This window comes from uncultured Eubacterium sp. (genome assembly GCF_945980375.1).
Taxonomy (GTDB): Bacteria; Bacillota; Clostridia; order Oscillospirales; family Acutalibacteraceae; genus Eubacterium_R.
In genome coordinates this window covers 1-46033 of record NZ_CAMFQO010000010.1, presented here as the reverse complement: position 1 = coordinate 46033, position 46033 = coordinate 1, and the positions used below count along the sequence as shown (strand labels likewise).

The following is a 46033-nucleotide window of genomic DNA, read 5'->3' as shown; positions in this document are numbered from 1 at the left end:
GTTACCTCCACATTCTTTTTTATTTTGAATGTCCGCAAAATCCGTCCTACATCGGCAGGACGCCAAGGTACATCAAGATGATGTATCGCCTTTAACTTTGTTTGAACATTTGCACCGATTCCGAGTTTAAAGGTTGAGCCTATCAGAATTTTAATCTTTCCTTCATTAACCTCTTGATAAAGTTTCATTTTTCTTGCTTCTGTTTGGTAAGAATGAATAAAAGCAATTTCTTTTGCTTTTATTCCGCTATCAATTAACAGCTCTTTAAGCTTATCATAAACATTGAATCTGTCGCCTTTTGGAGTTGAATAGTCGCAAAATATAAGTTGAGAAGTGTCCGAATATTTGTTGTATATTTCAACAACTCTTTTTACGCATAAAAACACCTTTGATGTTTTATCGTATTTTTGTTCTTTCCCTACCAAATTCAAATCAAGCGCTGCCTTTCGTCCATCGGCACTGACTTTCAACATATTATCATGTGATTTGTCAACGACCTTATCTCTTATCAGCGCTGTGCGTTCACAAAGGGAAAGCATATAATTACGAAGAGCTTTGTTTTTGTGTATAACAACATCTGTATATCCATTTAACTTTGGCAACCCTGTTTGCTCAACTGCGTGAAAAACAGCAATAGATGAAAACATTTTTGATAATTCCTTTAAATTAAAAAACCTTGCAAATCTTCTTACTATTCTGAACTTTGAAGTATCTACATCAATTTCACATATTTCTTCGGGTGCGGCAAATGTTTTAACCCAGTTATCAAAAATATCAAGCTTTAACTCGTGCATTTTTTCTCTTTGCAAATACATTTGCATAGCATACGCATCGGAAATAGAATTACAAAGCGGAGTACCTGTTGCAAACACTGCTCCTCTGCCACCGTTTTGCTCCTGAACGCATTGTATTTTTCTTTGCATTTCAAGGCATTTCAATGAACCTTTTGTGTTTATCCCTGTTAAATCACGCATTTTTGTTTTAATGGGAATATTTTTGAAATTATGTGCCTCGTCAAGAAAAATTGTGTTTATTTCAAGCTCGTCAAACGTGACATTATGGACAGGCTTTTTATCCATACTTTGCATAAACTTATACGCAAGATTCTTAATATTATCTCGAGCTTTGCACCTTTGCGATTGTTCATAGGAGTATCCGGTGTATTGACGGACGGCTATATTTAATTCTTCTATATCCTTTTCCATTTGGCTTAGCACATAGTTGCTGGATAACGGTATCATTTCAAAACAACTATAAGCCATTATTATTCCGTCATAATCGCCGTCACGTATTTGAATAAGAACCTTTTCTCTTAATGCTGGTTTGAATGTTTTTGAATCAATCGTTAACAACTTTGCTTTTGGATATAGCGTCAGGAACATCTTTTCCCACTGACCGACTATATTATTTGGCACAACAAAAAGATTTTTTCGCGAAATACCCATTTGTCGCATTTTCATAGCTGCCGCAATCATAATGTATGTTTTTCCGGCTCCTACATCAAATGCAAGAAGTGTGTTTTTTTCTGAAATTATTTTTTGTACAGCATCTTTTTGGTAATCATAAAGCTCAAATCCATCGGCTATCTCAGGAAATTCAAGACGGCTTCCATCGTAATTTTTCTTATTAAATTCCGCAAAAGCCTTGTTATATGCTTCCTCTACCTCCCAAATTCTATCCTCACTTTTCCATATCCAATTACTGAATTCCTCTATGATTATTTTCTGTTTTTCAACAGCAAGTATTGTTTCTTTTTCGTCAAATACTCCGCCATTGCAGATTTTTATTGGTCTTAAATTAAGGGTTGCTTCAATTATATAAAGTGCATTATACCTATTTGTCCCGAATTCAACTTTACATCTTAAATTGTCGCCGTAGTAATTCTTATTCGGTATATTCCAGTTGCCTGTGACATCATCATATTCTACAAAATATGACTTTGAGTCTTTTGCCTCTTTTCCATTGATTATATAGAATATAAATTCTCCAATTATATCCTTTGAAATCCACGGAGCACCCAAGCGGACTTCAATATCAGTATATTTAATTTTGTGAGCAGGTCTTATTACAGGAGAATTTCTATATATAGCTTTCTTTTCAGCCTTTAATTCCTGAGCCTTTCTATAAAGATTTATCCATTCATCAAGTGAATAATTCATCTCATTTTCTTCGGATAGGCAATCAATAATTTCAAACTCCGGGATATTAGAATTTGCATGAATTGTATAATCAGTTGCGTTAAAAACGGAATAATCTCTTTTAAGAAGTTCATATGCAATTTGTTCACCGAGAATTTTCTCGTCAACATTGTCTGATAGTTGAGATTTAATATAGTTTTTATTTTTTTGAGCAAAAATCGGCATATTGTTTTTAATCAATATATTGTTAAGCTCAACTTTCCACAAAACAGACAACTGTTGGTATCTGCTTACATTAGGGCTCTTTTTTGCTTTTTTGATAATTTCAATGCTATCGTTTTTTATGCTCATTATCCCCCAGTGGTCAGGCACTTTGTTTGGAACTGATTTTTCGTGCTTTGAACTAACAACGATATAGTTTTTATCAAAAAATTTATCATATGAATTCACTTGATATTGAAGTCTTGTGTAATTATCTGCATCACTTTTTATTTCAAAACCCGTTAAACAATTTGTAACAGCCATAATATCACAAATTGATGAACCGATGTTTTTTTCTTGATAAATTCTAACCTCACTGCAAACAGCTTCAAGATATGAAATCAGTATTTTTCGTATTTCCTTATCGTTCATTTCATCACCCTAACAGTATTGTAACAAGTGCTATGGGTGGTTTTTTGAACATATTTATTTCTAAGTATTAATGTGCTATAATTGAATTATAAATCATTAATGCCTATGCGACATTTTCGGTACACGCAATATGATTTAATATTGATAGAAATTTTGGAGGTGAAATTATGGATATTAAAGAGAATATATCAAAGGACTTAAAGTATATTGAAGAAACTAAAGAAAAATTGCAAAAGCAATATGATAATTATTTTGAACAGTATAACGACGATCACGGTGTTGACGAAGAGGAGTTTGAATCAGACCTTGCAGTAGTACATGACATTATGAATATGTTAGCAATGGACGAAAAATTGCCCTCTGCTATTTATATCGAAGACCTCAGCATAAGGCTTAATATGATAGAAAATGCACTTAATATACTTGATAGTGATAAAAAATCAAGTAAACATAATGCAAACAAAGCCTTTGAAACCTGCGTTTCATCAATCAGACAAATGAAAGGCAGAATAAATGAACAAATTGACGAAGCAAAAAAGGCAATACATATGCTTGATGAATGTTTAGATATTTGCAACAAATATAGAAAGTGATTATATAACCGAGGGGATTTTTATGAGTTTAGAAAATTCGGTTGAATTTCTTATTTTTACATATTTTGGTGTATGTTTTAAAGATAATTTCGACACCATATTAAAATCTGCAATTAAAGTTGCATATAATGATGCAACTATGCAAGGTGCTTATAACGCATTAGAAAAGGAAAATGCTGAAGAGATAGATTATGATAAGGTTGCACAAGAATTAGAAAATACAATAAAAGAGCTATTAAAAGAAAATTCAAATGGTTATGAAAAATGGCATAAAGCCACCTGTAAAGAATTAGTAAAACACTATGAAAAAGTGTCTTTAAAAGATAAAAGTCCTGCTTTTTCTTATGGTAATGCTCAAAAATGGGTTAATATGACAATGAAATATTTATATATTTTATCGGAGATTTTTCTTGAATATAAAAATGATTGTGTTGATTGTAAAAAATACAAGAAAATTCAAGGATTATATAAATATTTCCAAGTACCTGTTGACAGCTTTATTATAGAATCTGTTTGGAACAACGAAAATGTTACATTGCCATTAGTTAAGGAAAATCTTTTGAAGAACGGGACTCGAGGAGTATATTCCTCGGAAAAGGTTACGCCGTGGAGTAAATGGGATGATACCGAATACAAAGAATTTCAAGAGCATTTACCTAAGATTTTTAAAGATCATCAAACTCCGCTTGATTGGGAGCATAAGGCTTGGATCGAAATTGCAAAGAAAAGAAGGGAAAAATAAGTAAATAATCAAGCATACAGCAGATGTACTAATTTCGGTGCATCTGCTGTGTTATTATATGTATAAAGGAGTTGATTTTATGAAGGTTACGATCTATTCAAGAAAAGCAGTTGAGTCGTTACTGCGAAACGGTTTTCCCGAAAACACGGCGGTTATCAGCTTTTACGACCCCATTGACCGCAGAAACAAGAACGATTATGCACTTGTTGATTATTCGGGCAAGGCTGACAGAGTGTTTTATGTTCCGATTTATGACATTGATATTGAGGTGCTTGGGGATTTCGGTCTTACTTATGAAACATATTTCCCCGAGGTAAATGTGCTTGCCAAGTTTATTGACAAGGCAAAAAATGACGGGATGGATATAATCTGTCAATGCGAATACGGGCAAAGCCGTAGCGCAGGCTGTGCCGCCGCAATACTTGAACATTATGAACACAGAGGCATAGATATATTCCGGGATTACAAATATTATCCAAATCAACTGATTTTCAACAAAATATATGATGCATTAAACAGCCTTTAACAACACAACACCCCTGTATTATTATAGGGGTGTTGTGCCTTGTGATTGAGTATTTTTACCTTGGGCTAATTCTTTTCCATAGAGCCATAAATACTTATCAATCTGTTTATAACTGTAGTTATCCAACTTAAAATGTTCAACAAATGATTTGTAAACTTCACAGTAAGTTGGATAGTCTTCCAAATCATTCCATGTTAACTTTTCATAGAAACATGCTTCTTTGCTTTTTTTATTTATGGAATACAATAATTTTTTTACATAGCCATCAACAATAGGAATGTTTTTATCACGGAATGTCCACGCAACATATTTTGTTGCAAAAGAGTATGAATCTTGATATCCTTCAATATGTCTGAGTTCTTTAACAATGGATATTGGATCGTCCTCTTCTGAAAAGTAATTTTGTTGTGATTCAATTTCAGCTATGTGTTTTGTCATTACTATTACATTTGTTGGTTTATCCTTGTTTTCTTTTTCATATATATCACATTTTTCTTTGCTCAAAAAATTGTCTGTTAAGCCTGCGCTATAACGATTATTGAGCGTAACCACTTTCAAAAGAATTTCTTTTTCATCCGTATTACTTTTAAATGTATTGAATAATAATTCCAATGCTTTTTCATTTAGTTGCTCATTATTATCAAATTCTTTGATTTTTTTATCAATAAAATCAGGTGTCGGCAAAACAATATCATCATATTTACTCATAATTTTATTTCTCCCTTGATTTTCAATTTTTACTTAAAATTATTCTATCACAAATAGTGCCCTTCTCAATGAATAACGGCATATTTAGTGGTCCTCAATCTGATAATAGCTAAAAAAGCTAATGTAGTCAATACCTGAATCAACGCACCATTTTTTCAATGTATTACAAAGAGGAATATCGGTACTTACAGGACAGTGATATGCTTTGTATGCAGAACGAAGGTGATTATCAGAAAATTCAATCGCCGCAATCGTTTTTTTGTAGTCACGCACAATAACAACAGGCTCGTAAAAATATTCCCAATTTTTAAGACTGTTAGAAAGCTGTTTGCCTGTGATATGGCAATCGCTTGTGTTTTTCAGCGGTATAAATTCGTATCCGTCGATTACTTTAACCTCAACATCAATGGTATTTATGAGCTTTATAGAAAAGGGAATAGTAATACAAGGATACGCTTCATATTTGTAGCGTTGTTTGTTAATATACTTGATTTTTTCCTGCTTCATATCACTACGCAAGGAATTATATTCAAATGCATAACTCAAAAAAGATAAGTTCTTTTTCATCTTGTTGCAAAAGCTCACAATATTTGTATATTTAACAAAGTCCTTAAAATAGTTTTCAAGTGCCGGATAAGTATGCAAATATGATAGAATATAATAGCAAAATTTATCATTCAAAAAGCTTGAAAATAAATCAATGTTGTTAATAACATTATACATTATCCCACATTCTTTGAGATAGAAAAATAAGCCTTGCCTCTCTGCAAATATTCGCTTGATAGACTTTTTGTGAGGGACATTGTATTTTTCAAGCAAACTCATTGCGTTGTTGCCGTTTTTTAATTCCTTTGAAATGTCATTGAATGTAAAATGAGTAATGGTTTTGCGGTCATCAAAGGGAATTGAATAATAAAATTCTTTGTTATAACCTTGATACTGCGTCATAAGAGCAAAATATTTCAGGTTCAATTCATTCAAAGGGAATGGAACGAAAATATTATAATTTTCAGTAAAAGCATTTTTAAGTTTTTCTTTTACATGATTATTTTTTGAAATGATTTTGCACAGCATATCTTCTAAATCTTCATCAATTATTTCATAAATATTTTTACTCTGAACAAGTGTTTCGCCGTTGAAAAGACAGGCATTAGTTTCGCCTGTATCAAAATCAAAAACTATTTTTTCACTGAAATCAAAAGCAGTAATATTCTCAATATCATTGGTCCACGGAATATCCAAAAGTGCTTTTATACTATCTATTTTCATTCCGATTTCAAGTGATTTGTCACCACAGAATAAAAACATATCAACACAGGAATCTACAAATGATATTTGCTTTAGCTTGTTATCTTCGGAATATAAAGTGTTTTGTGTATTATGAAATATCGGGACCTGAAATCTTGTATAAGTCATAATTCCCCTCCCAGCAAGGTTTTATTTGTTAAATGCACCTTTAGTTAGGTTATAGCATAGCCTATTTGGATAATACTGATTGCTTTCGAGTATCTTCTTTGAATCCATATCAAAATACTCCATAATGGCTGCCGCAATTCCTGCACTGCGTGACATTCCTATTTCGCATTGAACCCATATTGTGTCAATTTCGCCCTGCCATTTCAAAACAAAATCACGAATCAAAATTGCATCAATGGGCGACATAGATTCGTACCCGCCGAAAATGCTTTTTGTTTCCTCACTGATGTCGAAAAATGACAGATACAAAATATCCTTTATCGAGCTGTTATTGATATTAAATTCCGGCTTAACTTTATTCGGGTCTCTGATAGATATAATTATTTTGGCATCATCAAAATCACTATAACTTAGCCTGATAGCCTTTTCTCTGCTTAAAGCCTTAATTTTTATGGTAATCACACCTCCTGTTTTCTTGTTACAATGTAATTATAATAAGTTCAATGAGAGGTTTTTTGTGCATAAAAAAGCACCACGATGAATTAAATCATCGTGGTGCTGCTGTTTTATATTTAGTTTCTAAATTCCTTCATATCATCAAGACGGAGAAGGACAGGCTCAAATCCGCCTGCCGCACCCACATCAATGTCAATCCAGGTTTTCGTTTTGATGATTTCACCTTTGTATTCCTCGCCAAAGCAGATTGTGGGGGTATGACCGAAAACGGTTATTGATTTTTCAAAATATTCATCGTCAAGCTTCGGTCTGTTCCACAGAAAATCATCAGGTGTATAGCTTGATAACGGCTTGCCCTTTTCAAAATTATCAATACCGCTGTGTGTCAGCAAATAGTTTGTGCCGCCGATTTCAACTATATCGTAAAGCGGTGCCTCACGAAGATAATCAAATATATCTGCAACTGCTTCGGGCGATTTTTTGTTCAGCTCGCTAAGTGCCTTTAATGTAACATCACCGCCGTTGAACATATACTCGCTCAAAATTTCAATTTGATTATGCTTTGACAGCGACTCAACAAATTCGTCCGTTACCTGCTCCAATACAAATGAGCAGGACAAAAGCATAGCCTCGTGATTGCCGAAAATCAAGTAAATGTTGGGTTGAGAAAGTAACCAGCAGAGCATTTCTACTCCGCCGTCACCGTTTCGGTCAACAACATCACCGAGAATAAACAATTCGTCATCATCACAAAACCCGGCTTTGCCAAGCAGCATTTTAAATTTTTCAAGCGGATAACCGTGTAGGTCGGAAATTACGTAGGTCATAGTTTATATCTCTTTGGCTAATTTGACAAATTAAATATTATCCCTGTATAACGATTGTTGCAAATTCTTAAATTCTAAATCATTTGGATTTACAGATAAAACATAATTAATCTTGCCCTTTAACACCTTACAGTATTCTTCTTCGGTTAAATCGGAACCAATGTGTTTTAAATGATTTTTTATACCATATTTTTGACAATAATATATTTCCTGTCTAAGCTTTTTTCTATACTCTTTTGATACTTGAGGAAATTCGTTAACCACTATTCCGGTAACACTTTGCCTGTGATTTGCATTTACAAAATGTGTTTTTTTATTGTTTAAATAAAATCTATTACTCTTTAGTAAGGACTTAACCTTGTAATAAACACTATGCAAATCATCATTTGATGAAAATGTTAAATCATCACAATAGCGAGTGTAGGTAATATTTCTTTCCTCGCACCACTTTCCGATTTTGTTATCAAAACTATACATAACCACATTTGATAATTTCGGTGATGCCGGTGAGCCTTGAACAAGACTGTCATGATAACAGCAAAGCTCTGCCAACTGTTTGCTGACATTTGCAGGATAACATTTATAAAAAACATTATATACCTGCATAAATGTAATACTGCCAAAAAAATTTTCAATATCAAGCTTTAAAATATTCTTCTTGTTGCAATGAGGAGAAGCGTTAGCAAGAATATTTGAGCCCTTATGATATGCGGTTGCATACTTGGATTCCCTATAAACATCAAGATAATTTTCTGCAATATAATGTTGACACCATTTCAATTGTGGTTTAGGAGCATATACCATTCTTACTCCACCGGTTTTCTTGGGTATTGATATTCTATTGTAAAATTTGTCGGTGTTGTTTGAGATATAATATAACTCTCTGTTGCTAACACCGGATATAAGTTTACTTTCCATATTTTTCAAATAAAAACAGCGGTGATACAAAATGATAAGAATGGTGCGTAGCTTAATTCTGATTCGTGCAGTGAATTTTGATTAAGCGAAGCAGTTTTCGTATGTTGCAGACAATTTTTTGATTACAGTCAACGACTCGCTGACCAACTTTAATCTCAATTAAAGTAACGCTATCACCGCTGTTTTAAACACATATTACAAATTTTTATTAAAACTATTACTTTGCAACAAAATCATCAATTATTGTCTTTGTGTTTTTCACAAAAACATTTATTATTTTTGTTATTTCTTCTATTGTTTTTTTGCTTGTACCATCAATAGATTGTTTTACTAAAATCATTGGATTGCTATTGTTTTTCACTCGAATTATACTGTCATTATTAGTAGAATTCATTATACTGTTTTTGATTTCGTCAGCTTTGTTTTTCCTTATTTCATTGGCTCTGTTTGCCAAATCTTTAATTTTGTTGTAATCTTCTTCTGGGACATCGTAAAAACTGGCTTTGTTATAAAATTTGCATTTATTTATATCGGAGATTGACAGATACGGCCTCAAATGATAATCCAGCCTTACGGTAATTCTGTCTTCATTTGGGCTGTATGCAAATTCGTAGTGGAACTCAAAGCATTTTTCCAAATTATCGTTGTTAATATTTTTAAGATGTATCCCTCTCCAGCATTCTCTGCCAAACAAGCATTTTAACTCATAAGTATTTGAATCCTTGTTGTAGCCATTCCAGCTTTCATAATAGTCCCATATTTCTTCATCCTTAAAGCAGAAGGATTTTAGCACTTTGAAAAGATTTTGCTCTTTTGCCCAGCCAAAACCCATCGAATCATTCCAAATCATATCCTTTGATATAGAATCAATGGTTTTACTGCTTTCAACCTTGTTAATTAAAGACTTTGCGAGCAAATTCAAATACTCATTTTTTATTTGAATTTGTTTAAGAGGTTCTATGATTCTTGACCATTTAATGTTTATAAATTCTTCGCATTGAGCTTTGCTTTCATAAATAGTTAAAAAATAAAATTTTCTAACAGCATTTTTTCTAATGGGAATATTTTCTTTATTACAATCGTGAATCGTTATATCTGGAATGTCGTTTGAAAATAGATTATAGTATCTTTCCGTTTGGCGATCACCCTCTCCCGAAAAAATTTTCACTTCAATTAGGGCAAAATGATTACCACTCTTATCCACAATAATTATATCAGGTATTTCATTATGATTTTTTTCATTTGAATCTTTCCGAGAATATTTGTTTCTTGTTTCAAAATAAAATGCATCAGGGTCTAATGCTTCCTTGGGAAACAACATATTAAGTAAAAAAGATCTGTACTCTAAAACATTGTCAAAAAGCACTTTTAACAAATTAGTGTAGCTATCTTCTCTTCCATTAATTCCTAACATATCGAAAATATCGGCTTCGTATTTTTTCATTAAACGCATCTCCTTTATTATATCCTAACACATATCATACAGCTTTTCCAGCACCTTGACCATTGCGAGAGTGTCTAATCGGCAATAGGCGAGGAGGTTTTTGCGGATAATTGCCTGCTCCTCGGGTGTATGATTTACAAGGTCCGGGTATGCCTGCATAGCCTCACCGCCGTTATGTATTCCCTCAAGTGCGTGATAATCAAGCTCGGGGTCGTTAGGGCAAAGGGCAGGTAGCACCTTCTTGATTGAGTATGAGCCTTCAAGGGCTTTGCTGTAATAGTAGTGATTTTGAAAGGGGAGCATCAAATCCTTGATATTATCGTGGATATTCATAAGGTGCTCTGCAAGGTCGGGAAACTGATTTGCCAGCTCCTTAATTCTCGTCTTTTCAAAGGACATATTGTATGCAAGGGTGCAAACATCTTTTGGTATATCTCTGCAAAGCTGTTCTGCCAAGGCTCTGCGAGGGTCAACACCTGCCTCGCCTAAAAATTCCCTGTGCTCCAACTCTCCGCCCTTTTCATACTGAATATGAAGTGAATACTGAAAGGTTACCTGCATATACGGCTTTATTCCGTCATAGGGCGGTACGGCAGGCTGATATGTTTCAAAATCAAGATAGTAAAGAGGATATGTGTATTGTTCAATACAAGACCTAATGCCTATTTTATCAATAGTGGGCGCGTAATGATAATATGCCGTATCAACCTGTTGCCATTGCTTTGCAGAAAGCTTTGGCTTTTTCTTTTCAATATCCTCAAAGCTGATAATGCCGTTATGATAAAACTCATACTTTTTATTTGTATTAAGCCTGCTGATATTAAAAACAGATGGGTATGGCAAATGCCTTGAACAGTAGCCTTTATAAGCACATTCATAAGGACTTTCACAGCAAACATCAATATCCTTTTCAGGCTCAAAATCATCAGCCATAGCCATATATCTGCAAATATCTGCTATATTCTGCTGAACATCACCTTGCTTAAACATACAGATTTCAGTGCAATCTTCAAGCACAAAAAGCTGATTTAAATCCAAATCACCGTAGCGGACATAATTTGAATTAAGGTGCATATTGTAAACGCCTGTGATATTTAGCCCGGCCTTATTAAGCACATAAAGCTGAAAAGCCATATCGTCAAGATAAACATCGTGAACGGCGGTTGAGCTTTTAACCTCAACAATATCCCAGCCGTAGGGATTTTTATGCAGAATATCAACACTGCAAAAAAGGTTGTCTACATAAAAGCTTGCCTCTGCAATGTTTTTACTGCCGTTATTTATAAATTCCTGTGTTTGCCTGAGCATACTGTCAATGCCCAAATCAAAATCAACAAGGTCATATTCGCCAAAGTATCTGCGTGCCAGGTCGCCAACCTCATTGCCTGTGGCAAAAATACCTTCAAGTGCGGGATTTTGCTCTGCCATTTCAGGCTTGTACCTGTCCATCCACAGCATTTTAGGACATTGCAAGCCTCTTACATATTTTGATTTACTTAAATTCATAGTCAGTCCTCATATAATTTAATAGCCTCTAATAAATCCTGCTTGCATGCTTGGGTAAGCTCTGTCGGCTCGGTAATTTTAATCTGCCCTGCATACTGCCTTGCCCACAGGCGAAGGTCTGTTTCGTTAGCCTTAACCGTTGCGATTACATTCTTTTCGTCAAGCTCTTTGAAATTTACATATGCCTTGAAATAGTCAAGAATGTCCGAAATCAAGTATTTTGGTGCTTCAAATTTTGCTCTGACAGATTTGCCTGTAAACATATAAATATGCTCGTTCATATACTGCGCAATATCAAGACCAACAAGTCCCTGAACCTTATTCTTTGGCTTTCTCGGAGTGTCTAAAAGCTCAATATCCGTTATCCTGTCAAGCCTGTAATTTGCCAAATCGTCATACTTATCATAGTTGCAGATAAGATAATATCTGCCGTTAGTGGCAACAATTTGGTAAGGGTTGATTATGTATTCCCTCGGCTCTCCGTTATCATCAAGGCGGTTATGTAGCTTTTTATCTGCACCGTATTCGTTGTAATGGAACTTAACCTGAAGTCCTTTGTCAATGGCCTCGTTAAGCGTTTCAATAGTGAAAAACAGATTTTTGTTAATCTCTCTGTCGGCAGATTCAAAGGATTTAATATGACCGACATTGAATTTGAAATACTTGTTTGAGAGAGATTTAAGATTATCAATGATAGCCGACTTGTTATGAGTGGGAATGCTTTTTGAAAAAAGAACGGAGTCAATAAGCAGTCTTAACTCTGAATCGGTAAATTTTGACTCATGATAAAAGCCTGTGCAAACCTCGCTTTTCTCTAACTCTCCTGTTTTTGCATTAGGCGTTAAACGGGTTTTCGTTTCGCAGTAAATATCGTAAGTGTCGTCATTGATAAGGTCCTCAAGATTAGCCTTAACAGCCTTTCTGTCAACAACCATATCGTATTCCGTTTCAAGCCTTTTTTGAATTTCCTTTTGGGTTATTGCGTGGTCAATGTCAGTATTTCTCTTGAGTATATCAAGGATATACATATTCATCATTTTCTTCGGTCTGCCGATTGCCATAAAATCACCTCATATACATTTTACATCTTACGGCACAATAATACAATACCTTATGCGATAAAAACAGTACATCACTTATAATGATAGAGTATTGACATTTCATTACTCATTATTTTAGAATAAGTATGAAACGGAGTTGAGCAATTATGGCAGATGCCTTGAAATTTAACAAAATCAATGAAGAATTACAGCAAAAAATCAAATATGACAGGAAAAATCACTGGGTTAATCCTTATGCGTTCAAGGATGAAAATGCAATAAGGCGTGACAACAGTGTGGACAAGGCTAATTTGTGGCGCCCTGTTTTTGTCCGTGACACAGAAAAAATAATGCACCTGCCTTATTACAACAGGTACGCTGATAAAACACAGGTATTCTCTTTTAAAAACAATGACGATATAACGAGAAGGGCACAGCATGTTCAGCTTGTATCCCGAATTGCCAGAAATATCGGCTCGGTATTAGGATTAAATCTTGATTTGATTGAGGCTATTGCATTAGGTCACGATATAGGTCATACGCCCTTCGGTCATGCAGGCGAAAGATTTTTGAGTGAATTATACCACAATGAAACGGGCAGATATTTTAATCACAATGTTCACAGTACAAGAGTGCTTGATAGAATTTTTGCACGGAATTTTACATTGCAGACCTTAGACGGTGTACTGTGTCATAACGGTGAATTTGAGCAGCAGGAGTATAGACCGCAGTATTCAAAGACTTTTAATGAATATGATAAAGAGGTTGAGGCTTGCTATATAGAGGGTGCTCGTGCAATTAAAAGACTTATTCCCTCAACGCTTGAGGGCTGTGTTGTTCGTATATGCGATATGATAGCCTATTTAGGCAAGGACAGACAAGATGCTGTGCTGGCAGGAATAATTGAACCTGACTATAAATTCAACACAGAACTGATAGGCACGGAAAATGCAAAAATAATAAACAATTTAACAGTTGATATTATTGAGCATAGCTACGGCAAGGATTATATAATGCTCAGCGACACCGCTTTCAAGGATTTAAGCACGGCAAAAAAAGAAAATTACCAAGTAATATATAATAACAATACAATAAATCAGCAGTATGACAAAAGCATCAAGCCTATGTTTGAAGAGTTGTATTATAAGCTTCTTGATGATGTAAAGAGAAATGATACTGACTCAATAATTTATAAGCATCATATTAACCCGATAGGTAACGCCTTGAAGCAATATCACGGTGTCGAATATTCGGCAGAAGAGAAAAATCAAATTGTTGTAGATTACATAGCGAGTATGACAGATGATTACTTTATTGATTTGCACAAGCATCTGTTCCCGGATAGTAAACACAAAATAGAATATGAGCCGTATTTTAAATAAAAATCAAAATACATTAGAGTTTACAAAAAATACAATTACAAGAATTATCCCAAAACAGAAACAAATCGTGATATATCTACTGTAACAGGGATTTGTTTCACAAAAGCAGTTGCTTTAAATGATAAAAGCTATATTGGCAATTATGCTTTTTTATGTTTTATATTGCTTGTTGTTAATTTCTATATAAAGGCTGGTGCAGATTTTGCATCAGCCTTTTGCTATGATAGTACTCAAATTTGTACAAAAAAAACATAATTTTCAAAACGACTTGCAAAAAGGTTTTTGTTATGGTTATATACACTTGAGGTGATATATGTGAATGCAGTAATATATGCTCGATATTCAAGTGACAATCAGCGTGAGGAGTCTATTGAAGGTCAGCTTCGTGAGTGTAAAGCATTTGCCGAACGCAACGGAATGACTATCGTTGGTGAATACATAGATAGGGCAAAATCGGCTACGACGGCCAATCGTCCGGAGTTTCAGCACATGATAGCTGAAAGTAGTAAACACGCATTTGAAATTATTATTGTCTGGAAACTTGATAGATTTGCTCGTAATCGTTACGACTCGGCACATTATAAATCTATTCTTCGTAAGAATGGAGTAAAGGTAATCTCTGCAACGGAAACGATTAGTGAAGGTGCAGAGGGTGTGCTCTTGGAATCAATGCTTGAGGGTATGGCTGAATATTATTCTAAAGAACTCGGCGAAAAGACCTTGCGTGGTATGACCGAAAATGCCTTGAAGTGTAAGCATAATGGTGGCTTGTGTCCGTTAGGTTTTGCAGTTGACGAAAATCTAAATTATATCGTTGATGAGCAGTATGCTCCTATTGTTCTTGAAGCATTTAATATGTACGACAACGGAACAACGATTCAGCAGATTGCATCAGATTTTAATGCTCGTGGTTTGAAAACGCAGAGAGGTAAAAAGATTTCAATAAATTGTATAACTAATATGTTGCACAACAGAAAGTATATCGGCGAATACAAATTCAAGGATGTTGTTGTGCCGGGCGGTATGCCAGCCATTGTACCCGAATCATTATTCCTTCGAGTACAGGAAAGAATGGTGATGAACAAGAAAGCACCAAGTCATTACAAGGCAGATTGTGAATACCTGCTTACTACAAAACTGTTCTGCGGTAAGTGTGGCAGAATGATGGCAGGTGAAAGTGGTACGAATAGAAACGGTGTTAAGTATCGTTACTACAAATGTGTCGGAGTAAAGTATCATTACGGTTGCGATAAGAAAACTATCAAAAAAGAACGAATTGAAGATTTCGTCATTGATAGAATAATGAAGATTGTAAACAACCCTGAAGCAATAAATGAAATCATAAAGAATGTTTTAATCTATCAAGAGAAAGGCAACAGAGTTTTGCCAACGCTTGAAGCAGAATTAGCCGATGTTGAAAAACGAAAAGCCAATCTACTTAATGCAATTGAAATGGGAATTGTAAATGCAACGACAAAGCAAAGGCTTGACGAGCTGGAAATGCAATGCAACAATTTACAGATAGAAATTGCAAGGGAGCAAATGGAAAGCAATCTCATTGATGAAAACAAATTGAGATTTTATTTAGAGCAGTTCAAAGGCATTGACCCAACAAAATTATTTAATCGCAGAAAGCTGATAAACACATTCGTTAATGCGATTTATTTGTATGACGATAAATTAGATTTGATATTAAATTATCAAGACGGAACACAAACCATTCCGTTAAGTGAAGTTGAAGCATTTTCAAATTGTTCCCCCGTCATTTGCGAGGGGGAGCCATAAAATTCCGTTCACGATAGTGGACGGAATTTTTACTTATTCACTATTAACTATTCACTTTTCACTAAAAGCTTTTCGCGAACGAAATTTCAGGTAAGAAGTAAGAGTGAATAGTGAAGAAGTGTATTGTAATAAGTAGCTTTTATTGTTACAATATATTCGTGAAGCTTTTTATGCACATAGTAAAGCTGACTTTGTATCAAAGTTACAAATAGCTTTAAAAGAATGTTACGAAACAGAATATTGGATTGAGCTTTTAATTGATGGTGGATACTATAATAACAAAGAAATACAAGAAAAATGTATTGAAATAAAAAAGATATTAATATCATCCATTAACACTGCAAAAGAAAATATGGAATAAATTTCCTTTTAGTGGTTTGATTTTCGTTACATAAACACACAAAGACAGGTCAATGACCTGTCTTTTTTTATTTTACAAAATTTTTACCGTAGTGCATTTTGAAACTTTACAATAAGGTGATATTGTGTATTTAGAAGCAATAAACAAATGCAGGAGGTAATATTATGAGCCTAAAAAAATACGCAATTATCATTGTGGCTACATTGCTTATGTTCGGTGCCGGATTTGTTTCTATTGAAAGTACTGTAGGCAAGGCAGGTATTGAATGTCTTGTTGGCTACGCACTTTGCTCCGTCGGTTTTGCAATTGCCTTGTGTGCAACGATGGTACTTTTGGTGACAAGAAATGAGGAAAGAAAAAATGAAGGCTAAAGCAAAGCAATTTATTGAAAAGCACGGGGAAATTTGGAAATTCATTAAATTTTCCTTTACAGGCGCAAGCACATCCGTATTAGAGCTCGGTATCTTTATGATACTGCAATATGTGGTGTTCAAATCCTTAAACGAAGCACCGGTAACAAACAGCCCAATACTTGCATTTTTGGGAATAGAATACAATGGCTATTTATACTCATATGCCATATCGGCAACAATCGGCTACGCTGCCGCTTATATTATGAACAGAAAGCTTACCTTTAAGGCAGATGCAAATCCTGTATTATCTACAATAATTTATGTAATAATGGTGGCAGGCACAATAGCATTTAACACATGGTTCGGTGCATTTTTGGGAACTGTAATAAAAAACAACGGTTGGGATAACGCAATAGTTGAAATGATTACAAAGGTAATCGTTATGACTGTTCCGACAATTTGGACCTATCCGCTAAACCGTTTTGTAATCCACAGAAAGAAAAAGCCTCAAGATGAAATCAACAACCAAGCATTTCAAAATGAAATCGGAATTGCATAAATTTATCAAATTCAACATCTGTGTAATCGTAACCTCGGCACTTGATGTGCTTTGTTATATTTTTCTTCTGTATACAGTATTCAAAAAATATAACGACACTCCTCTGCCCGACTCGGCACTGCTGTCATTTTTGGGTATACGGTACAGAGGCTACCTTTACGCATATCTTATATCTACATCTATCGGCTATGCCGCTGCTTATTTGATTAACAGAAAAATCACCTTCAAATCCGATATAAACCCTATATACAGCTCCGTTTTGTACTTTATTATGGCAGTATTCAACATTATTGTTAGCTCATACATCGGCGGGGCTTTCGGTACATTTATAAAAGCAAAGGAGCTATCATCTCCTATTATAGAGATAATATCAAAGCTTATCATAATAAACATTCCTACAATATGGACCTATCCGTTGGAAAGATATATAATCCAAATACGAAAAAAAGAAAAAAGGCCTGCATCTATAATTGCAACTGACCTTGACGGAACCTTACTGAAAAGCGACACCGACATCAGTACGGAAAACCTAAACGCAATGAAGCGACTTGCAAAAAACAATACAAAAATTATTCTTTTAACCGGAAGAACGCTTTATGAAATACCCCTTGAGCTACGCACATGCAGCGGTGTGGAATACATAATTTATTCCAACGGTGCCGGCATACATCACAAGGACAAAGGTATGATACGATATAAAACCATATCGAACACCACAGCGTATAAAATATATTCTATTTTGAGTGAATACGAAACCTTTATTGAGGTCTACACATGTGGATCACCGTATGTTGAAAAAAGTAAATTCTCTGTCGAAAGCTTTGAATATTATAAAATAGACAGTGACTTTATTCCGGAGCTGTACAAAAGCAGAAAACAGGCAAACAGCCTTGAAGAGCTGATTTTTGACCCATCATACAAAACGGAAATGTTTGATGTTTTTTTTAGAAATCCTGATGAACGGGATCAGTGTATGTCAAGACTGAAAAACGAGATTGATGAAATAGAAATAACCTCGTCTATGCAAAACAATTTGGAAATAATGACTGCCGGAACAAACAAAGGTACTGCCTTGACCGAGCTTTGCAACATTGCCGACTACAACATTAAAGACATTACGGTAATAGGCGACAGCAAAAACGACATTTCTGCATTCAAAACAAATGCTAAAAAATATGCAGTTGCCAACGCGTGCGACGAGATAAAGGCTCTTGCGGATAAAATTATCTGCTCAAACGATGAAAATATTATGTGCTATATGGAAAAGGAAGCAGTGTAAAAAATCACACTGATAAGATTGTATTTATGGGTAATTCTATACATTTTTTGAACACCGGTGCGTCCGACTGTATTATCATAGAAAGCAACGGACATTTTGCAATGATAGACGCCGGCGAGGATACAGACTTTCCCGCCGACAAGCCGCATCTTAATTATACGGGATACGAAGATACTGTGTGCGACTATTTGCTGAAAAACTGTTGTAACACAGACGGCACCGTAACGCTTGACTTTGTACTCGGCACTCACGCTCATTCCGATCACATAGGCGGATTTGACACGGTTATCAACCATCCGTTAATCACTGTCAAAAAAGCATATCTAAAGCCGTACAATGAAAAAAATGTTTTTATATATGAGCGTTTAAGATGGGATAATCAAGAAGTATACAAACAAATGAAAGACGCCTTGATCAATAACGGAGTTGAAATTACAGAGAGCTTTGACGGAGCCTTCACAACACTCGGTGACTTTGAAATAACCTTTTTTAACGGCGAATACAAAAAACACATATTTAAGTACGGTGAAAACATAAACAGTGTTGTTGTTCTTGCCGAATGTAACGGCAGGCGTGCTTTACTGGCAGGCGATCTAAACAACAAAGCATTTGACGAATACAGGCTTGCAAACCAAATCGGTAACGTTGATTTGCTTAAGGTCGGACATCACGGCTATCCGTTTTCTTCATCCTTGCATTGGCTGAAAGCACTTGCGCCGAAAGTTTCAGTAGTATGCAACAGCGAAAAACGAATTTATCCTCACGTAAAATACAAGCTAACTAAAATAATTAAGAGCACTCTGTTTTGCACCGCAGACACAAACGGAGTGAAATTTGATTTTGACAAGGCTCTTGAGCCAACAACAAATATTACAAAATGGCCATGCTAAAATATAACAAAAACAAAAAATTTAAGATAATGCAAATTACGGATATTCAGGAAGTTCCAAAAATATCTCCCGATACCAAAAAATTACTTAATGCCGTAATTGAGCAGGAAAAGCCCGACCTTGTTGTGCTGACAGGCGACCAAATAAAAGGCTATGGCGCTTCCTACAAGGTAAAAGGAAGGGATACCGTTCAAGCATTAAAGGAAACACTTGAAGCATTGCTAAAGCCTGTTACGGATGCAGGAATACCATATGCAGTAACCTTTGGAAATCACGACCGTCAGGTAGGTATATCAAACACCGAGCAGTTCAACAGGATATACAAAAGCATTGGAAACTGCATTGGCGAGCTGTCAGGCGGTGTTGATTTAGGCGCAACGTTCAGCATACCAATAATGTCATCTGATTCCGGCAAAATTGTAAATAATATATATCTTTTTGACAGCGGAACCGATGCAAAGGGCGGCGGATATGAACCGTTCAGCAAGGATATCATCAGCTGGTACAGGAAAGAGCGCAACGAGCTAAAAGAAAAAAACGGCGATTATGTGCCGTCGATAGTATTTCAGCATATTCCGCTTTGCGAATACTACAATGTACTCAAGCGGGTACCAAAACATACAAAAAACGCTGTGCGGGCTTACAGAACTCACAAAAACGAATACTATGTTTTGAACGACACCTGCAACAGTGACGGAATTTTTCTTGAGCCTCCGTCTATACCAAATGAAAATACAGGTGAATTCGAAGCCCTTTGCGAATGCGGCGACATTATGGCTGTATTTGCAGGTCACGACCACAAGAATAGCTTTGTCGGAAAATATAAAAATATCGATTTGGGCTTTACACAATCATGTGGATTTAATGCGTACGGCAACAGAAAAAAGCGCGGTGTAAGGCTGATTGAGCTTGATGAGCAAAGCCCCAACACCTACCGCACATATACAAGAACATTTGATGAGGCAGTCGGTGACAAATTGCACCGACCCATGCTTGACCTTTTGTCATCAATGGCTCCGGAAACAACGGATGCTGCCATACCGCTGATAATCAGAGCATTCACTTTTATCGGAATTGTTGCATTGGCATTCATTTTGTTATCGCTATTATAAAAATTATTAAAACAAAACAGCATTGCAGGATTGATGAATCTTCCTCCGTGTTCTACATACAGCATATAAAAAGTTAGGTATAATATAGTAAATAAAAACAATCATCAAACTGATTTCGTTATTTCGACGAAGTCAGTTTGATTTTTTTAATACTATATACTGTAAAATCAGTAATATCCGTTATATATAGACGGCAAATTGTTGCAAAGGTTAATATTACAATATTGTAATAGAATTAATGCGGGATATATGATAAAATGCAGTTGAGGTGATTGTGTGCAGATTTTTATTCTTGAGGATGACGAGGCAATCGGCATCGGGCTTACATATTCCCTGGAAAACGAGGGGTATGCCGTGACGCTTGCGAAAAGTGTTGGGCAGGCATACGACATAATAAGCAACAACGATTTTGCGCTGTATATTCTTGACCTAACCCTGCCCGACGGCAGTGGCTACGACGTTTGCAAAAAAATCAAGAAAAAGGGTGATTTGCCCGTTATTTTTCTAACCGCGTTTGACGATGAGGTAAACGTTGTTATGGGCTTTGATATGGGTGCCGACGATTATATTTCAAAGCCGTTTAGGGTTAAGGAGCTTTTGCTGAGAATTAAAAGTGTTCTGCGCAGGTACAACAAGGAAACCGCCGACGGAATCATCAGATTACAGAATTTAATAATAAACACAAATGAAGCAAAGGTTTACAAGGGCAATCACGAAATTATACTTACCGCTATGGAATACAGACTTTTGCTGATACTGCTAAACAACAGAGGCAAGGTACTTTCGCGAAATCAATTGCTTGAAAACATTTGGGACATTGACGGCGATTTTGTTGAGGACAGCACCTTAACCGTATACATTAAGCGACTGCGCGACAAAATTGAGGAGGACCCTACTAATCCGCAATATATAAAAACCGTACGCGGCTTGGGGTATATAATTGAAGATGATAAATAAGGATATAAAAGTAACAATTATATTAGGTGTAGCTATAACAGCCGCAATGTCAATAATCTGTCTGTTTATTGAACCCGTATGCGCAATAATTACATTACTGCTCGGAGCATTAACAACAGGCATTTTTGCCCTATACACAAAAAAGAGATACAACAGATTAAACGAGCTGAACAACTATCTGTCTGCGGTTTGCTCCGGTGATTTTGATTTGAAAATTGCCGAAAATACAGAGGGCGAGCTTTCCATATTAAGCAACAATCTGTACAAGGTTATCACCATTTTGAAAACGCAAAACGAAATGCTGATTAAGGACAAAACCTACCTCGCCGATTCGCTTGCCGATATTTCGCACCAGCTGAAAACTCCCCTAACCTCCATGATGGTTATGACAGATTTAATAAAAGAAAACGGCCAGCCTGAAAAGAGAGATGAGTTCTTATCCATAATAGAGGGACAGCTTGACAAAATGAAATGGCTGATAACAAATCTTTTGAAGCTGTCAAGGCTTGATGCAGGCACAGTCGAATTCAAAAGCGAGCCGTTTTCAATAAAAAATGCCGTTGAGCAAAGCCTCAATCCGTTTTTGGTTACTCTTGAGCTAAAGCAAATTGAGCTTTTGAACAATGCAGAGGATTTTACCGTTACGGGTGACGAGGGCTGGACAGTTGAAGCAATAGAAAACATTATCAAAAACTGCATTGAGCATACAGATAAAAACGGCAGGCTCACAATTTCATCAAAAGGCACTAATCTTTACACCTCGCTTATCATTACCGATAGCGGATGCGGAATAGAGCCTGAGGATCTGCCGCACATTTTTGAAAGATTTTACCAAGGCAAAAACGCCCATTGCGAAAGCGTGGGCATCGGGCTTGCTCTTGCAAAAACTATTTTTGAAAAGGAACGGGCAACCATTACCGTTAACAGCGAAATCGGCATTGGCAGCGAATTTGAAATCAGGTTTTACAACACAATAGTTTAATATGACAAAACTGTAAGATAAATGTCACGACGATGTAAGATTGCAATTATATGCTATAAGCAACGAAGGGAGATAAATATATGAAAATTCTTGAAGTAAAAAATTTATCAAAAACTTACGGCAAGGGAGATACAATGGTTAAGGCGCTTGACAATGTATCGTTCTCGGTCGAAAAAGGCGAATTTGTTGCTATCATCGGTCCGTCAGGCTCGGGCAAATCCACACTGCTTCACATCCTGGGCGGTGTTGATGTGCCCACAAGCGGAAATGTAATAATCAACGATACCGACATTTCCACCCTTGACGAAACAGCACTTGCAATCTTTAGGCGCAGACAAATCGGCCTTGTTTATCAGTTTTACAATCTTATACCTATCCTTACGGTTGAGGAAAATCTTACACTTCCCCTTTTGTTAGACGGCAGAAAGCCTGACAAAAAGCAAATTGACGAGCTCATTAAAAAGCTTGGGCTTGAAAATAGGCTTGACCATTTGCCAAACCAGCTTTCGGGCGGTCAGCAACAAAGAGTATCAATAGGCAGAGCACTTGTTAACCACCCTGCGCTTATGCTTGCAGACGAGCCCACCGGCAACCTGGACAGTGAAAACAGCAAGGAAATTGTTGCGCTTTTAAGGCACTTTAACAAGGCGCTCAATCAAACAGTAATTATCATTACACACGACGAAAAAATTGCCCTGTCGGCTGACAGAATCATCTCTATCGAGGATGGCAAAATCACAAGGGACGAGGTGAGAATCGGGTGAATATCGTAAACAAATTAACTCTGCGTCACCTCAAGGAAAACAAGGGACGAACAGTTATCACCACTCTTGGAATATGCGTTTCGGTTGCTATGATAACCGCCGTATTTGTTGCGGTTTCGTCATTTATGAATTTGTTCGGTGACATCTGCCTGCTTGCAGACGGTCACTACCAGGCAACAATGAGCGTAAGCTTGCAGCAGCTTGAATCGCTTAAATCCGATAACAGAATAGGCAGAATCGGTATCCTTGATGAATCCGACGGTAGCTCATTTTCACTTTATAACCAATCGGGAAGAAACAGCACAGGTGACATTCTTGCGGGTGACAAAACCTGCATTAATCAAATGATTACCGGCACATACGAGGGTAAGCTTCCCGAAAACGACAACGAAATAGCAGTTGAGCAAGGCTTTATAGAAAAGAACAATCTCGATTGGAAAATAGGAGATACTGTAACACTCAACACAGGAGACAGGTACATCAACGAAAAGGACAGCACCTACCAAATAACAGGAGGCTACCAAAAGGGTGAATTCTTTGTAGGAAGCAGTCAGGAGAGCTTAGTTATTACAGCTATACTTAACGACAATCCGTCTACCTCAAATACACCCTATCCTATTCTTAGATGTATTGACTACTCAAAGCATCAGATAGAAAAAGACGCGACCGTCAAGGCTCTTGTGGAATTAAAAGAGGTAAACTACAAGTCATTAGATGAACTTCGGGAAATTGTAAAGCAGTATAAAATTGAGGAATACAATTTTGCAAAGGATTATCTTGAAACACAGTTTGCCTTTGAAGAAGGCGGAACAGTAACAACCGTAGTTTTACCTGCGGCATCAATAGTGCTTGCGATAATAATGATTGCCTCCGTTGTGCTTATATACAATGCATTTGCAATGTCGATAAGCGAAAGAGTGCGTTATTTGGGTATGCTTTCCTCCGTGGGTGCAACCAAAAAGCAAAAGCAATTTTCCGTATTCTTTGAGGGTGTAGTATTAGGCTTGGTGGGTATACCCGTCGGTATTCTTGCGGGTATAGCAGGCATAGGAATTACTCTAACATTGCTTGGTGACGACATAATCTCCACCGGAATGATTAAGGGTGCAAATGCCGACAATCTTAAAATGAACATTGTTGTTGAACCCTTGTCTATTATTGCAATAGTACTTGTAAGCATATTGACAATCTTTATTTCTTCGCTCGTTCCTGCAATTAAGGCGTCAAAGATCACACCTATCGATGCAATCAGGCAAAACAGCGAAATTAAGATAAAGGCAAAGAGGCTCAAATCATCAAAGCTCATTCGTCTTATCTTTGGGTACGAGGGCGAGCTTGCAAACAAAAATCTTAAAAGAAACGGCAGAAAAGCACGAACAATCACAGCCTCCATCGCATTGTCGGTTATTCTGTTCCTAAGCTGTAACTACTTCTGCGACGCCTTTGGCAAAAGCTTTTTAACCGAAGCCGATGTGCCTTACCAAATCTGTGTCGGAGTGGAATACGACGAACGAGAGGGACTTGCCGATGATATGAAGGACATTACCGGAGTTGACGATGTTTTCTGTGTGTCAAACGCATATTACCGAACACCGACTGCGAAGGACGAAAGTTGGGGCATTATTAACGAAAAATACCTCACCCCAACATACAAGGGATATTTTAACAGCGGCCACTCTATGAGCATATTTGCCCTTGACGACGAGGACTTTAACAAGCTATGTGACAACAACTCCATCAATGCGAAGGATTATTACAGCAGCTACAAGGTTCTTTTGATGAACAACGTAAACCACAATCAATCGGGTGCCGAGGTGTTCAGGGACAGCATTGTCGGTGTGGATATGTCGGATTTCACATACAAGGGCTTAACCGTCGGTGATTTGATTAAATACGACAAGGACTTTTATGCCTGCAATCTTGCACCGAAGAACACAATATCTATGTATATGCCTGTATCACAATATCAAAAAATGTATAATGAAGAATACAGCGACGACGAAAACAACAGCTTTATGTATATACTCGGAATCGTAACCGCTCATCACGAAAATGTATTTGAAGAGGTTGAAAAATACTTTGACGAAAGCGACTATCAAAGAACTCTTTATTACGATATGATGGAGCAGGCTCAAACCCATAAAACAATTGAAATGGTAATGCAGGTTCTTATTTACGGATTTATTGCACTTATATCCCTCATTACAATATTTAACATAATCAACACCGTTTCAACCGGTATTGCAATGAGGAAAAAGGAATTTGCAATGCTCAAATCTGTTGGCACAACTCCAAAGGGCTTTAACAAAATGATTGCTCTTGAAAGTGCATTTTACGGAATAAAGGCTTTGCTGTTCGGCCTGCCGATAAGCGCAGTAATATCCTACGCGATGAACAAGGCGATGGATATTGATTCACTGCCGTTTGAGATAAATTGGTTGCTTTATCTTATCGTAGCACTTGTTGTATTTGCAGTAATAGGACTATCAATGCTTTACTCCTTTGCAAAGCTCAGGAATGATTCGATAGTAGAAACACTTAAGCAGGAAATCAACTGATAAAAATGCTTTTATCCCCTCAGTCAACTACGGAGCCAAGATAGGCTTGAGAGCAAAAAATTAACGGGAGCACTTGGTTAAAAGTGCCCCCGTTAATTAATGTTTTACTTAAATTCTTCAATAAGCTCTTCAACTCTCGGCTCACAGCCACCGCAATGTGTTGATGCGCCTGTTGCCTGCTTAACCGCCTCAAGTGTGGTGTTGCCTGCCTCAACAGCAGCCTTGATGTCGCCTGCGGTTACACTGCCGCAAAAGCAAATCATCTCGTCCAAATCTACCATATTTTCACCTCCGTTTGATTTTTCACTAATATTATAACTCATAGTGAATGAAAAAAATATATGCTTTTATACCAATAAATCAACAAATTTTTTGTAACATTAGTCAAGCACCTGATAATATGACGAAAAGTTATTCATCTTTTCCTCAAACTTATCCTTTGGTTGCTCGGCAGGAATTTCAACAGGATAATTGCCGGTAAAGCAACCGTCGCAAAAGCTGAGGGATGATTCCTTTGCCAATTTGTGGGTTGCATCTATCGACAGATATGCAAGGCTGTCAACGCCGATAACCTTTGCAATCTCATCAACCGAATCATACTGACAGGCAATAAGATTTTCCTGACTGTCAACATCCGTACCAAAATAGCAAGGATGCTTAAACGGCGGAGATGAAACACGCATATGCACCTCGGTTGCACCTGCCTCACGCAGAAGATTTACAATTCTTGCACAGGTTGTTCCGCGTACTATCGAATCATCAATCATAATTACCCTTTTGCCCTTAATGTTTTCCTTAATAACATTAAGCTTAATTCTCACAGCATCCTCTCGCTGATTTTGGTTTGGCTGAATAAAGCTTCTGCCTATGTATTTGTTTTTGATAAAGCCTATGCCGTACGGTATACCGCTTTCGTTTGCGTAGCCGAGTGCGGCATCCAATCCGCTGTCAGGCACACCGATAACAATATCAGCATCCACGGGGCTTTCCTTTGCAAGAAAGGCGCCTGCCCTCATCCTTGCATGCTCCACCGACGCACCGTCAATAACGCTGTCCGGGCGGGCAAAATATATGTATTCAAAAACGCACAATGAGCTTTTTGCACCGCAATGAGCCTTGTTTGAATGAATGCCGTCCATATCAATGGTAACAATCTCGCCCGGCAAAACATCACGCACAAAGCTTGCACCTACTGCGTCCAACGCGCAGGATTCACTGCTGACGCACCAAGCTCCGTCATTTGTTTTACCTATGCAAAGTGGCCTAAAGCCGTTTGGATCACGAAATGCAATCATCTTTGTTGCTGTCATAACTATACAGGAATACGCACCTTTAAGGCTTGGCATTGTTTTTTCAATAGCCTCCTCGGTGCTTTTGCTGTAAAGTCTGTTTGACACAATGGCATAGGCAATGGATTCTGTATCGCTTGTACCGTGAAAGATTCCGCCGTTTAGCTCAAAGGCTTTTCTTATATCGGTTGCATTTACAAGATTTCCGTTATGAGCAAGGGCAAGATTACCCTTTATATGACGGATAACAAGAGGCTGAATGTTGTTGATGTTTTTTCCGCCTGTGGTTGAATACCTGACATGACCGATAGCCATATTGCCCATACCCAAGTGCTCAAGCTTATCCTTTGTAAAAACATCCGGCACAAGTCCGTTGCCCTTGTGATGCAAAAACACACCGTCATCGTTTACGGCAATGCCGCAGCTTTCCTGCCCCCTGTGCTGAAGAGCATAAAGTGCCAAATATACCGACTGTGCCACATAGGAGGTTTTGCTTTCGAAAATACCGAAAACACCGCATTCCTCGTGTAAACTGTTAAACATAGCTGTCCTCCCGCAATAAGCTTACCTTTTTGACCTGTTGTATTCCAATGCCGCAGTGACAAAGCCGCGGAACAACGGGTGCGGTCGGTTGGGACGTGACTTGAATTCGGGATGGAACTGACCTGCAACAAACCACGGATGCTCCGGTATTTCCACCATTTCAACAATATGATCATCAGGGCTTGTGCCTGCAAAAATCATACCGCCCTCAAGGAGCCTGTCACGGTAATCGTTATTAACCTCATATCTGTGACGGTGGCGCTCGTAAATTGTTTCCTCACCATACAGCTCATAAGCCTTTGAGCTCTTATTAAGCTTGCACGGATATTCGCCCAAGCGCAATGTTCCGCCAAGGTCTGTAATGCTTTTCTTCTCCGGCAAAATATCAATAACCGGGTAGCTTGTATCAGGATTGATTTCGGCAGAATTTGCACCGTCAAGTCCAAGCACATTTCTTGCAAACTCAATAATAGCAATCTGCATACCGAGACAAATGCCAAGATAAGGTATGCCGTGTGTTCTTGCATAATTGCACGCCAGAATCTTGCCCTCAATACCGCGAGAGCCAAAGCCTCCCGGCACAAGAATACCGTCAACATCGGCAAAGATTTCGTCAAGGTCGGCACCGTCTGCCTCAAGGCTTTCGCTGTCTATCCAATTAATATCAACCTTGCTTCGTGTTTCTATACCGCCGTGCTTCAACGCCTCATTAACCGAAATATAGCTGTCGTGAAGCTCAACGTACTTGCCAACCATTGCAATCTTAACCGTTTGCTGAGGATTACGAAGTGCGTCAAGCATACATTCCCAATCACTCAAATCCTGCTTTGGTGCTTCAATTCCAAGCTTTTTAAGTACAACCTCATCCATATGCTGCTCCTTTAGCATCATAGGAACGGCATAAAGAATGTCGCAGTTGTTGTTTTCAATAACGCAATCAACACCCACATTACAAAATAGTGATATTTTTCTTTTTATATCACTTGTTAAAGGATGCTCGGTACGGCACACAATAATATCCGGCTGAATACCGATTGAAAGCATTTCCTTAACGGAGTGTTGAGTGGGCTTTGATTTTAACTCATCGCTTGCGGCAAGATACGGCACAAGAGTTACGTGAATGAAAACACAGTTTTCTCTGCCGACATCAACGGAATACTGCCTGATTGCCTCAAGGAAGGGTTGTGACTCGATGTCGCCGATGGTTCCGCCGATTTCTACAAGACAAACATCTGCACCGCGTTCAGCATTTTTGCGAATGGTCTTTTTTATTTCATTGGTTACATGTGGAATAATTTGTATTGTCTGTCCACCGTAAACTCCCTTACGCTCGTCGGAAATAACGTTCCAATAAACTCTGCCTGATGTCAGGTTTGAATTCTGCGAAAGCGACTCGTCAATAAATCTCTCGTAATGTCCTAAATCAAGGTCGGTTTCTGCACCGTCGTCTGTTACAAAAACCTCGCCGTGTTGAACCGGATTCATGGTACCCGGATCAACATTAAGATACGGATCAAGCTTTTGTGCAGTTACCTTTAAGCCTCTTGCCTTCAGCAATCTGCCAAGTGATGCAGCGGTTATACCCTTGCCCAAGCCGGATACAACACCGCCGGTTACAAATACGTATTTTGTCATAATTTCCCTCTCCTTTAATTTGGCGTGTACAGGTTTGCATAAGGTCTTGATGTTGCGGGAACAAGCTTTTTGAACGGCTTTGACATAACACTGTCATAGCTTACATCAAAATACTTGCAATACCTTTTTACATAAGCCTTAAGCTCCCTTTCGTCCTCATCGTTTAGCTTTTCAACCTTAATGTTATCGCTTAAATTTTCCTTTGGAAATGCACCGCGAACAAATATTTTGCCGCCATGCATACCGCTTGCACAGTGAGAGCCGAACAGCTTTTCACCACGCTTCATATTCAACCCCAAAAGAACGATGGTGCCGCCTGCCATATATTCACCGAGAAACGAGCCTGCATTTTGACCGATAACCAAAACAGGTCGCATTTCTCTGAATTCCTTCATATGAATACCGCCACGGCAGGCAACATTATCCTTGATGTAAATCTGACCGTCTCGCATACCGTAGCCCATAGCGTCTCCGCAATGACCGTAAACAACGATCTCTCCGCCGTTCATTGTATTGCCCACGGCATCCTGACAATTGCCGTAAACGACAACCCTGCCGCCGTTAAGATAGCAAGCCATATCATTACCCGGAGTTCCGTGCACCTCAATTGTCTTGCCTGCATCAAGTGCACAGCCTATATATCGCTGACCGTTAACATCCTTAACAGTGCATTTGTTGCTCTTTTTGAGGGCAGTCTTGATTTCGTCATTTACTTCCTCATATCGTCTAAGTCCTGCTTCAATCATAATCTAACCCCCTATTCGCCTGCATGCTTAATGCCGAGAATTTCAAGCTCCTTTTCGGTAAGACCTATGCCACGAAGCATAAGCCTGTTGCCGCGAAGCGAGTCGATTGAGTTAATACCCATACCGCCCATGATTTCCTTGATTTCGTGATTCCAAGCATTAATAAGATTTTCTACTCGTTGGTGGGCAATCTCCGGATTTAATCTTTTTGTCAAATCCGGTCTTTGAGTTGCAATGCCCCAATTACATTTACCTGTATTACAGGTTTGACACATATGGCAGCCGATAGCAATCAGCGGTGCCGATGCAACATAGCAGGCATCTGCACCGAGTGCAATAGCCTTAACTATATCGCTTGAGCAACGGAATGAGCCTGCCGCAACAAGAGAAACCGTTGAACGAATACCCTCATCACGAAGCCTTTGATCAGCTGCTGCAAGTGCCAATTCAATAGGAATACCCACATTGTCACGAATACGTGTAGGTGCGGCACCCGTACCGCCTCTGAAGCCGTCAATAACCACAATGTCGGCACCTGCACGTGCACAGCCGGAAGCGATAGCGGCAACATTATGCACAGCCGCAATTTTAACCGACACGGGCTTTTTGCCGTCGGTTGCCTGCTTTAAGCTCCAAATGAGCTGACGCAAATCCTCAATAGAATAAATGTCGTGGTGCGGTGCAGGAGAAATAGCATCCGAGCCCTCCGGAATCATACGGGCATTTGATACCTCAACATTTACTTTTTCGCCCGGCAGGTGACCGCCGATACCCGGCTTTGCACCCTGACCTATTTTAATTTCTATAAATCTTGAATTATTAAGATAGCCCTTGTGAACGCCAAATCTACCCGATGCAACCTGAACAACCGCATAGTCGCCGTAATCGTTAAGGTCGGGATGCAAGCCGCCCTCACCCGTGTTAAACAGTGTGCCGAGATTTTTGGCAGCCATGGCAAGCGACTTTTGGGCATTAAGGCTGATTGAGCCAAAGCTCATTGCAGAAAACATAATAGGTGTTTCTATCATAACCTGAGGAGGCATTTTTGTAACGGATTTACCTCTTTTTTCAACCTCTAATCTGTCAGGCTTACGACCCAAAATTGTTCTGATTTCCATAGGCTCACGCAACGGATCAATGGATGGGTTTGTTACCTGTGATGCGTTAAGCAAAATCTTATCCCAATAAATAGGGTACGGCTTTGGATTACCCATAGCAGAAAGCAGAGTTGAGCCTGTATTTGCCTGACGGCAAATCTCCTGCTGATAGCTTGCAGTCCAGTTTGCATTGTCACGATAATCGCAAACATACTTTTCAATTCGCAGTGCTCCTGTCGGGCAGAGGTCAACACATCTGTGACAGGCAACGCATTCGGTTGAATTTGCCAAAACGGTTTTGCCGTCATCTGCAAAATAATGACACTCATTTGCACACTGACGCACGCAACAACCGCAATTAATGCACAAATCCTTATCACGAACTACGGTAAACCTTCTCGGAATGTAGTTTATCATTAGTAATCAACCTCCTCTTCATCAATTTCAAGAGGAATGAAAACAGGCTCTGCGCCGCTTACCGACCAAACCTTTTCGGGATTTGGACAAATAATTCTTATAGCCGATTCCTCACTTGCAAAGTATGCTCTGTCACCCTTTGTTGCCGCAGTTAACGAACGAAGCTTGAGTCTATCGTTAATAGCAAGCAGGCCCTTGTTTGAGCCGAGAATAACAGAAAACGGACCGTTAACCAAGGCTCCGCTGTAAATTGAGCGAAGATTGGTAAAGTATTCCTTTCTCTCGTCATCCATTCGGTCAATCTCATCCCATTCGGGTGCCGTCAAAACATCAGCGGCAACCTCAATAGGAAGATTGTGGTGACGAAGCAAATGGTCAAACAAATATGTGATAACCTCTGTATCTGTTTGCATTGTACAAATATATCCGAACTGCTCGATATATCTTCTGTTTGCATCGTAAGAGGAAATTTCTCCGTTATGTACTATTGACCAATCAAGAATGTTGAACGGGTGAGAGCCTCCCCACCAGCCCGGAGTGTTGGTTGGAAATCTTCCGTGTGCTGTCCAAAGATATGCATCATATTGGTCAAGCATATAAAACTCGCCTACATCCTCGGGATAACCGACAGCCTTAAAGCATCCCATATTTTTACCGCTTGAAAAGATGTATGCACCGTCGACGGAATTGTTTACCTTTGTTACGCACTGTGCAACATACTCAAGCTCATCAAGGCGAGCACTTTTCATTCTTACTCTGTTTGCCTTGCCGAAATAACGCCAAATGTCAGGTCCGTTTTCAATGCTTGGAACCTGACGGGTTGGTATTTTTTCTGCGACATCGATATTAAAATGCTTAAACAAAAACTCCTCGCAGGATTTTTTTGCCTGCGCATTATCATAAAACACGTGAATAGCATATTCATCCTTATGTTCAGGATAAATACCGTAGGCGGCGAATCCACCGCCGAGACCGTTTGACCTGTCGTGCATAAGTGCAATGGATTTAATGATTTCAGAGCCGTTGATTTTATTGCCCTTTCTGTCAATAATCGCCGCAATCGCACAGCCCGACGGGATTCTGATTTGTCCCTCTCTTAACATAACCTCTCTCCTTTATTTTTATAAAATTGAACAAGGCTCCCTTGTACAAAGGGAGCTATTGAGCATAAGGTAATGTGCAGGATTTCAAAGCCCGCACGTTGCCAAAGCAACCCGCCTCCCATAATATACGGGAGGCATTTTTATTGTTTTTATTCGTCGTCAACGCCCTGAAGTGCGTCATATCCATGCTCGCCTGTACGAACCTTAACAACGTCATCAACATCGTATACAAAGATTTTACCGTCACCGATATTACCTGTGTAAAGCACAGCTCGCGCTGCCTCAATAACCTTTTTAACAGGAACTGCCGATACAACCATTTCAAGCTTCATCTTTGGATGGAGGCTCATTTCCTCAATCTCTACACCACGGTATTTTCTGATGTGTCCCTTTTGCACACCGCAGCCCATAACATTTGTGGCTGTCATACCGGTTACACCGATTTCGTTCATGGCCTCCTTAAGCTCCTCAAACTTTGACGGATTGAATATCATAACAACCTTTGAAAGAACAGCGTCTGTCTTGGTTGTAAATGTTTCAACAGGTACAGCCTTTTCAACCGACTGTGCAGGAGCATATGTGTTGCTTGATGCAATAAGAACATTTGCAGGAACAAAGTCTGCATATGCGGACGGCAGATTGTGCTCTGTTGCGTCAAGTCCCTTGATTTCTTCCTCGGCAGAAACTCGAAGACCGTTTGTCTTTTTGATGATTGCAAATACAACAACCATAGTAACAACAGTCCAAGCTGCAACCGAGGCAAAGCCTACAAATTGAATACCTAACTGCTTAAAGCCACCGCCGTAGAACAAGCCCTTACCTACGCCGTCGTAGCCTGTTGAGAAAAGGCCGACTGCAAGAGTACCCCAAATACCGTTTGCCATATGAACACCAACCGCGCCGACAGGGTCATCAATGTGCAGCTTTTTGTCAAGAAGCTCAACAACCACTACAACAAGAATACCCGAAACGGCACCGATTATAATTGAACCGAGTGCGTTTACACAATCGCACGGAGCGGTAATTGCAACCAAGCCTGCAAGGGATGCGTTAAGTGACATTGACACATCCGGCTTGCCGTCCTTAATCCAAGTGAATATCATTGTTACACAGGTAGCAACTGCCGGTGCAAGAGTTGTTGTTAAAAAGATTGACGCCAATGTGTCAATATCCTTTGCTGCTGCACCGTTGAAGCCGTACCAGCCAAACCAAAGGATGAACACACCGAGAGCACCGAGAGTTAATGAGTGACCCGGTATAGCCTTTGCCTTTTTCTTGCCGGTCTTCTTATCAACAACATACTTGCCGATACGAGGGCCAAGAAACATTGCACCGATAAGAGCAGCGATACCGCCAACCATATGAATAGCCGTTGAGCCTGCGTAATCGTGGAAGCCCATTTGTGCAAGCCAACCGTCAGGATTCCAAATCCAGCCTGCCTCAATAGGATAAACGACTGCTGAAATTACCGCTGAATAAATGCAGTACGAGCTGAACTTTGTTCTCTCTGCCATAGCGCCTGAAACGATAGTTGCCGCTGTTGCACAGAAAACAAGGTTAAATACAAAATTTGACCAGTCACCGCTTGAGCCCGAATAATTTGTTAACAGGCCAAGGTTCGGTAAACCAAAAAGTCCGGCAATATAATCTTTGCTGAACATTAAGCTATAGCCTATAAGTATAAACATTACAGAGCCGATGCAGAAATCCATAAGGTTTTTCATAATAATGTTTCCTGCGTTTTTTGCCCTTGTAAAACCACTTTCAACCATAGCAAAGCCACATTGCATAAAGAATACCAGGGCAGCGCCGATTAAAAACCAGACTCCAAAAACATTTTCGCTGATTGCTTCTAATATTGAATCATTCATATTAAGTTTCTCCTATAGTTTATCAGTTTGTTATCAAATAAAATGCAATGGCACGAAAGCCGCAATGTGCCGTTACATCATATGTTTTTTATTCATCAGCATCCCTGAGGCAAAAGCCTCAAAGACGCTGACTTTTAAGTTGACAATTGTCAACCAGAGAGGGTTAATTAATAGTTAATCATATACTGATCAATTTCCCACTTTGAAACGGATGTCTTGTAGCTGTCCCACTCTTCCTTCTTACCTGTAATGTAATTGTTAAATACATGGTCACCGAGTGTTTCTTTGATGAACGGATCAGCCTCGGCAGCCGCAATAGCCTCGGCAAGTGAACCCGGAAGACACTCAATACCGTTTTTCTTCAATTCCTCATCGCTCAAAGCGAATACATTTTCATCATAAGCAGGTGCAGGCTTCAAGCCCTTCTTGATTCCGTCAAGTCCTGCTGCAAGGCAAAGTGCCATTTCAAGATATGGATTGCAGGTTGGATCAGGACAACGAAGCTCAACTCTTGTTCCCTTGCCGCGAGATGCAGGAATACGAACAAGACAGCTTCTGTTTGATGTTGACCATACAAGATACGACGGAGCCTCATAGCCCGGAACCAATCTCTTGTAGCTGTTAACAGTTGGGTTAGAAATTGCCGCAATACCCTTAATGTGAGCCATAATACCTGCAATAAAGCTGTATGCAGTATCGCTGAGTCCTAACTCACCGTTTGGATCGTCAAATACATTTTCGCCTGTCTTAAGGTCATAAAGTGACATATTGGTGTGCATACCGGAGCCGTTGATTCCCTCAATAGGCTTAGCCATAAATGTTGCGTGCAGACCGTGCTTTGTTGCATATGTTTTTACAACATGCTTAAAGGTCATAACTCTGTCAGCTGTTGTCATAACGTCACCGAATTGGAAATCAATCTCGTGCTGTCCCTCGGCAACCTCGTGGTGAGAAGCCTCAATGGTGTAGCCCATATCCTCAAGTGCAAGGCAAATATCTCTACGACAGCTTGAGCCTGTATCAATTGGGTTAAGGTCAAAGTAGCCTGCCTTGTCGTTGGTTTCAAGTGTAGGGGTACCGTCCTCGTTTGTATTAAAGAGGAAGAACTCACATTCAGGACCTACATTAAAGCCGTATCCCATTTCGGCAGCCTGATTGATAACCTTCTGCAAAACATTTCTTGGGTCACCCTCAAACGGAGTAACATTATCTGCCTTGTAAACAGAGCAAATCAAGCGACCTGTTTTCACTTCAAGATGCTTGCCCCAAGGATAGATTACCCAGCTGTCAAAATCAGGATGCAGGTACATATCGGATTCATCAATTCTTACAAAGCCGTCGATAGATGAGCCGTCAAACATACAGTCGTTATCAAGTGCCTTTTCGAGCTGTGAAAGAGTAATGGCAACATTTTTCATAATACCGAAAAGATCGGTAAACTGAAGTCTGATGAATTCAACATTGTTTTCCTTTGCGTCCTTTAAGATTTGTTCCTTTGTGTACTTACTCATATAATACACTCCTCCTAAAATATTTATTTATAAGCCGTACAACACCGCAAATGGCTTATAAAATGAGAAGGGGGCGCTCCACCCATTGTGGAACGCCCTCGTTCTTTATGTTCCCATAATACTCCTGTATTTTTTATTTGTCAACAGTTTTTTATATTCAATATTTTTTATCAATTTTGATATATCATTAAAATTGTTTATGCACCTAAATGCTATGCCGAGAGCCTATAATATGTATTAATTTATATATATTGACTAATCAATATTATTCCTGTAAAATGTTAGAAATGATAGCTTTGTTCACAGGCAAGAAAGGCAAGCATCAACTTTAAGGCAATATAACGGAGGACAAAATGATAAACTATATATGGCCGATAGCACTTGTGGTTTTTTCAAATGTTATGTACCAAATCTGTGCAAAATCGGTACCCGGCAACCTTAACCCATTTGCATCGCTTTCAATAACATACTTGGTTGGGGCGGTAATATCTGTAATACTGTTCTTTGTATTCAACAAAGGCGGCAACCTTTTTCAAGAGTATTCAAAATTGAATTGGGCATCATTTGCATTTGGATTTGTAATAATAGGCTTGGAGGTCGGTTGGCTGTATGCGTACAGAGCAGGCTGGCAGGTCAGCACGGCAGCAATAGTGCAAAGTGCATTTTTGGCAGTTGCACTGATATTCGTAGGCTACCTGATTTTTAAGGAAGCAATCACCTGGAACAAGGTTGTAGGCATCGTAATATGCCTTGTCGGCCTTGTCTTCATAAACTACAAATAAAAATACAAAAGAGAAAGAATCTCGAAAAGGATTCTTTCTCTTTTTTACACCCTTACATTAGGGTAACGGTAAAAATCCGTTGAAATTCCACCTAACATATGATAGAGTAAAGGCATAGTGCTTATCGCAGGGAGGGGAGATTATGGACATTAACGAAAGCGAAAAGCAATACGAGGGTTATTTTAAGGCAGGCAAAAACAATGCCTTCAAAACGCTTTGTGCAATTTACAAGGGAAGCAGTATGAAGATTTTGCTTTCTTCAATTTGCTTTGCAATCAAGCACTCACCTGTTTGGTTGCTTCCTATTATTACTGCAAATCTAATAAATTTTGCTGCGTCGTCAACTCCGCAGGACAAAACAAAAATTGTGATAAATGCAGTCGCGTTCGGAGTACTGCTTATAATCAACGTACCCCTAAACTACCTGCACGTTCACTTTTATTCATCGGCAATACGAAATGCAGAGGCAGGACTCAGGCTTGCTCTCGTTTCAAAAATCCAACAGCTTTCCATTCGCTATCATAAAAGCACGGAAAACGGCAGACTTCAGGCAAAGCTGATGCGTGACGTTGAACAGTTCCAAATGCTTTCGGAGCAGCTGTTTGTAAATCTGTTGATGTTTGTGCTGACGATAATTGTTACCATTTCCGTAACACTGTCAAAAAGCCTTATCGTTTTTGGATTTTTCCTTATTTCAATACCTGTCGCAGTCGTTGTAACGCTGTTGTTTAGGAATAAGATACGACTGAAAAACAAGCTTTTCAGAAGCGAGATGGAAACCGCCGGAGCCAAAATGATTGAAATGGTAGAGCTTGTTCCCGTTTCAAGAGCTCACTCGCTTGAAAATTGGGAGCTTGGCAGAATGGAAAAGCAAATCAACAACGTTAAGAAAAAGGGCTATTCGCTTGACACCTTTCAGGCTCTGTTCGGGTCTGTGTCGTGGCTGACGTTTCAACTGCTTCAGCTTAGCTGTCTTGTTTTCACCGCATTTCTTGCCTTCAAAAAGAAAATTCCGGTGGGCGATGTTGTGCTTTACCAAAGCTATTTTTCCGCAATCGTCGGAAACATCACGGCGCTTATTACTCTTATGCCGATAATTTCCAAAGGAATGGAGTCGCTTTCATCCATTGGCGAGCTTCTGCTTGAAAACGATGTGGAAAACAACGAAGGAAAGTACAAAATGAAGGAGCTTCGCGGAGAATACTGCTTTGAAAACGTGTGCTTTCACTATGATGACGACAAGCAAAAGGATGTGCTTAAAGGCTTTAGCCTTAACGTTCCTGCCGGAGAAACAATTGCCCTCGTCGGCGAAAGCGGTGCAGGAAAGTCCACAATACTTAACCTTGTTATAGGTTTTGATTTACCGATCAGCGGTGTGCTGAAAATAGACGGCCACAGCATTAACGACATTGATTTGAGAACATATCGTTCGCACATTGCGGTTGTTCCTCAAAACCCGATAATCTTTAACGGAACAATAAGAGAAAACATCACCTACGGCTTGGCAAACGTAAGCCAAGAGGAAATTGACAAGGTGGTAAAGGCGTCGTTGCTTGAGGATTTAATCAGCGAGCTCGACGGCGGACTTGATGCTAAGCTGACCGAACACGGCTCAAATTTAAGCGGTGGACAAAGGCAAAGAATTTCAATAGCAAGAGCACTTATCAGGAATCCGCAGGTAATTGTTCTTGACGAGGCAACCTCGGCACTCGACTCGGTTTCCGAAAAGAAAATAAAGGAAGCTCTTGATAATCTTACAAAAAACAGAACAACATTTGTTGTTGCACACAGGCTTTCAACCATCCAAAACGCAGACCGCATTGCCGTAATAAAGGACGGCGGCTGTGCAGAAATAGGAACCTACGACGAGCTTATGGCAAAAAAGGGCGAATTCTATCAATTCAAAATGCTTCAGGCTTAATAAAAAATCAAAAGAGAAAGAATCTCGAAAAGGATTCTTTCTCTTTTTTACACCCTTACATTAGGCTAACGGCATTAAATTCTTTAACCCTAATTTTGAGGGAAACAAAAAGGAAGCGCTTGAATAATAAGGAAATTAACGAACAGTACTTTAAGGAATACAACCAAAAATCGACAAGCAAAATAATTGCTCCAAAGGGAATTAATTATTGCCTGTCGGTAAAACAATAACACATTTTTGAGCAAGTCGGTTTATTTGAATAAAAAATGTAAACACTACCGTTATGAATACTTTTTTGATGTACACAACGGTTTTTTTGCTCGGCGGAGATATTTACTGCCTTATTGAACTGCTGTACAGGTCAAGGACTCATTACAGTATGTTTTTTTGTGCAGGTCTTGCCATGCTTTTTCTGTTTGTAATATACAGAGAAAACAGAGAGGTTTCTCCCCTGCTTTTTGCTTTGGCAGCGGCAATAATTATAACTCTGCTTGAATTTGTTTTCGGCATTATATTCAACATTTTTTTAGGTATGAATGTATGGGATTACAGCAACGTTCCTCTCAACATTATGGGGCAGATTTGCCTACCGTTTTCGCTGATTTGGTTTGCTTTCGGACTTGTTATCTACTTCATATTCCGCATACTGCCTTTGTAAAGAAAAGCTGAAATGCCAAAGCAAATTCCTTCACGCTTGACATATACCCTATAAGGGTATATAATAGCAATACCCCACAGGGGTATGAAAGGAATGGTGTTATGGATGATATGAAAAAATGCGCTTGCTGTGAAAAAACAACAGAGCGTTCCGATGAAGAAAGAAAAAAGCTAATCCACCGCCTGAACCGAATTGAAGGACAAATTCGCGGTATTCGCAAAATGGTGGAAAAAGACGCTTACTGTGCAGATATTTTGGTACAGTCGGCTGCCGTGAACGCTGCTGTTAATGCTTTTAACAAGGAGCTGTTGGCAAGTCACATCAGAGGCTGTGTTGCAAGAGATATTCGCAACGGCAATGATGATGTAATTGACGAGTTAGTAGTGACCTTACAAAAGCTCATGAAATAAAGGAAGTGTTACTGTTTAATTATGGAACAATATACTGTAAACGGTATGAGCTGTGCCGCCTGCACTGCTCGGGTAGAAAAGGCGGTATCGGGTGTTAAGGGTGTAACCTCCTGCTCGGTCAGCCTATTAACCAATTCAATGAGCATAGAGGGTACTGCCGATTCAAAGGAAATCATAGAGGCGGTACATAACGCAGGATACACGGCAAGTCTAAAAAAAGAAAACAGCAAACAAAATTCACAATCATATTCCAATGAAGATGCGTTAAAGGACAGAGAAACTCCCGTGCTCAAAAAAAGGCTGATTGCATCTCTTGGCTTTTTGATTGTTCTTATGTATGTTTCGATGGGGCATATGATGTGGGGATGGCCTTTGCCGTCTTTCTTTGAAAATAATCATATTGCAATGGGACTTTTGCAGCTATTGCTGACGGTTGCAATTATGGTTATCAATCAAAAATTTTTCATCAGCGGATTTAAGAGCTTGTGGCACCGTGCACCGAATATGGACACATTGGTTGCATTGGGTGCTACGGCTGCCTTTGGTTACAGCACCTTTGCTCTGTTTGCTATGACAGATGCACAGGTTAAAGGCAATGCAGATGCGGTAATGTCATATATGCACGAATTTTACTTTGAATCCGCCGCTATGATACTTGCACTGATAACCCTTGGAAAAATGCTTGAGGCTCGCTCAAAGGGCAAAACAACCGATGCTCTTAAAGGCCTGATGAGGCTTGCTCCAAAGACTGCAACCGTCTATCGTGACGGCACTGAAATAATTATTCCGATTGAACAGGTTGCAAAGGGTGATGCTTTTGTTGTTCGTCCGGGTGAAAGCATCCCTGTGGACGGAATAATTTTAGATGGAAACAGCGCAGCAGATGAATCCTCTCTTACAGGTGAAAGCATTCCGGTGGACAAAACGGTTGGAAGCACAGTTTCTGCAGGTACAATTAACCAATCGGGATTTATACGATGCGAAGCCACAAGAGTCGGTGAGGACACTACACTTTCGCAAATTATTCAAATGGTCAGCGACGCGGCTGCAACAAAGGCACCTATTGCAAAGGTTGCAGACAGGGTGTCGGGTGTGTTTGTCCCTACCGTTATTGTTATTGCAGTGATAACGGTTATAGCATGGCTTATTGCCGGTCAGACAGTAGGCTTTGCTTTGGCAAGGGGTATATCAGTGTTAGTAATCAGTTGTCCCTGTGCACTTGGGCTCGCCACTCCTGTTGCAATTATGGTAGGCAACGGAATGGGTGCGAAAAACGGTATTTTGTTCAAAACCGCAGTATCCTTGGAAAAAACAGGTAAAACGCGAATTGTCGCCCTTGACAAAACAGGAACGATAACCAAAGGTGAGCCAACGGTAACAGATATGATTCCCGTAGGCATAAGTGAAAAAGAGCTTTTGTCTGTTGCCTACGCGTTGGAGAAAAAAAGCGAACATCCGCTTGCACGAGCAATCAATCAAAGGGCCGAGCAGGAAGGCTTGACAGTCGGCGATGCAGAGCAGTTCAAGGCTTTGTCGGGCAACGGACTTACCGCAAATCTTAACGGTGATGCCCTACTTGGCGGAAGCTATAAATTTATCAGCGAGCAAATTTCCGTTCCGAGTGAAATGAAAGAAAAATCAGAGCGACTTTCCGAAGAGGGAAAAACACCGTTGTTCTTTGCCCGAAACGGTGAGCTTTGCGGTATCATCGCAGTTGCAGATACTATCAAGGATGACAGCCCGCAGGCAATAAAGGAAATGCAGAATATGGGCATCTATGTTGCAATGCTGACAGGTGATAACGAGCGCACTGCAAAAGCAATCGGAGCAAAAGCAGGTGTTGATGAAGTGATTGCAGGCGTGCTCCCCGACGGCAAGGAAAACGTAATTCGCGAGCTACAGAAAAAAGGAAATGTTGTTATGGTGGGTGACGGAATAAACGACGCTCCGGCACTCACAAGGGCAGATGTGGGAATTGCTATCGGTGCAGGAGCAGATGTTGCTGTTGATGCGGCAGATGTAGTGCTGATGAAAAGCCGTTTATCCGATGTCCCTGCGGCAATTCGCCTGAGCCGTGCAACGCTGCGAAACATTCACGAAAATCTCTTTTGGGCATTCATTTATAACATTATCGGTATACCCTTGGCGGCAGGTGTATTTATCAATATACTTGGCTGGAGGCTTAATCCGATGTTTGCTGCGGCGGCAATGAGCCTGTCAAGCTTTTGCGTAGTCACTAATGCACTGCGCTTAAATCTGTTTAAGATGTATGATTCAAAACAAAATCACAAAATCAAAAATACATTAAAAACTACAACCGAAAAGGAGACAAAAACTATGGAAAAGACATTAAAAATTGAAGGTATGATGTGCGGACACTGCGAGATGCACGTAAAGAAGGCACTTGAGGCACTTGACGGAGTGACAAATGCCGAGGTCAGCCATAAGGCAGGAACAGCCGTTGTGACAATGGAAAAGGAAATAACAAACGATGCTTTGAAGCAGGCTGTTGAAGACCAAGGCTACAAGGTAATAGGCTAAAATGGTAACAGGCAGACACTAAATGTGTCTGCCTCATTTTTTGTTTTGATAAGGCGGAAATTATGGTATAATGAAAAAAATTATGTTATATTGAAGGATTTTGCGGACTAATTAGTGAGGGGTTGTAATAAACCGTTTTTGAAAGGAGGAATGCTCATGGGAAAAGCCTATGCCGACGAACAGCTTGAAGAAGCCTTTACCTTGTACAGTAAATCATTGGAAAGGTTTTGTTATACTCGGTTGGGAGAAGCAAGCGAATACTCAAGCGATTGTGTACAGGATACATACTGCTTGTTTTACAGCAAGCTGCTTGACGGTGAAAAATTTCAAAATCCCAGAGCGTTTCTTTACAAAACCGCAAATAATATGGTGCTCAAGGCAAAGGAAAAATACTTCAAAAACGCAAGACGCACCAAAAATCTTGAAGAAGCAGAGGGTATTTCCTTTTGTATTGAAGACGAATACGAGCAAAGACAGGATGACAGCATTGATATTGAAAAGGCACATCAAATCCTTATTGCAAAGCTGACCGATTCCGAAATTGAGCTATATCAAATGAAATATATAGAGCAAAAATCCCTAAAGGAAATAGGCTCAATATTGGATATACCGCCGTCAGCGGTTGCTATGAGAACATCAAGATTAAGGGCAAAAATCAAGGAACTGATAACCCCTACATTAAATGAAATCAGGGGAGGAGGCATATAGCATGGAGCTTGTAACAAACAGCAAGGCACTGCTTTTAGTGCTTAATGATAAAATCAACAATGCACAGCTTATTGATTATTTGAACGAGGTTATTGACGAGGAATTAAACAAGGAAGAGCCGGATTGCAATTTGATAGATGATTGTGTCAATGCATTATACGAGCTTGAGGACAGCGATGATATATCGTCTGCACCTCATTTGGCACTGACAAGCGAAAGCATAAGAAAAATGGTTAGCCCTCAAAGAATTTCCTGGAGTAATCTTAACCGTTCGCTAAGGATTGCAATAATTGCTGCAATAATTGCAACAGGCACTTTAACCGTTAATGCCGCTGTCGGAGAGATAACCGGAAAATCAATAGTTCAAAATGTCAGCTCGGTATTGTTTGAAAACAAAAGCAATGCTGAAGATGAAGGCAAAAACGAAACATCTGCCTTGAAAAATGATAAAAAGGAAGCAACAACCAACACTGAATCAACAAAGGAGCAAAATGAGGCAGTATTGGTTGAATCAACAAATGAGGCTGCCAACGAGGCAAACGGATATGTTGTAAAAATGGAAGTCACGCACCCAAATGATTTTTCCTCAGGCAAAAAATCTTACAGTAAAAAAGGCAATTCCTTTAATCATATAAGCTACAAATACTTGGTGGAAAGCCCAAGCGAGCTTGCACAAAACTTCAACGAAAAAGAATATATGCAGGATTATTACCCGATAAACATCTGCTACGAAAATGACGAAAAGGAGCATACGTTTGGCGAATGGCAAATAACCAAAAAGGCCACCTGCGGTGTTTTGGGCGAAAAGGTAAGGACCTGCAATGTCTGCGGTTGGAAGCAAACCTGCCCTATCAAAGCAACCGGCAAGCACAGCTTTGAGTACGATGCGGCATACGGTAGCCCTACCGAGGGAAAGGATTCGCTTGTAAGGGCGAGATGTGTTAACTGCTCTGTTGAAGCACAAGCAACACTTCCTGCCCCCAAATACATTGTGCTCGACACAGAGACTGTATACTACAACGGCAACAAAACCGCCAAGCCAAAGATTATTGCAGTGCTTGACAGAAACGGATACGAAATCCCCAAAAAATACTACAAAGCGGAATATGACCGAGATTTGTCTTGTTCAAAAAACAATTATGTAAGCGCTTCATTTGACAATACAGATTTATATTCGGGTTACCTTGTAGCAAGATATACTCTTTTACCTCCCGATATTGATATTTCGTCAATATCGGCAAGCTACGGCACGGTTACCGTAAAATTGAAAAAACCAAGCTTTGCGACTGAGGATTTTATACAAAAATATGAAATTCAATATTCTGCATCAAAAAGCTTCAAGAACAGCAAATCGGTAACTGCGAGCGGTGTAAATTCAACAACAGCTTCACTTTTGGGATTGTCCCCCGGAAAGACCTACTACATCAGAGCAAGAGCATCCTACACGTGGAACAAATCTACACGGCTAAACGGAAGATGGTCGCCGACATACTCAATCAAAATAAACTAAGGAGAAGGACTATGAAAAAAACAATCAGCATTTTACTTTCAATAATTATTGCTTTTTCTTCCCTAAGCGTTGGCTTTGCTGCGTATGCAGAAGAATGTGAGCATAGCTATTTTACTGTAAAAACAGTTGCTCCCACCTGTGCAAACGACGGCTACACTCAAAGGACGTGTAAAAAATGCAACCACACAATTCACACAGATATTACTCCTGCAACAGGAGCACATAATTACATAAACGGAATATGCAAAAATTGCTCTGCAAAGGATGAAAACTACAAAATTGAGCCGACGCAGGCGTCATTAGATGAAACAGTAACGCTGTCAACAACCAAGGCGGGAGAATATGTTTACGCTTCATTTGTGCCCGACGAGGACGGATATTATGACGTACGTGGAATAAATGCAACAATTTATATGTGCGAAATAACGGACACCGTTACAAATAAAAATCTGGCATATAATATTTATTTCAACAGCGAAAGCTATTCTACTGCACTGCTGACAAAAGGCACAGAATATTTGATAAAGGTGTGTTTTGGTAACGGTAATGCAATAGGTGATATTTCGTTTGTTATAAAAAATCATTTGCACAATTTTAATCTGACAAAGGGCACAAGCACCTGCTCAAAGGAATCAACCAACACTTATCGTTGCTCGGGCTGTGGCTACAATTATACCGATACAAATCCCATAGACCCAAACAAGCACTATCTGTCGTTTGAGGGCGGACCTGTTTGCAAATGGTGCAACAACACGACAACTGTAAAGCAAGCTGTGGAAAACGAGGAAAACGTGCTCCCCGCTACAAGCAGCGATACATACATTTACTATTCCTTTGTGCCCGAAAGCGACGGACAGTATGCTGTGTTTACAACATGCGGCTCTTCAATCTTTTTGCCGTATATTATGGACGAAGACCATAATGTTTTGAACGACAGATTGTATCAGCAAAAAAAGGGCTATAGCGGTCACCCGAGCCATTTTTCTGCCGGAATAGTATATGACAAATTTGAAGCAGGGAAAACATATTACATCGGTATTTATTGCAAGGATAAAATTGCCGATGAGCAAAACACCTTTACTATCAAAAAGCACGAGCACGACATATATCTCGACTCAAATGTAGCCGAAACCTGCAATAGGGAGGGCTACAAGATATACAAATGCTCCACCTGTGAATACACCGAAAAAACAGATATTGTGCCCCCAACAAACAACCACGATTATCTAAACGGCAAATGCAGAATTTGCTCAATGAAAAATCCGGATGAAATCAAATCAGCCACCTTCACCCCCGAGCAATCTGCAACCCTAACCTCAAAGTATCAAAATGAGGAGCTGATATTCAACTTTACCGCTGACG

At 39.2% G+C, this 46033-nt stretch carries 40 protein-coding genes; 23 read left to right on the top strand and 17 right to left on the bottom strand.

Annotation, left to right across the window (positions count from 1 at the left end):
• Nucleotides 1-2771 (bottom strand): sce7726 family protein (locus Q0P34_RS04385; protein WP_294953422.1); only part of this gene is annotated, 2771 nt, incomplete at its 3' end.
• Nucleotides 2772-2938: 167 nt separating this feature from the next.
• Between Q0P34_RS04385 and Q0P34_RS04380 the strand changes: the two genes are divergently transcribed.
• The 3 genes from Q0P34_RS04380 to Q0P34_RS04370 all read left to right on the top strand — a co-directional run bounded on the left by Q0P34_RS04380 (nucleotide 2939) and on the right by Q0P34_RS04370 (nucleotide 4632).
• On the top strand, nucleotides 2939-3364 hold the full coding sequence (locus Q0P34_RS04380) for a hypothetical protein (RefSeq protein WP_294953420.1): 426 nt from the start codon (nucleotides 2939-2941) through the stop codon (nucleotides 3362-3364).
• A gap of 22 nt (nucleotides 3365-3386) precedes the next feature.
• A complete protein-coding gene (locus tag Q0P34_RS04375) occupies nucleotides 3387-4106 on the top strand; it encodes a hypothetical protein (RefSeq protein ID WP_294953418.1) in 720 nt (239 codons plus the stop codon).
• 79 nt (nucleotides 4107-4185) lie between these two features.
• Nucleotides 4186-4632, top strand: a complete 447-nt coding sequence (locus Q0P34_RS04370) for a hypothetical protein (protein WP_294953416.1) — start codon at nucleotides 4186-4188, stop codon at nucleotides 4630-4632.
• A gap of 21 nt (nucleotides 4633-4653) precedes the next feature.
• On the opposite strand, the gene Q0P34_RS04365 is transcribed toward Q0P34_RS04370, so the two are convergent.
• The 8 genes from Q0P34_RS04365 to Q0P34_RS04330 all read right to left on the bottom strand — a co-directional run bounded on the left by Q0P34_RS04365 (nucleotide 4654) and on the right by Q0P34_RS04330 (nucleotide 12968).
• The gene (locus Q0P34_RS04365) at nucleotides 4654-5340 is read right to left on the bottom strand and encodes a hypothetical protein (RefSeq protein ID WP_294953413.1); all 687 of its coding nucleotides are present in this window, start codon (nucleotides 5338-5340) and stop codon (nucleotides 4654-4656) included.
• 84 nt (nucleotides 5341-5424) lie between these two features.
• The gene (locus Q0P34_RS04360; RefSeq protein ID WP_294953411.1) at nucleotides 5425-6756 is read right to left on the bottom strand and encodes a hypothetical protein; all 1332 of its coding nucleotides are present in this window, start codon (nucleotides 6754-6756) and stop codon (nucleotides 5425-5427) included.
• A gap of 21 nt (nucleotides 6757-6777) precedes the next feature.
• Nucleotides 6778-7218 carry a hypothetical protein gene (locus Q0P34_RS04355; protein WP_294953408.1) on the bottom strand — a complete coding sequence of 147 codons (441 nt, stop codon included), beginning with the start codon at nucleotides 7216-7218 and terminating at the stop codon, nucleotides 6778-6780.
• A 110-nt stretch (nucleotides 7219-7328) separates the two neighbouring features.
• The gene (locus Q0P34_RS04350) at nucleotides 7329-8039 is read right to left on the bottom strand and encodes a metallophosphoesterase (RefSeq protein WP_294953406.1); all 711 of its coding nucleotides are present in this window, start codon (nucleotides 8037-8039) and stop codon (nucleotides 7329-7331) included.
• 30 nt (nucleotides 8040-8069) lie between these two features.
• Entirely contained in the window at nucleotides 8070-8957 is an 888-nt protein-coding gene (locus Q0P34_RS04345; protein WP_294953403.1) for a retron St85 family RNA-directed DNA polymerase, read from the bottom strand.
• Nucleotides 8958-9174: 217 nt separating this feature from the next.
• Nucleotides 9175-10401, bottom strand: a complete 1227-nt coding sequence (locus tag Q0P34_RS04340; RefSeq protein ID WP_294953400.1) for a hypothetical protein — start codon at nucleotides 10399-10401, stop codon at nucleotides 9175-9177.
• Nucleotides 10402-10425: 24 nt separating this feature from the next.
• The gene (locus Q0P34_RS04335) at nucleotides 10426-11907 is read right to left on the bottom strand and encodes a DUF2779 domain-containing protein (RefSeq protein ID WP_294953397.1); all 1482 of its coding nucleotides are present in this window, start codon (nucleotides 11905-11907) and stop codon (nucleotides 10426-10428) included.
• A gap of 2 nt (nucleotides 11908-11909) precedes the next feature.
• The gene (locus Q0P34_RS04330; protein WP_294953394.1) at nucleotides 11910-12968 is read right to left on the bottom strand and encodes a WYL domain-containing protein; all 1059 of its coding nucleotides are present in this window, start codon (nucleotides 12966-12968) and stop codon (nucleotides 11910-11912) included.
• Between the two features lie 146 nt (nucleotides 12969-13114).
• Between Q0P34_RS04330 and Q0P34_RS04325 the strand changes: the two genes are divergently transcribed.
• The 12 genes from Q0P34_RS04325 to Q0P34_RS04270 all read left to right on the top strand — a co-directional run bounded on the left by Q0P34_RS04325 (nucleotide 13115) and on the right by Q0P34_RS04270 (nucleotide 25929).
• Nucleotides 13115-14329, top strand: coding sequence for an HD domain-containing protein (locus Q0P34_RS04325; RefSeq protein ID WP_294953391.1), 1215 nt, complete (start codon nucleotides 13115-13117; stop codon nucleotides 14327-14329).
• 315 nt (nucleotides 14330-14644) lie between these two features.
• Nucleotides 14645-16114 carry a recombinase family protein gene (locus Q0P34_RS04320; protein WP_294953388.1) on the top strand — a complete coding sequence of 490 codons (1470 nt, stop codon included), beginning with the start codon at nucleotides 14645-14647 and terminating at the stop codon, nucleotides 16112-16114.
• 142 nt (nucleotides 16115-16256) lie between these two features.
• Entirely contained in the window at nucleotides 16257-16475 is a 219-nt protein-coding gene (locus tag Q0P34_RS04315) for a four helix bundle protein (RefSeq protein ID WP_294953385.1), read from the top strand.
• A gap of 164 nt (nucleotides 16476-16639) precedes the next feature.
• A complete protein-coding gene (locus Q0P34_RS04310) occupies nucleotides 16640-16846 on the top strand; it encodes a hypothetical protein (protein ID WP_294953382.1) in 207 nt (68 codons plus the stop codon).
• Complete coding sequence (locus Q0P34_RS04305) at nucleotides 16836-17387, top strand: GtrA family protein (protein ID WP_294953379.1); 552 nt, start codon at nucleotides 16836-16838, stop codon at nucleotides 17385-17387. The genes Q0P34_RS04310 and Q0P34_RS04305 overlap by 11 nt, the downstream gene beginning before the upstream one ends.
• Nucleotides 17368-18666 (top strand): HAD family hydrolase, encoded by a 1299-nt coding sequence (locus tag Q0P34_RS04300; RefSeq protein WP_294953377.1) that lies wholly within the window; start codon nucleotides 17368-17370, stop codon nucleotides 18664-18666. The genes Q0P34_RS04305 and Q0P34_RS04300 overlap by 20 nt, the downstream gene beginning before the upstream one ends.
• Nucleotides 18667-18692: 26 nt before the next feature.
• Nucleotides 18693-19556 carry an MBL fold metallo-hydrolase gene (locus tag Q0P34_RS04295; protein WP_294953375.1) on the top strand — a complete coding sequence of 288 codons (864 nt, stop codon included), beginning with the start codon at nucleotides 18693-18695 and terminating at the stop codon, nucleotides 19554-19556.
• Nucleotides 19544-20668 (top strand): metallophosphoesterase family protein, encoded by a 1125-nt coding sequence (locus tag Q0P34_RS04290; protein WP_294953373.1) that lies wholly within the window; start codon nucleotides 19544-19546, stop codon nucleotides 20666-20668. Before Q0P34_RS04295 ends, Q0P34_RS04290 begins: the two co-directional genes overlap by 13 nt.
• Before the next feature lie 276 nt (nucleotides 20669-20944).
• On the top strand, nucleotides 20945-21625 hold the full coding sequence (locus Q0P34_RS04285; RefSeq protein WP_294953371.1) for a response regulator transcription factor: 681 nt from the start codon (nucleotides 20945-20947) through the stop codon (nucleotides 21623-21625).
• Nucleotides 21615-22607, top strand: coding sequence for a HAMP domain-containing sensor histidine kinase (locus Q0P34_RS04280; RefSeq protein ID WP_294953427.1), 993 nt, complete (start codon nucleotides 21615-21617; stop codon nucleotides 22605-22607). The genes Q0P34_RS04285 and Q0P34_RS04280 overlap by 11 nt, the downstream gene beginning before the upstream one ends.
• A gap of 80 nt (nucleotides 22608-22687) precedes the next feature.
• Nucleotides 22688-23371, top strand: a complete 684-nt coding sequence (locus Q0P34_RS04275; RefSeq protein ID WP_294953368.1) for an ABC transporter ATP-binding protein — start codon at nucleotides 22688-22690, stop codon at nucleotides 23369-23371.
• Complete coding sequence (locus tag Q0P34_RS04270; RefSeq protein ID WP_294953365.1) at nucleotides 23368-25929, top strand: FtsX-like permease family protein; 2562 nt, start codon at nucleotides 23368-23370, stop codon at nucleotides 25927-25929. Before Q0P34_RS04275 ends, Q0P34_RS04270 begins: the two co-directional genes overlap by 4 nt.
• 104 nt (nucleotides 25930-26033) lie before the next feature.
• On the opposite strand, the gene Q0P34_RS04265 is transcribed toward Q0P34_RS04270, so the two are convergent.
• The 8 genes from Q0P34_RS04265 to glnA all read right to left on the bottom strand — a co-directional run bounded on the left by Q0P34_RS04265 (nucleotide 26034) and on the right by glnA (nucleotide 36141).
• The gene (locus tag Q0P34_RS04265; RefSeq protein WP_294953361.1) at nucleotides 26034-26252 is read right to left on the bottom strand and encodes a (2Fe-2S)-binding protein; all 219 of its coding nucleotides are present in this window, start codon (nucleotides 26250-26252) and stop codon (nucleotides 26034-26036) included.
• 57 nt (nucleotides 26253-26309) lie between these two features.
• Nucleotides 26310-27761, bottom strand: coding sequence for an amidophosphoribosyltransferase (gene purF / locus Q0P34_RS04260; protein WP_294953358.1), 1452 nt, complete (start codon nucleotides 27759-27761; stop codon nucleotides 26310-26312).
• Nucleotides 27762-27782: 21 nt separating this feature from the next.
• Nucleotides 27783-29399 carry a CTP synthase gene (locus Q0P34_RS04255; RefSeq protein ID WP_294953425.1) on the bottom strand — a complete coding sequence of 539 codons (1617 nt, stop codon included), beginning with the start codon at nucleotides 29397-29399 and terminating at the stop codon, nucleotides 27783-27785.
• A gap of 11 nt (nucleotides 29400-29410) precedes the next feature.
• On the bottom strand, nucleotides 29411-30142 hold the full coding sequence (locus Q0P34_RS04250) for a glutamate synthase (protein WP_294953355.1): 732 nt from the start codon (nucleotides 30140-30142) through the stop codon (nucleotides 29411-29413).
• An 11-nt stretch (nucleotides 30143-30153) separates the two neighbouring features.
• Nucleotides 30154-31656 carry a glutamate synthase-related protein gene (locus Q0P34_RS04245; RefSeq protein ID WP_294953352.1) on the bottom strand — a complete coding sequence of 501 codons (1503 nt, stop codon included), beginning with the start codon at nucleotides 31654-31656 and terminating at the stop codon, nucleotides 30154-30156.
• Nucleotides 31656-32759: a glutamine amidotransferase family protein gene (locus Q0P34_RS04240; RefSeq protein ID WP_178669235.1), complete on the bottom strand. Its 1104-nt coding sequence runs from the start codon at nucleotides 32757-32759 to the stop codon at nucleotides 31656-31658. Before Q0P34_RS04240 ends, Q0P34_RS04245 begins: the two co-directional genes overlap by 1 nt.
• A 149-nt stretch (nucleotides 32760-32908) precedes the next feature.
• Complete coding sequence (locus Q0P34_RS04235) at nucleotides 32909-34630, bottom strand: ammonium transporter (RefSeq protein ID WP_294953347.1); 1722 nt, start codon at nucleotides 34628-34630, stop codon at nucleotides 32909-32911.
• Between the two features lie 167 nt (nucleotides 34631-34797).
• A complete protein-coding gene (glnA, locus tag Q0P34_RS04230) occupies nucleotides 34798-36141 on the bottom strand; it encodes a type I glutamate--ammonia ligase (RefSeq protein WP_294953345.1) in 1344 nt (447 codons plus the stop codon).
• Between the two features lie 353 nt (nucleotides 36142-36494).
• On the opposite strand from glnA, the gene Q0P34_RS04225 reads away from it, so the two are divergent.
• The 8 genes from Q0P34_RS04225 to Q0P34_RS04190 all read left to right on the top strand — a co-directional run.
• On the top strand, nucleotides 36495-36923 hold the full coding sequence (locus Q0P34_RS04225; protein ID WP_294953342.1) for an EamA family transporter: 429 nt from the start codon (nucleotides 36495-36497) through the stop codon (nucleotides 36921-36923).
• A gap of 142 nt (nucleotides 36924-37065) precedes the next feature.
• A complete protein-coding gene (locus Q0P34_RS04220) occupies nucleotides 37066-38844 on the top strand; it encodes an ABC transporter ATP-binding protein (protein ID WP_294953340.1) in 1779 nt (592 codons plus the stop codon).
• A gap of 283 nt (nucleotides 38845-39127) precedes the next feature.
• Nucleotides 39128-39502: a hypothetical protein gene (locus Q0P34_RS04215; RefSeq protein WP_294953338.1), complete on the top strand. Its 375-nt coding sequence runs from the start codon at nucleotides 39128-39130 to the stop codon at nucleotides 39500-39502.
• A gap of 101 nt (nucleotides 39503-39603) precedes the next feature.
• Complete coding sequence (locus Q0P34_RS04210; RefSeq protein WP_294953335.1) at nucleotides 39604-39912, top strand: metal-sensing transcriptional repressor; 309 nt, start codon at nucleotides 39604-39606, stop codon at nucleotides 39910-39912.
• 21 nt (nucleotides 39913-39933) lie between these two features.
• Nucleotides 39934-42453: a heavy metal translocating P-type ATPase gene (locus tag Q0P34_RS04205; protein ID WP_294953332.1), complete on the top strand. Its 2520-nt coding sequence runs from the start codon at nucleotides 39934-39936 to the stop codon at nucleotides 42451-42453.
• Nucleotides 42454-42609: 156 nt separating this feature from the next.
• A complete protein-coding gene (locus Q0P34_RS04200; RefSeq protein ID WP_294953329.1) occupies nucleotides 42610-43161 on the top strand; it encodes a sigma-70 family RNA polymerase sigma factor in 552 nt (183 codons plus the stop codon).
• A gap of 1 nt (nucleotide 43162) precedes the next feature.
• Complete coding sequence (locus tag Q0P34_RS04195) at nucleotides 43163-44671, top strand: fibronectin type III domain-containing protein (protein ID WP_294953326.1); 1509 nt, start codon at nucleotides 43163-43165, stop codon at nucleotides 44669-44671.
• 11 nt (nucleotides 44672-44682) lie between these two features.
• The coding region (locus Q0P34_RS04190; protein ID WP_366783623.1) for a hypothetical protein at nucleotides 44683-46033 on the top strand (1351 nt) is incomplete at its 3' end.

Coding starts and splice junctions, on each gene's coding strand:
- Q0P34_RS04350 (WP_294953406.1), bottom strand. CDS start 8,039: ATGACCTACGTAATTTCCGACCTACACGGTTATCCGCTTGAAAAATTT.
- Q0P34_RS04370 (WP_294953416.1), top strand. CDS start 4,186: ATGAAGGTTACGATCTATTCAAGAAAAGCAGTTGAGTCGTTACTGCGA.
- Q0P34_RS04245 (WP_294953352.1), bottom strand. CDS start 31,656: ATGATAAACTACATTCCGAGAAGGTTTACCGTAGTTCGTGATAAGGAT.
- Q0P34_RS04215 (WP_294953338.1), top strand. CDS start 39,128: ATGAATACTTTTTTGATGTACACAACGGTTTTTTTGCTCGGCGGAGAT.
- Q0P34_RS04305 (WP_294953379.1), top strand. CDS start 16,836: ATGAAGGCTAAAGCAAAGCAATTTATTGAAAAGCACGGGGAAATTTGG.
- Q0P34_RS04300 (WP_294953377.1), top strand. CDS start 17,368: ATGAAATCGGAATTGCATAAATTTATCAAATTCAACATCTGTGTAATC.
- Q0P34_RS04295 (WP_294953375.1), top strand. CDS start 18,693: ATGGGTAATTCTATACATTTTTTGAACACCGGTGCGTCCGACTGTATT.
- Q0P34_RS04235 (WP_294953347.1), bottom strand. CDS start 34,630: ATGAATGATTCAATATTAGAAGCAATCAGCGAAAATGTTTTTGGAGTC.
- Q0P34_RS04375 (WP_294953418.1), top strand. CDS start 3,387: ATGAGTTTAGAAAATTCGGTTGAATTTCTTATTTTTACATATTTTGGT.
- Q0P34_RS04205 (WP_294953332.1), top strand. CDS start 39,934: ATGGAACAATATACTGTAAACGGTATGAGCTGTGCCGCCTGCACTGCT.
- purF (WP_294953358.1), bottom strand. CDS start 27,761: ATGTTTAACAGTTTACACGAGGAATGCGGTGTTTTCGGTATTTTCGAA.
- Q0P34_RS04330 (WP_294953394.1), bottom strand. CDS start 12,968: ATGGCAATCGGCAGACCGAAGAAAATGATGAATATGTATATCCTTGAT.
- Q0P34_RS04345 (WP_294953403.1), bottom strand. CDS start 8,957: ATGGAAAGTAAACTTATATCCGGTGTTAGCAACAGAGAGTTATATTAT.
- Q0P34_RS04220 (WP_294953340.1), top strand. CDS start 37,066: ATGGACATTAACGAAAGCGAAAAGCAATACGAGGGTTATTTTAAGGCA.
- Q0P34_RS04360 (WP_294953411.1), bottom strand. CDS start 6,756: ATGACTTATACAAGATTTCAGGTCCCGATATTTCATAATACACAAAAC.
- Q0P34_RS04240 (WP_178669235.1), bottom strand. CDS start 32,759: ATGTTAAGAGAGGGACAAATCAGAATCCCGTCGGGCTGTGCGATTGCG.
- Q0P34_RS04225 (WP_294953342.1), top strand. CDS start 36,495: ATGATAAACTATATATGGCCGATAGCACTTGTGGTTTTTTCAAATGTT.
- Q0P34_RS04265 (WP_294953361.1), bottom strand. CDS start 26,252: ATGAGTTATAATATTAGTGAAAAATCAAACGGAGGTGAAAATATGGTA.
- Q0P34_RS04335 (WP_294953397.1), bottom strand. CDS start 11,907: ATGAATTTAAGTAAATCAAAATATGTAAGAGGCTTGCAATGTCCTAAA.
- Q0P34_RS04210 (WP_294953335.1), top strand. CDS start 39,604: ATGGATGATATGAAAAAATGCGCTTGCTGTGAAAAAACAACAGAGCGT.
- Q0P34_RS04250 (WP_294953355.1), bottom strand. CDS start 30,142: ATGATTGAAGCAGGACTTAGACGATATGAGGAAGTAAATGACGAAATC.
- Q0P34_RS04340 (WP_294953400.1), bottom strand. CDS start 10,401: ATGAAAAAATACGAAGCCGATATTTTCGATATGTTAGGAATTAATGGA.
- Q0P34_RS04380 (WP_294953420.1), top strand. CDS start 2,939: ATGGATATTAAAGAGAATATATCAAAGGACTTAAAGTATATTGAAGAA.
- Q0P34_RS04195 (WP_294953326.1), top strand. CDS start 43,163: ATGGAGCTTGTAACAAACAGCAAGGCACTGCTTTTAGTGCTTAATGAT.
- Q0P34_RS04280 (WP_294953427.1), top strand. CDS start 21,615: ATGATAAATAAGGATATAAAAGTAACAATTATATTAGGTGTAGCTATA.
- Q0P34_RS04290 (WP_294953373.1), top strand. CDS start 19,544: ATGGCCATGCTAAAATATAACAAAAACAAAAAATTTAAGATAATGCAA.
- glnA (WP_294953345.1), bottom strand. CDS start 36,141: ATGAGTAAGTACACAAAGGAACAAATCTTAAAGGACGCAAAGGAAAAC.
- Q0P34_RS04325 (WP_294953391.1), top strand. CDS start 13,115: ATGGCAGATGCCTTGAAATTTAACAAAATCAATGAAGAATTACAGCAA.
- Q0P34_RS04365 (WP_294953413.1), bottom strand. CDS start 5,340: ATGAGTAAATATGATGATATTGTTTTGCCGACACCTGATTTTATTGAT.
- Q0P34_RS04200 (WP_294953329.1), top strand. CDS start 42,610: ATGGGAAAAGCCTATGCCGACGAACAGCTTGAAGAAGCCTTTACCTTG.
- Q0P34_RS04310 (WP_294953382.1), top strand. CDS start 16,640: ATGAGCCTAAAAAAATACGCAATTATCATTGTGGCTACATTGCTTATG.
- Q0P34_RS04275 (WP_294953368.1), top strand. CDS start 22,688: ATGAAAATTCTTGAAGTAAAAAATTTATCAAAAACTTACGGCAAGGGA.